Source organism: Streptomyces sp. NPDC093801, from assembly GCF_040701585.1.
GTDB lineage: Bacteria > Actinomycetota > Actinomycetes > Streptomycetales > Streptomycetaceae > Streptomyces.
The window spans coordinates 54,736-108,973 of the sequence record NZ_JBFBDP010000010.1; the positions used below are offsets into that span (position 1 = coordinate 54,736).

Annotated in this window: 58 protein-coding genes, 1 tRNA gene and 1 riboswitch (2 of these 60 running past the window's edge); of the genes, 35 read left to right on the top strand and 24 right to left on the bottom strand. The window is 72.6% G+C overall.

What is annotated here, in order from left to right:
• A protein-coding gene (locus AB0469_RS13410) for a helix-turn-helix transcriptional regulator (RefSeq protein ID WP_366451482.1) crosses the window boundary here: on the top strand, positions 1-310 show its end. Its footprint begins 578 nt before the window's first position; only the last 310 of its 888 coding nucleotides appear in the window; the start codon falls outside the window, past its left edge; it ends in the stop codon at positions 308-310.
• Positions 311-384: 74 nt separating this feature from the next.
• On the opposite strand, the gene AB0469_RS13415 is transcribed toward AB0469_RS13410, so the two are convergent.
• Together AB0469_RS13415 and phoU are read right to left on the bottom strand one after the other, a co-directional pair.
• A complete protein-coding gene (locus AB0469_RS13415) occupies positions 385-534 on the bottom strand; it encodes a hypothetical protein (protein ID WP_167344738.1) in 150 nt (49 codons plus the stop codon).
• 167 nt (positions 535-701) lie between these two features.
• Positions 702-1,379 carry a phosphate signaling complex protein PhoU gene (phoU, locus tag AB0469_RS13420; RefSeq protein ID WP_042813786.1) on the bottom strand — a complete coding sequence of 226 codons (678 nt, stop codon included), beginning with the start codon at positions 1,377-1,379 and terminating at the stop codon, positions 702-704.
• Positions 1,380-1,590: 211 nt separating this feature from the next.
• On the opposite strand from phoU, the gene AB0469_RS13425 reads away from it, so the two are divergent.
• On the top strand, positions 1,591-2,856 hold the full coding sequence (locus AB0469_RS13425) for an ATP-binding protein (RefSeq protein WP_366451483.1): 1,266 nt from the start codon (positions 1,591-1,593) through the stop codon (positions 2,854-2,856).
• Positions 2,853-3,533 carry a response regulator transcription factor gene (locus AB0469_RS13430; protein ID WP_042813788.1) on the top strand — a complete coding sequence of 227 codons (681 nt, stop codon included), beginning with the start codon at positions 2,853-2,855 and terminating at the stop codon, positions 3,531-3,533. Before AB0469_RS13425 ends, AB0469_RS13430 begins: the two co-directional genes overlap by 4 nt.
• 127 nt (positions 3,534-3,660) lie before the next feature.
• On the opposite strand, the gene AB0469_RS13435 is transcribed toward AB0469_RS13430, so the two are convergent.
• A complete protein-coding gene (locus AB0469_RS13435) occupies positions 3,661-4,341 on the bottom strand; it encodes a DUF461 domain-containing protein (RefSeq protein ID WP_366451485.1) in 681 nt (226 codons plus the stop codon).
• 555 nt (positions 4,342-4,896) lie between these two features.
• Between AB0469_RS13435 and AB0469_RS13440 the strand changes: the two genes are divergently transcribed.
• From AB0469_RS13440 to AB0469_RS13465, 6 genes are all read left to right on the top strand, one after another.
• Entirely contained in the window at positions 4,897-5,379 is a 483-nt protein-coding gene (locus AB0469_RS13440; protein WP_003953493.1) for a CarD family transcriptional regulator, read from the top strand.
• 271 nt (positions 5,380-5,650) lie between these two features.
• Positions 5,651-6,397 (top strand): 2-C-methyl-D-erythritol 4-phosphate cytidylyltransferase, encoded by a 747-nt coding sequence (gene ispD, locus AB0469_RS13445; RefSeq protein WP_366451486.1) that lies wholly within the window; start codon positions 5,651-5,653, stop codon positions 6,395-6,397.
• A gap of 73 nt (positions 6,398-6,470) precedes the next feature.
• A complete protein-coding gene (ispF, locus tag AB0469_RS13450; protein WP_366451655.1) occupies positions 6,471-6,947 on the top strand; it encodes a 2-C-methyl-D-erythritol 2,4-cyclodiphosphate synthase in 477 nt (158 codons plus the stop codon).
• 136 nt (positions 6,948-7,083) lie between these two features.
• Positions 7,084-8,484 (top strand): cysteine--tRNA ligase, encoded by a 1,401-nt coding sequence (gene cysS, locus AB0469_RS13455; RefSeq protein ID WP_366451487.1) that lies wholly within the window; start codon positions 7,084-7,086, stop codon positions 8,482-8,484.
• A gap of 131 nt (positions 8,485-8,615) precedes the next feature.
• Entirely contained in the window at positions 8,616-9,587 is a 972-nt protein-coding gene (gene rlmB / locus AB0469_RS13460) for a 23S rRNA (guanosine(2251)-2'-O)-methyltransferase RlmB (RefSeq protein WP_366451488.1), read from the top strand.
• A gap of 173 nt (positions 9,588-9,760) precedes the next feature.
• Entirely contained in the window at positions 9,761-11,314 is a 1,554-nt protein-coding gene (locus tag AB0469_RS13465) for a DoxX family protein (protein ID WP_366451489.1), read from the top strand.
• Between the two features lie 664 nt (positions 11,315-11,978).
• Here the strand turns inward: AB0469_RS13465 and AB0469_RS13470 are convergent.
• From AB0469_RS13470 to AB0469_RS13485, 4 genes are all read right to left on the bottom strand, one after another.
• Complete coding sequence (locus AB0469_RS13470) at positions 11,979-12,749, bottom strand: nucleotidyltransferase family protein (RefSeq protein ID WP_366451490.1); 771 nt, start codon at positions 12,747-12,749, stop codon at positions 11,979-11,981.
• A gap of 52 nt (positions 12,750-12,801) precedes the next feature.
• Complete coding sequence (locus AB0469_RS13475; protein ID WP_042816721.1) at positions 12,802-13,215, bottom strand: hypothetical protein; 414 nt, start codon at positions 13,213-13,215, stop codon at positions 12,802-12,804.
• Between the two features lie 204 nt (positions 13,216-13,419).
• Positions 13,420-14,496 carry a sn-glycerol-3-phosphate ABC transporter ATP-binding protein UgpC gene (gene ugpC / locus AB0469_RS13480; protein ID WP_366451491.1) on the bottom strand — a complete coding sequence of 359 codons (1,077 nt, stop codon included), beginning with the start codon at positions 14,494-14,496 and terminating at the stop codon, positions 13,420-13,422.
• 289 nt (positions 14,497-14,785) lie between these two features.
• Positions 14,786-16,168 carry an RNA-guided endonuclease TnpB family protein gene (locus tag AB0469_RS13485; protein ID WP_366451492.1) on the bottom strand — a complete coding sequence of 461 codons (1,383 nt, stop codon included), beginning with the start codon at positions 16,166-16,168 and terminating at the stop codon, positions 14,786-14,788.
• Positions 16,169-16,319: 151 nt separating this feature from the next.
• On the opposite strand from AB0469_RS13485, the gene AB0469_RS13490 reads away from it, so the two are divergent.
• A tRNA-Thr gene (locus AB0469_RS13490) sits at positions 16,320-16,392 on the top strand.
• 86 nt (positions 16,393-16,478) lie between these two features.
• Here the strand turns inward: AB0469_RS13490 and AB0469_RS13495 are convergent.
• Positions 16,479-17,858, bottom strand: a complete 1,380-nt coding sequence (locus AB0469_RS13495) for an FAD-binding oxidoreductase (protein ID WP_366451493.1) — start codon at positions 17,856-17,858, stop codon at positions 16,479-16,481.
• Positions 17,859-18,043: 185 nt separating this feature from the next.
• Between AB0469_RS13495 and AB0469_RS13500 the strand changes: the two genes are divergently transcribed.
• Entirely contained in the window at positions 18,044-18,724 is a 681-nt protein-coding gene (locus AB0469_RS13500) for a pentapeptide repeat-containing protein (protein WP_366451494.1), read from the top strand.
• A 15-nt stretch (positions 18,725-18,739) separates the two neighbouring features.
• On the opposite strand, the gene AB0469_RS13505 is transcribed toward AB0469_RS13500, so the two are convergent.
• The 4 genes from AB0469_RS13505 to AB0469_RS13520 all read right to left on the bottom strand — a co-directional run bounded on the left by AB0469_RS13505 (position 18,740) and on the right by AB0469_RS13520 (position 21,724).
• Entirely contained in the window at positions 18,740-19,249 is a 510-nt protein-coding gene (locus AB0469_RS13505) for a GNAT family N-acetyltransferase (protein ID WP_366451495.1), read from the bottom strand.
• A gap of 45 nt (positions 19,250-19,294) precedes the next feature.
• Positions 19,295-19,798: a hypothetical protein gene (locus AB0469_RS13510; protein WP_042809468.1), complete on the bottom strand. Its 504-nt coding sequence runs from the start codon at positions 19,796-19,798 to the stop codon at positions 19,295-19,297.
• Between the two features lie 142 nt (positions 19,799-19,940).
• A complete protein-coding gene (locus AB0469_RS13515) occupies positions 19,941-20,564 on the bottom strand; it encodes a response regulator transcription factor (RefSeq protein ID WP_366451496.1) in 624 nt (207 codons plus the stop codon).
• Complete coding sequence (locus AB0469_RS13520) at positions 20,561-21,724, bottom strand: sensor histidine kinase (RefSeq protein ID WP_366451656.1); 1,164 nt, start codon at positions 21,722-21,724, stop codon at positions 20,561-20,563. The genes AB0469_RS13515 and AB0469_RS13520 overlap by 4 nt, the downstream gene beginning before the upstream one ends.
• A 444-nt stretch (positions 21,725-22,168) precedes the next feature.
• Between AB0469_RS13520 and AB0469_RS13525 the strand changes: the two genes are divergently transcribed.
• Positions 22,169-22,693, top strand: a complete 525-nt coding sequence (locus AB0469_RS13525; protein ID WP_366451497.1) for a heme-binding protein — start codon at positions 22,169-22,171, stop codon at positions 22,691-22,693.
• Between the two features lie 20 nt (positions 22,694-22,713).
• Positions 22,714-24,132, top strand: coding sequence for a M1 family metallopeptidase (locus AB0469_RS13530; protein ID WP_366451498.1), 1,419 nt, complete (start codon positions 22,714-22,716; stop codon positions 24,130-24,132).
• A gap of 112 nt (positions 24,133-24,244) precedes the next feature.
• Here the strand turns inward: AB0469_RS13530 and AB0469_RS13535 are convergent, their stop codons facing one another.
• Entirely contained in the window at positions 24,245-24,820 is a 576-nt protein-coding gene (locus AB0469_RS13535) for a TerD family protein (RefSeq protein ID WP_366451499.1), read from the bottom strand.
• 237 nt (positions 24,821-25,057) lie between these two features.
• Between AB0469_RS13535 and arfB the strand changes: the two genes are divergently transcribed.
• Complete coding sequence (arfB, locus tag AB0469_RS13540; RefSeq protein WP_366451500.1) at positions 25,058-25,483, top strand: alternative ribosome rescue aminoacyl-tRNA hydrolase ArfB; 426 nt, start codon at positions 25,058-25,060, stop codon at positions 25,481-25,483.
• A gap of 192 nt (positions 25,484-25,675) precedes the next feature.
• Here arfB and AB0469_RS13545 read toward each other — a convergent pair whose 3' ends face one another.
• Positions 25,676-26,257, bottom strand: a complete 582-nt coding sequence (locus AB0469_RS13545; protein ID WP_366451501.1) for a flavin reductase family protein — start codon at positions 26,255-26,257, stop codon at positions 25,676-25,678.
• A 303-nt stretch (positions 26,258-26,560) separates the two neighbouring features.
• Between AB0469_RS13545 and cdgB the strand changes: the two genes are divergently transcribed.
• Positions 26,561-28,297, top strand: coding sequence for a diguanylate cyclase CdgB (cdgB, locus tag AB0469_RS13550; RefSeq protein ID WP_366451503.1), 1,737 nt, complete (start codon positions 26,561-26,563; stop codon positions 28,295-28,297).
• Positions 28,298-28,365: 68 nt separating this feature from the next.
• Positions 28,366-29,394 carry a carbohydrate-binding protein gene (locus tag AB0469_RS13555; protein WP_366451504.1) on the top strand — a complete coding sequence of 343 codons (1,029 nt, stop codon included), beginning with the start codon at positions 28,366-28,368 and terminating at the stop codon, positions 29,392-29,394.
• A gap of 7 nt (positions 29,395-29,401) precedes the next feature.
• On the opposite strand, the gene AB0469_RS13560 is transcribed toward AB0469_RS13555, so the two are convergent.
• The 3 genes from AB0469_RS13560 to AB0469_RS13570 all read right to left on the bottom strand — a co-directional run bounded on the left by AB0469_RS13560 (position 29,402) and on the right by AB0469_RS13570 (position 32,516).
• A complete protein-coding gene (locus tag AB0469_RS13560; protein ID WP_366451505.1) occupies positions 29,402-30,328 on the bottom strand; it encodes a 1-phosphofructokinase family hexose kinase in 927 nt (308 codons plus the stop codon).
• 104 nt (positions 30,329-30,432) lie between these two features.
• Entirely contained in the window at positions 30,433-31,584 is a 1,152-nt protein-coding gene (nagA, locus tag AB0469_RS13565; RefSeq protein WP_366451506.1) for an N-acetylglucosamine-6-phosphate deacetylase, read from the bottom strand.
• Positions 31,584-32,516 (bottom strand): ROK family protein, encoded by a 933-nt coding sequence (locus AB0469_RS13570; RefSeq protein ID WP_366451657.1) that lies wholly within the window; start codon positions 32,514-32,516, stop codon positions 31,584-31,586. The genes nagA and AB0469_RS13570 overlap by 1 nt, the downstream gene beginning before the upstream one ends.
• Before the next feature lie 236 nt (positions 32,517-32,752).
• Between AB0469_RS13570 and AB0469_RS13575 the strand changes: the two genes are divergently transcribed.
• From AB0469_RS13575 to otsB, 3 genes are all read left to right on the top strand, one after another.
• Entirely contained in the window at positions 32,753-34,042 is a 1,290-nt protein-coding gene (locus tag AB0469_RS13575) for an extracellular solute-binding protein (RefSeq protein ID WP_366451658.1), read from the top strand.
• A 70-nt stretch (positions 34,043-34,112) separates the two neighbouring features.
• Positions 34,113-34,442, top strand: coding sequence for a DUF3263 domain-containing protein (locus tag AB0469_RS13580; RefSeq protein ID WP_366451508.1), 330 nt, complete (start codon positions 34,113-34,115; stop codon positions 34,440-34,442).
• Between the two features lie 145 nt (positions 34,443-34,587).
• Positions 34,588-35,442 (top strand): trehalose-phosphatase, encoded by an 855-nt coding sequence (gene otsB, locus AB0469_RS13585; protein ID WP_366451509.1) that lies wholly within the window; start codon positions 34,588-34,590, stop codon positions 35,440-35,442.
• 142 nt (positions 35,443-35,584) lie between these two features.
• Here the strand turns inward: otsB and AB0469_RS13590 are convergent, their stop codons facing one another.
• Both AB0469_RS13590 and AB0469_RS13595 read right to left on the bottom strand, forming a co-directional pair.
• Positions 35,585-37,045: a trehalose-6-phosphate synthase gene (locus tag AB0469_RS13590; protein ID WP_366451510.1), complete on the bottom strand. Its 1,461-nt coding sequence runs from the start codon at positions 37,043-37,045 to the stop codon at positions 35,585-35,587.
• A gap of 91 nt (positions 37,046-37,136) precedes the next feature.
• Positions 37,137-38,087 (bottom strand): glucosyl-3-phosphoglycerate synthase, encoded by a 951-nt coding sequence (locus tag AB0469_RS13595; RefSeq protein WP_366451511.1) that lies wholly within the window; start codon positions 38,085-38,087, stop codon positions 37,137-37,139.
• Between the two features lie 205 nt (positions 38,088-38,292).
• Positions 38,293-38,431: riboswitch (SAM riboswitch) on the top strand.
• A gap of 17 nt (positions 38,432-38,448) precedes the next feature.
• On the opposite strand from AB0469_RS13595, the gene thrC reads away from it, so the two are divergent.
• The 9 genes from thrC (at position 38,449) to AB0469_RS13640 (ending at position 46,371) form a co-directional block, all read left to right on the top strand.
• Positions 38,449-39,747: a threonine synthase gene (thrC, locus tag AB0469_RS13600; protein ID WP_366451512.1), complete on the top strand. Its 1,299-nt coding sequence runs from the start codon at positions 38,449-38,451 to the stop codon at positions 39,745-39,747.
• 36 nt (positions 39,748-39,783) lie between these two features.
• Complete coding sequence (locus AB0469_RS13605; RefSeq protein ID WP_042816999.1) at positions 39,784-40,062, top strand: MoaD/ThiS family protein; 279 nt, start codon at positions 39,784-39,786, stop codon at positions 40,060-40,062.
• A gap of 381 nt (positions 40,063-40,443) precedes the next feature.
• Positions 40,444-40,650 carry a cold-shock protein gene (locus AB0469_RS13610; RefSeq protein ID WP_008743607.1) on the top strand — a complete coding sequence of 69 codons (207 nt, stop codon included), beginning with the start codon at positions 40,444-40,446 and terminating at the stop codon, positions 40,648-40,650.
• A 354-nt stretch (positions 40,651-41,004) separates the two neighbouring features.
• Positions 41,005-42,624, top strand: coding sequence for a chaperonin GroEL (gene groL / locus AB0469_RS13615; protein WP_042817001.1), 1,620 nt, complete (start codon positions 41,005-41,007; stop codon positions 42,622-42,624).
• A 190-nt stretch (positions 42,625-42,814) separates the two neighbouring features.
• Positions 42,815-43,432 (top strand): phosphoribosylanthranilate isomerase, encoded by a 618-nt coding sequence (locus AB0469_RS13620; protein WP_366451513.1) that lies wholly within the window; start codon positions 42,815-42,817, stop codon positions 43,430-43,432.
• A gap of 57 nt (positions 43,433-43,489) precedes the next feature.
• On the top strand, positions 43,490-44,230 hold the full coding sequence (locus tag AB0469_RS13625) for a beta-glucanase (protein ID WP_366451514.1): 741 nt from the start codon (positions 43,490-43,492) through the stop codon (positions 44,228-44,230).
• Between the two features lie 66 nt (positions 44,231-44,296).
• Positions 44,297-45,346, top strand: a complete 1,050-nt coding sequence (locus tag AB0469_RS13630) for a hypothetical protein (protein WP_366451515.1) — start codon at positions 44,297-44,299, stop codon at positions 45,344-45,346.
• A gap of 120 nt (positions 45,347-45,466) precedes the next feature.
• On the top strand, positions 45,467-46,057 hold the full coding sequence (locus AB0469_RS13635; RefSeq protein WP_366451516.1) for a CAP domain-containing protein: 591 nt from the start codon (positions 45,467-45,469) through the stop codon (positions 46,055-46,057).
• A complete protein-coding gene (locus tag AB0469_RS13640) occupies positions 46,048-46,371 on the top strand; it encodes a hypothetical protein (protein ID WP_366451517.1) in 324 nt (107 codons plus the stop codon). The genes AB0469_RS13635 and AB0469_RS13640 overlap by 10 nt, the downstream gene beginning before the upstream one ends.
• Before the next feature lie 57 nt (positions 46,372-46,428).
• On the opposite strand, the gene AB0469_RS13645 is transcribed toward AB0469_RS13640, so the two are convergent.
• Positions 46,429-46,767 (bottom strand): protease inhibitor I9 family protein, encoded by a 339-nt coding sequence (locus AB0469_RS13645; protein WP_366451518.1) that lies wholly within the window; start codon positions 46,765-46,767, stop codon positions 46,429-46,431.
• 380 nt (positions 46,768-47,147) lie between these two features.
• On the opposite strand from AB0469_RS13645, the gene AB0469_RS13650 reads away from it, so the two are divergent.
• On the top strand, positions 47,148-48,329 hold the full coding sequence (locus tag AB0469_RS13650) for a S8 family peptidase (protein WP_366451519.1): 1,182 nt from the start codon (positions 47,148-47,150) through the stop codon (positions 48,327-48,329).
• 4 nt (positions 48,330-48,333) lie between these two features.
• Here AB0469_RS13650 and AB0469_RS13655 read toward each other — a convergent pair whose 3' ends face one another.
• Positions 48,334-48,588: a DUF397 domain-containing protein gene (locus tag AB0469_RS13655; RefSeq protein ID WP_366451520.1), complete on the bottom strand. Its 255-nt coding sequence runs from the start codon at positions 48,586-48,588 to the stop codon at positions 48,334-48,336.
• Positions 48,572-49,405 (bottom strand): helix-turn-helix transcriptional regulator, encoded by an 834-nt coding sequence (locus tag AB0469_RS13660; RefSeq protein ID WP_366451521.1) that lies wholly within the window; start codon positions 49,403-49,405, stop codon positions 48,572-48,574. Before AB0469_RS13660 ends, AB0469_RS13655 begins: the two co-directional genes overlap by 17 nt.
• Before the next feature lie 115 nt (positions 49,406-49,520).
• Between AB0469_RS13660 and AB0469_RS13665 the strand changes: the two genes are divergently transcribed.
• From AB0469_RS13665 to AB0469_RS13680, 4 genes are read left to right on the top strand one after another with little or no spacing between them, the layout of a single operon-like run.
• Positions 49,521-49,745 (top strand): hypothetical protein, encoded by a 225-nt coding sequence (locus tag AB0469_RS13665; RefSeq protein WP_366451522.1) that lies wholly within the window; start codon positions 49,521-49,523, stop codon positions 49,743-49,745.
• Positions 49,742-50,410 carry a hypothetical protein gene (locus AB0469_RS13670; RefSeq protein ID WP_366451523.1) on the top strand — a complete coding sequence of 223 codons (669 nt, stop codon included), beginning with the start codon at positions 49,742-49,744 and terminating at the stop codon, positions 50,408-50,410. Before AB0469_RS13665 ends, AB0469_RS13670 begins: the two co-directional genes overlap by 4 nt.
• Before the next feature lie 41 nt (positions 50,411-50,451).
• Positions 50,452-50,730, top strand: a complete 279-nt coding sequence (locus AB0469_RS13675; protein WP_366451525.1) for a hypothetical protein — start codon at positions 50,452-50,454, stop codon at positions 50,728-50,730.
• Positions 50,727-51,125, top strand: a complete 399-nt coding sequence (locus AB0469_RS13680) for a DNA-binding protein (RefSeq protein ID WP_366451526.1) — start codon at positions 50,727-50,729, stop codon at positions 51,123-51,125. Before AB0469_RS13675 ends, AB0469_RS13680 begins: the two co-directional genes overlap by 4 nt.
• A 17-nt stretch (positions 51,126-51,142) precedes the next feature.
• Here the strand turns inward: AB0469_RS13680 and AB0469_RS13685 are convergent, their stop codons facing one another.
• Entirely contained in the window at positions 51,143-52,618 is a 1,476-nt protein-coding gene (locus AB0469_RS13685; RefSeq protein WP_366451527.1) for a PTS transporter subunit EIIC, read from the bottom strand.
• A gap of 42 nt (positions 52,619-52,660) precedes the next feature.
• Positions 52,661-53,584, bottom strand: coding sequence for an N-acetylmuramic acid 6-phosphate etherase (gene murQ / locus AB0469_RS13690; RefSeq protein WP_366451528.1), 924 nt, complete (start codon positions 53,582-53,584; stop codon positions 52,661-52,663).
• Positions 53,585-53,736: 152 nt separating this feature from the next.
• Between murQ and AB0469_RS13695 the strand changes: the two genes are divergently transcribed.
• Both AB0469_RS13695 and AB0469_RS13700 read left to right on the top strand, forming a co-directional pair.
• The gene (locus AB0469_RS13695; protein ID WP_366451529.1) at positions 53,737-54,117 is read left to right on the top strand and encodes a hypothetical protein; all 381 of its coding nucleotides are present in this window, start codon (positions 53,737-53,739) and stop codon (positions 54,115-54,117) included.
• A gap of 7 nt (positions 54,118-54,124) precedes the next feature.
• Positions 54,125-54,238, top strand: partial view of a DUF4031 domain-containing protein gene (locus AB0469_RS13700; RefSeq protein ID WP_366451530.1) — the 5' portion only. 162 nt of this gene lie beyond the right edge of the window; 114 of the gene's 276 nt are visible here — the first part of the coding sequence; the start codon lies at positions 54,125-54,127; its stop codon lies off the right edge, out of view.

A 54,238-nucleotide genomic window follows, 5' to 3' on the forward strand; every position in this document is an offset into this window, starting at 1 on the left:
GAACACCCTCGGCGCCCAGCCGCACATCACCGTGCAGGTCCTCCCCCACGCCGCGGGAGCCCACGCCGGGCTCCTGGGGCAGTTCTCCATCCTCGGGTTCCCCGACTCCGACGCGGGAGTCGTCTACCTGGAACGCTTCACCAGCGACCTCTACCTGGAGAAGCACGCCGACCGGTACCCGTACCACATCCTGTACGACCACCTCCAGGCACAGGCGCTCAACCCCGAGGACACCCGGCACTTCGTCAACGACCTCATCAAGGCGTTCCAGGCCGCCCCGGGCCGTCCCGCCACCGGCCCCGCCGTGTGAGGCGGTACGCGAGAGGGCCCCGTCCGGTGCTTCGGACGGGGCCCTGCGGGCTTCGCGGGCGGCAGCGGCGGCCGTCAGCCCCCGCACTGGCAGGGGGCGCCGGACTGGCAGCCGCAGCCGCAGCCTGAGCCGCAGCCGCAGGCCGCGAGCAGGGGCAGGCGCAGGGGCTCCGGACGGGGCGGCTGCTCCTGCTCCGGGGTGATGGGGACGGGGGAATCGGGCATGGATCCTCCTCGCAGGCGGCGTACGGGACGTCGTAGTGCCTTCGCCTCATTCATGCCCAGCCATACCGGCGCGTCAACGGCGCATTGGGGCGCGCAGCGACCCCGCCCGGCCGTGCCCGGACCGCCCCGGGACCCTTCTCCCCCGGGACCCCTCCGGACGCCTTCCCTCAGACGCCGTCCACCTGGGTCGGCTGCTGCAGCTCGTCCGCGTGCTCGCCCGTCACCAGGTACACGACGCGCTTGGCCACCGACACCGCGTGGTCGGCGAACCGCTCGTAGTAGCGGCCCAGCAGGGTCACGTCGACGGCCGTCTCGATGCCGTGCTTCCAGCGGTCGTCCATCAGGTGCTGGAAGAGGGTGCGGTGCAGCTGGTCCATCTCGTCGTCGTCCTGCTCCAGCTGGAGGGCCAGGTCGACGTCCTTCGTGATGATGACCTCGGCCGCCTTCGCCATCAGGCGCTGCGCCAGCTGCCCCATCTCCAGGATCGTGGCGTGCAGGTCCCGCGGCACCGCGCGGTCCGGGAAGCGCAGCCGGGCCAGCTTCGCCACGTGCTGCGCCAGGTCGCCGGAGCGCTCCAGGTCGGCGCTCATGCGCAGGGAGGTGACGACTATGCGCAGGTCGGTGGCGACGGGCTGCTGGCGGGCCAGCAGGGCGATGGCGCGGGCCTCCAGGTCGTGCTGGAGGTCGTCGACCTTCTGGTCGGCGGCGATGACGCTCTCGGCGAGCTTCAGGTCGGCGTCCAGCATGGAGGTCGTGGCCCGCCCGATCGCGGAACCGACGAGCCGGGCCATCTCGACCAGGCTCTCTCCGATCGAGTCCAGTTCCTCGTGGTACGCGTCGCGCATGTGTCCTTCTCCTGCCTGCTTGCCTACTGCTCGCTGCTTCTGCTGCCGTGGACCCTCGTGCCCCACGGTGACAGGTTCCGGCGCCTACGCGTCCGACTCCGGCATCACAAATGAATCAACACCGTCGCCAGGGTGAACTCTGGGCGACGACTGTTCGAGGTGCCACCCGAACGGCTGTGGAAGTGTCTCGGCGGCTGCTTAACCTGGACACATGGACGTGAACGCGGCGGTCGCCGCAGCTGCGGCGATCGCCGGTCTCTGCACCGGTGTGATCGCCATGCTGGCGTTCCGCTGGAGCGAGCGCGACCAGGCCCGCCCCACGAGGAGCTCCATGCGCCCCGACATCAATGCGGTGCTCCCGCCCGGCGTGGACACGGTGCTCTCCGTACTCCGCTCCTCCGCCGTCGTCCTCGACGAGGGCGACGCGGTGGTCAAGGCCAGCTCGGCGGCTTACGCCCTGGGCCTGGTCCGCGGCGGGAAGCTCGCCGTGGAGCCCATGCTCCACATGGCCCGTGACACCCGCCGGGACGGTGAGATACGCCAGATCGAGCTCGACCTGCCCCGGCGCGGGACCGGCCGCGGCGAGGCCCTCGCGGTCTCCGCCCGCGTCGCCCCGCTGGGCTCCCGGCTGGTGCTCCTGCTCGTCGAGGACCTCACCGAGGCCCGGCGCATCGAAGCGGTCCGCCGCGACTTCGTCGCGAACGTCTCGCACGAGCTGAAGACCCCGGTCGGAGCGATCTCCCTGCTCTCGGAGGCGGTGATGGACGCCGCGGACGACCCCGAGGCGGTCAGCCGCTTCGCGGGCCGCATGCAGATCGAGGCCACCCGGCTGATCAACCTCGTACAGGAGCTCATCGACCTCTCCCGGGTGCAGAACGACGATCCGCTGGAGGACGCCGAGCCCGTCCGGGTGGACACCCTGGTGGCCGAGGCCATCGACCGCTGCCGCCACACGGCCACCTCCAAGCAGATCACCATGGCCGCCGGCGGCACCGCCGACCTGCGCGTCTGGGGCAACCGGGGGCAGCTGGCCGCCGCCCTCGGCAACCTGGTGGAGAACGCCGTCAACTACAGCCCGGCCCGCACCCGCGTCGGCATCGCCGCACGCCGGGTGGCCGCGCCGGGCGGGGACCTGATCGAGATAGCCGTGACCGACCAGGGCATCGGCATCCCGGAGAAGGACCGCGAACGCATCTTCGAACGCTTCTACCGGGTGGACCCGGCCCGCTCCCGCGCGACCGGCGGAACCGGCCTGGGCCTCGCGATCGTGAAGCACGTGGCGGCCTCGCACGGCGGGGAGGTGTCGGTGTGGAGCTCCGAGGGCCAGGGCTCCACGTTCACCCTGAAGCTCCCCGAGGCGGCCGCCCCGGCGCCCGCCCCGGACACCGGCGGGGCGGCTCCGGCCACGGCCCCCGAACCCGCCCGGCCCCTGCTCGACCCCGAACCAGTCATCCCCTCCCCGGAGGTCCTTCCGTGACCCGAGTGCTCGTCGTCGAGGATGAGGAATCCTTCAGCGACGCCCTGTCCTACATGCTCCGCAAGGAAGGCTTCGAGGTCGCGATCGCCGCGACGGGGCCCGACGGGCTCGACGAGTTCGAGCGCAACGGCGCCGACCTCGTCCTCCTGGACCTGATGCTGCCCGGCCTGCCGGGCACCGAGGTCTGCCGGCAGCTGCGCGGCCGCTCCAACGTCCCCGTGATCATGGTGACCGCCAAGGACAGCGAGATCGACAAGGTCGTCGGGCTGGAGATAGGAGCGGACGACTACGTCACGAAGCCCTTCTCCTCCCGGGAGCTGGTCGCCCGCATCCGCGCGGTCCTGCGCCGCCGCGGCGAGCCGGAGGAGGTCACCCCGGCGGCCCTGGAGGCCGGCCCGGTACGGATGGACGTGGACCGGCACGTGGTCACGGTCGGCGGGGCCAAGGTGGACCTCCCGCTCAAGGAGTTCGACCTGCTGGAGATGCTGCTGCGCAACGCGGGCCGCGTGCTGACCCGCATGCAGCTGATCGACCGGGTCTGGGGCGCCGACTACGTCGGCGACACCAAGACCCTCGACGTCCACGTCAAGCGCCTGCGCGCCAAGATCGAGCCGGACCCGGGCGCCCCGCGCTACCTGGTCACGGTCCGCGGCCTGGGCTACAAGTTCGAGCCGTAGAGAGCCTTGGAAGGCCGTGGGGCCGCAGAGGGCCGTGGAGACACGGAGAACGGGGAAGGGCCCCGGCCGCGATGCGCGGCCGGGGCCCTTCCCCGTGTGCTCGGTGTGCCCGGAAGCGGTGCCGGACTCAGTGGCCGGCGCTGTGCGACGGCGAGGCGGCGGCCGACGGGCTGCCGGACGCGGCGCCCGACGGGGTGGCGCCGGTGGACGGCGAGCCGGAGGGGCTGCCGGACGGGCTGCCGGACGGGGCGGCGGCCGAGCCCGAGGGGGCCGGGGTGGCGCCGGCGGCCGGGGCCTCCGTCGGGCCGTAGCCCGCGTACATGCCGGCGGCCGGGACGACGTAGGCGTCCAGCTTCACGTCACCGGTGTTGCTGAGCTGGAAGGTGACCGCCTGGACGTTGCCGTTCTGGACGGCCTCGCGGCCGCCCTCGACGACGGCGGAGGCGTTGCCCTTGCCGCCGATCACCACGGAGCCGCCGGCGGGCACGGTGATCTTGCCGGAGCCCTCGGCGCCCTTCAGGGTCACCTTGGACTTGCCACCCTCCAGGGTGATCGCGTCCAGGGTCTGGTCCTTGGTGCCGGCGTTGAAGACGGTCGCCGAGACGGAGGCCGGGCCCTTCTTCTCCTTGTCGCCCTTGGTCAGCACCAGGGCGTTCTGGATCTTGATGTCGCCCTTGGTGACGGCGGCGTTGTCCGGCTTGATCTGGAGAGTCTGCGCGTCGTTGCCCGCGCCGCACGCGGCAAGCGAGGCGAGCGAGAACACTACGGCGGAAGCGGCGAGGGCGCCGCGTCGAAGGCTGCGGCTCACGGCGGCGGCAACTCCTTGGACGTACGGACGGGACGGTGGGCTCTCGGAGCGGCCGAGGTAAAGCCGCCCTAAGGGTGTGTCAGCGGGCTTAGGTTACCGAGCCGCCACCCCGCCCCCGCACCCGACCCTCCGCTGTGCGCGCACCGCGCCGCGCGCGTGCGCGATCTTGCATTCCGGTATCGCTCCGGCGGGCCCCGCGGTGATCGAATTCAGGCATTCCCCCGAACACCGGTCCGTGATCAATTCCGGATTGGGCCGGAACCCGCACCGTACGGGCGGCCGCCAGTCGAACGGAGTACTTGGGTTTCCTGTCGCGGAACCCGGCAAAACGGGACGTACGTCACACTGGTGGGTGCACCCGCCAGGTGTAACGTGGTCGTTTCGCCCGGTCCGCACAGCGCCTCCGACCTGCGAATACCCCCCTCCGGAAGCCTTTCGCAGCACGTTCGTGTCGCTGTTGTCAAGCCCCGAGATGTGCCCTGACCTGCGAAAACGCCATTCATAACACTCAGTTCTCGTGTTACCCTGGATAGCCACGGAAGGGGTACCTGTCACATGACGTTCAAGGTTGGCGACACCGTGGTCTATCCCCATCACGGGGCCGCGCTGATCGAGGCCATCGAAACTCGCCAGATCAAAGGCGTGGACAAGACCTACTTGGTGCTCAAGGTCGCCCAGGGCGACCTGACGGTTCGTGTGCCTGCGGACAATGCGGAGTTCGTCGGCGTTCGCGACGTAGTCGGCCAGGACGGGCTGGACCGGGTCTTCGAGGTGCTCCGCGCACCGTACGCAGAAGAGCCCACGAACTGGTCCCGTCGCTACAAGGCAAATCTGGAGAAGCTCGCTTCGGGCGATGTCATCAAGGTCGCCGAAGTGGTGCGCGACCTGTGGCGTCGTGAGCGTGAGCGTGGGCTTTCCGCTGGTGAGAAGCGGATGCTCGCGAAGGCGCGTCAGATTCTGGTGAGCGAGCTCGCGCTCGCTGAAAACACGAACGAGGACAAGGCCGAGGCCCTCCTCGACGAGGTTCTCGCGTCCTGACGCTCGAACCGATCACAGTGTGCCGCGGTGCCCGATGACAGGCCCTCTCGCTCGCGAGGGGGCCGTTGCCGGGCGCTGCGGCATGTCTGCGTCCGCATCCGCGTGGTCCGCGTCCGCATCCACCGCATCCCCTCGACGTCCTGCACCTGGCGTGCCGGGTCCGGGCAGCCGGCTCGACCGGTCGTCACGGAAGGGGCGAGGGCGTCGCACCCGGCACCCTTCAGGCCATACCCATGTCGGCCGAAGTCACAAACCTGGCTCGGAGCTACTGATGTCTGACGAATCCCGCCCCCACCGCACCGCCGCGGTGATCCCGGCCGCCGGCCGCGGGGTACGCCTCGGCCCCGGCGCCCCCAAGGCCCTGCGGGCCCTCGGCGGGACGCCCATGCTGGTCCACGCCGTCCGCGCCATGGCCCGCTCCCGCGCGGTGTCCCTCGTCGTGGTCGTCGCCCCGCCGGAGGGGGCCACCGAGGTCCGCCACCTCCTCGACGAGCACCCGCTGCCCGACCGGACCGACCTCCTCGTCGTCCCCGGCGGCGACACCCGCCAGGAGTCCGTGCGCGCCGGCCTGGACGCCCTCCCGGCCGACGTCACCTCCGTCCTCATCCACGACGCGGCCCGCCCCCTGGTCCCCGTCGAGACCGTGGACGCCGTCGCCCTGGCCGTCCGCGACGGCGCCCCCGCCGTCGTCCCCGCCCTGCCGCTGGCCGACACCGTCAAGGAGGTCGAGCCCGGCGCCCCCGGCGAGCCCGAACCCGTCCTCGGCACCCCCGAGCGCGCCCGGCTGCGCGCGGTGCAGACCCCGCAGGGCTTCGACCTCAAGACCCTCCTCCACGCGCACGACACCATCGCCGTCGCCGGCGAGGGCGCCACCGACGACGCCGGCATGGTGGAGCGCACCGGGGTCACCGTCGTGGTCGTCCCCGGCCACGAGGAGGCCTTCAAGGTCACCCGCCCCCTCGACCTGGTCCTCGCCGAGGCCGTACTCGCCCGCAGGAGGGCCACCGATGCCTACTGATCCCGCCGCCCCCGCCGCCCCCGCCGCCCCCGCCGCCCCCGCCGCCCCCGCCGCCCCCGCCGCGGTCCCGCCGATGCCGCTCGTCGGCATCGGCACCGACGTGCACGCCTTCGAGGCCGGCCGTGAACTGTGGTGCGCCGGCCTGCTGTGGGAGGGGGAGGACGGCCTCGCCGGGCACTCCGACGGCGACGTCGCCGCCCACGCCGCCTGCGACGCCCTCTTCTCCGCCGCGGGCGTCGGCGACCTCGGCGCGCACTTCGGCACCTCCCGCCCCGAGTGGTCCGGCGCCTCCGGCGCCACCCTGCTCACCGAGGCGGCCCGCATCGTCCGCGCCGAGGGCTTCGAGATCGGCAACATCGCGATCCAGGTGATCGGCGTACGCCCCAAGATCGGGAAGCGGCGCGAAGAAGCACAGAAGGCGCTCGCGGCGGCGGCGGGCGCCCCCGTCTCCGTCTCCGGCACGACGACCGACGGACTCGGCCTCACCGGCCGCGCCGAAGGCCTCGCCGCCATCGCCACGGCACTCGTGTACTGCACGAACCGGGACTGAGCACGAGCTACGCCCGCAAGCCGGGCGTTACGGATGTCAGACCGCCGATGACGGATGTCACCTCTTCGGCAACAAAGCGTCCCCGCGACCTCAAACAGTCGCGGGGCACTGCCGCAGGCGCACTACCCTGGATGCCGTGACTATTCGCCTGTACGACACCAGCGCCCGGCAGATCCGCGACTTCACCCCGCTCGTTCCGGGCTGCGTCTCGATCTACCTGTGTGGTGCCACCGTTCAGGCGGCGCCGCACATCGGGCACATCCGCTCCGGCCTCAACTTCGACATGATGCGCCGCTGGTTCGCCTACCGCGGCTACGACGTGACCTTCATCCGCAACGTCACGGACATCGACGACAAGATCATCACCAAGTCGGCCGACCAGGGCCGCCCCTGGTGGTCCATCGGCTACGAGAACGAGCGCGCCTTCAACGACGGCTACACCGCCCTCGGCTGCCTGCCGCCCACCTACGAGCCCCGCGCCACCGGCCACGTCACCGAGATGGTCGAGATGATGCGCGGCCTCATCGAGCGCGGCCACGCCTACGAGGCCGACGGCAACGTCTACTTCGACGTCCGCTCCTTCCCCGGCTACCTGGAGCTGTCGAACCAGGAGCTCGACAACCTCCTCCAGCCCTCCGGCGAGGGCGAGACCGGCAAGCGCGACTCCCGCGACTTCGCCATGTGGAAGGCCGCCAAGCCCGGCGAGCCCTCCTGGGAGACCCCCTGGGGCCGCGGCCGCCCCGGCTGGCACCTCGAGTGCTCCGCCATGGCCCACAAGTACCTCGGCTCGGCCTTCGACATCCACGGCGGCGGCCTGGACCTGATCTTCCCGCACCACGAGAACGAGATCGCCCAGGCCAAGGCCTTCGGCGACGAGTTCGCGAACTTCTGGGTGCACAACGCCTGGGTCACCATGTCCGGCGAGAAGATGTCCAAGTCCCTCGGCAACTCCGTGCTGGTCTCCGAGATGGTCAAGCAGTGGCGCCCGATCGTCCTGCGCTACTACCTCGGCACCCCGCACTACCGCTCGATGATCGAGTACAGCGAGGAGGCGCTGCGCGAGGCCGAGTCCGCCTTCGCGCGCATCGAGGGCTTCTGCCAGCGCGTCGTCGAGAAGGCGGGCGGGCCCGTCGAGGCCGCCGCCGAGGTGCCGCCGGCCTTCGCCGAGGCCATGGACGACGACCTGGGCGTCCCGCAGGCCCTCGCCATCGTCCACACCACCGTCCGCCAGGGCAACAGCGCGCTCGCCGCCGACGACAAGGACGCGGCCATCGCCCGCCTGGCCGAGGTACGGGCCATGCTCGGCGTCCTCGGCCTGGACCCGCTCGACCCCCAGTGGGCCGGCGAGACCGACCGCGGCGAGGAGCTGCACGGCGCCGTCGACACCCTCGTGCGCCTCGTCCTCGACCAGCGCGAGTCGGCCCGGGCCCGCAAGGACTGGGCGACCGCCGACGCGATCCGCGACCAGCTCCAGCAGTCCGGCCTGGTCATCGAGGACAGCCCGACCGGCCCCCGCTGGACGCTCGGCGCACGCTGATCCGACCCGATCGGGCCGGTCCGCAGCCGGTCCGGACCCGCTCGGACCAGCGCCGTTGTGCCGCCCGGCCTTCCGGGCGGCACACTCTTCATACGTACATATCGCAGCACCAACGAAAACAGGTAGAGGTCATGGCCGGGAACAGCCAGCGCAGGAACCGCCGCACGTCCAACAAGAAGGGCGCGACGGTCGGCAGCGGTGGCCAGCGGCGCAAGGGCCTGGAGGGCAAGGGCCCCACGCCCAAGGCCGAGGACCGCAAGAAGCACAAGGCCAACCGCATCGCCAACGCCATGGCCCGCCAGGCCGCCAAGCGCCGCCCCGCCCCCCGTCGCGGCGGCCCCAAGGGCACCAGCGAGATGGTCGTCGGCCGCAACTCCGTCTTCGAGGCCCTGCGCGACGGCGTCCCCGCCACCACCCTCTACGTGCAGCAGTTCATCGACAACGACGAGCGCGTCCGCGAAGCCCTCCAGCTCGCGTCCGAGCGCGGCACCATCAACCTGATGGAAGCCCCGCGCCCCGAGCTCGACCGCATGACCAACGGGCTCAACCACCAGGGCCTCGTCCTCCAGGTCCCGCCGTACGAGTACGCGCACCCCGAGGACCTCACCGACGCCGCCTACGACAACGGCGAGGACCCCCTCATCGTCGCCCTCGACGGCGTCACCGACCCGCGCAACCTCGGCGCCATCGTCCGCTCCGTCTCCGCCTTCGGCGGCCACGGCGTGGTCATCCCCGAGCGCCGCGCCGCCGGCATGACCGCCGGCGCCTGGAAGACCTCCGCCGGCACCGCCGCCCGCACCCCGGTCTCCCGCGTCACCAACCTGACCCGCGCCCTCCAGGAGTACAAGAAGGCCGGCATCGCCGTCGTCGGCCTCGCCGCCGAAGGCACGCACGAGGTCCAGGACCTCGAAGCCCTCGCCGGCCCCGTCGTCATCGTCGTCGGCTCCGAGGGCAAGGGCCTCGGCCGCCTCGTCGGCGAGAACTGCGACTACCTCGTCCGCATCCCCATGCCGGGCGGCGCCGAGTCCCTCAACGCCGGTGTCGCCGCGGGCGTCGTCCTCTACGAGGCCGCCCGCCGCCGCGCCACCCGCGGCCGCGTCTGAGCCGTCGGCCGTACGGGTCCCGCACCCGGCCCGGCCTTGATCCACTCGGCCCACCGGACATGACCCGTGAGCGTGTCGCCCCGCCCCTTCCGGGCGGGGCGACTTGATCTTGACGGGTCTCGGACAGATCCCTGCTGTCAAGGCAGTGTCCTAAACACTGATCACTCGGTTAGATGAGTGTGGACACCAGAACGTCAGGGTTCGACGACCAGCCCGCGCTGAGCATGGTCAAGGTGCCGTGCGACCCCGCACAGGTCATCGTCAACCACGCCAGCTTCCGCGTGCGGCTCGCACCGAGCCCGAGCGCGCGTTCCAAGCCCGCGAATGCCCCCGGCCCCGGCCGCGCACCGGTCCTGGCCGCCGGAGCCGTCGCGGCCGCCGGAGCCACCCGCCGCCGCGCCCCCGTCGTCTGGAGCGGCAAGACCGCCCCCGGCGGCGACGCAGCGGCCACGGGCGGACTCCTCCAGGCCGTACGGGAAGCCGGACGCGGCCACGACGACTACGACGCCGGCACCACCCAGACCATCCCCCGGGTGGACCTCGCGCGCGACCTCACCGAGGACACCCTCGCCACCCCCACCGTCATCGGCCAGCGCAACCACGCCGACGAGACCCGCCCGCTGGGCGCCGTACCCGACCAGCCGCGCCAGCCCTACGAGCCGTACGAGCCCTACGACCACCAGCCCCCGTACCCCGGCGGCCCCGCCGCCGACACCCGGCGCCCCGCCGACAGCCGCGCCCAGGCCTCCTACTACCCCGGCCGCCGGATGAACCTCGGCGTCGTGCTGCTCCCGCTGCGCGTCTTCCTCGGCTTCATCTCCATCTACGCCGGCATGGGCAAACTCTGCGACCCCGTCTACTTCGACGGCGGCGAACGCGGCTCCATGGTCACCTGGCTGCGCACCCTGCACCCCTGGGCCCTGGCCGAACCCCTCCGCGACTTCGCCCTCGCCCACCCGGTCGGCGCCGGACTCAGCGTCGCCTTCCTCCAGGTGATCGTCGGCGTCCTCACCGTCTTCGGCCTCTGGCAGCGCTTCGCCGCCTGCATCGGCGCCCTGCTCTCCGCCGCCCTGCTGATGACCGTCAGCTGGAAGACCGTCCCCGCCTACGACGCCCCCGACATCATCTACCTGGCCGCCTGGAGCCCGCTCGTCATCGCCGGCGCCCCCGTCTACTCCCTCGACGGACGCCTCGCCGGCGAGGCCTGGCGCACCCTCGGCCCCCGCTCCGAGATGTGGCAGCTCCGCCGCCGCGTCCTGCGCCGCGGGACCGTCATGGCCACCGTCGTCTGCGGACTCACCCTCATCATCGGCTCCGTCCTCGGCGGAGCCGTCCGCTCCAGCACCGTCGTCACCGTGCCCGGCCCCGGCCAGGCCCCGAGCAACTACCTCCCCGGCAGCCCGCTGCCCCAGCCCCCCGCCCAGCGGACCGGGCCGGCCAAGCAGCAGCAGCCCTCCAAGCAGCCCTCGCCCTCCGCGTCGGCCTCCCCCTCCACACCCGCCGCCAAGTCCGGCCGCACCGGCAGCGGAGCCCCCACCCAGAGCACCGGCACCGGCTCCGGAGCCCCCAGCGCCACCAAGGGCAGCAGCGGCCAGAGCCCGCGCAGCACCGCCCCCCGGCAGTCCAGCCCGCAGAAGTCCCCGGCCAGCTCCTCCGGCAGCCGCGCCGGCGGCAGCGGCGACACCACCGCCAAGAAGCCCGGCCTCGTCGGCGGCCTCCTCGGCTGACCCCCCCCGCACAGGGAAGGGCCCGGCGCGCGAACGGCGCGCCGGGCCCTTCCCGCTGCGTCAGGGCCGATCAAGCACCGTCGATGAGGTCGAGGGCCCGGATCCGTCCGGCGACGGCGTCCGTCGCCACGTACGGCATGTCGTTGCGGCTCGCGGCTCGCGGCTCGCGGCTCGCGGCTCGCGGCCTGGCAGACGGCCACGCGCTCCGCCTCGGACTCGCCGTACCGCCCGAGCGCGTCCAACACCTCGGCGCGGCCCGGACGCAGTTTCAGGGCCACCCGGTGTTCGTCGCCGAAGGCCTCCCCGGCCACCGGCAGCCGCTCGTCGTACAGGGCGAGCGCCTCGGCGTGGCGGCCCCGGCAGCTCGCCGCGAGCGCGGCGACACCCGTCGCCATCGGCACGGCCAGGCCGTCCGCGTGCCGCCCCAGGGCCGCTGCCACGGAACGCGCCTCCGCCTCCGCCCCGGCATAACCCCGGCCTCGAAAAAGGCCCTGGCCCCCGCCAACAGGTCGCCCGCCCGCCGGGTGTCCTCGCGCCGGCCGCGCGACCGAAAGAATGCGATGGGCCGAGCAGAGGAACATCACCTACGTCTGTTCGGAGAACGGAACGAATCCCCGGATCCCGCTCCGGCGCGCGCAACGGCACAACAGGCTTGCGAAAAGCCTCAGACGACCCCGTGGGCCGCCAACTCCCGCGCCGCCTCCGCCAGGTCCTTCGCCGTGTCGATCGCCCGCCAGTAGGCCCCCTGCGGCAGCGGGAACCCCGCCAGCCGCCGCTCCCGCGCCAGACGCGGGAACGTGGTCCGCTCGTGATCCCCCAAGTCCGGCAGCAGCGCCGCGAATTCGGGCGCGAACACGTACACCCCCGCGTTGACCGGATAGGGCGACGGCGGCGCCTCGACGAAGTCCAGCACCTGCCCGAACTCGTTCGTCTCCACCACCCCCCACGGAATCCGCGGCCGCGCCAGCGCCAGCGTCGCCGTCGCCCCCCGCTCGGCATGGAACGCCGCCATCTCCCGCAGCGGGAACCGCGTCCACACGTCCCCGTTGGTCGCGTACCAGGCCCGGTCCGGGTGGGGCAGCCGCCGGGCCGCGTACTTCAGCCCGCCCCCGCGCCCCAGGGGCTCCGGCTCCACCACCGTCGTCACCCGCAACGGCAACTCCGCCCCCGCCAGCCACTCCTGGAGCACCTCCGCGAGGTGCCCGCAGGAGACGACCGCATCGGTGACCCCCTCCGCCGCCAGCCAGGCCAGCTGGTGCCCGATGATCGGCAGCCCCGTCCCCGGGATCTCGACCATCGGCTTCGGCCGGTCGTCCGTGTACGGCCGCAGCCGCGAACCCTGGCCCCCCGCCAGGACGACGGCCTGGGCGGGCGGGGCCGGGAACGCGGCCGCGCGGTCGGTGGAGGATGCAGCGGGGGGAGGGGCGTCGGTCATGGCCGCCAGCGTAGGGACGGCCACCGCCCCGGCCGGGGCGGCACGACGGGCGTCAGCCCATCGAGGCGACCCCGGACGCGTACGAGGTGTCGCACACCGGACGGGAGTAGGACTGCGCCTTCGTCGGCCCGTACGCCTCGACGGCGGCCCGGCCGAGCGCACGGGCGATGCCCATGCAGTGCTCGGCGAGCGACGGCCGCCCGTTCACCTGCTCCTGCAGGTGCCCGAGGACGACGCCCGGGTTCTCGCCCTGCTGCAGCTCGCTCAGCAGCTTGTCGCGCAGCACGTCCTGGGCGGCGCGCGGCTTCGCGGGGACGGACACGTCCTCGGCGGAGGCGGTCAGGATCTGGGACGGGGAGTTGTCCGCCCAGGGGACCATGGTGACCGCGAGGGTCCCGGACAGGACCAGGACGACGGGCAGGACCAGGGCGAGGGAACGGCCGATTCGGCGGGCAGTGTGGGTCACGAGGGCGAGAGTAGCGCTCGGTGAGTATTTGGCGACATTTAGTCACCCGGTCGGGGGATGGTTCGACGTGGCTTTTCGAATTACGGGTTGACGCGTGCGGCCGAATGGCCCGGTCTGCAGCGCTTCGTGACGCACGCTACCCGCAACTGCCGCCGGAGGGGCGCCCCTTGGCGGAACGCCCCTCCAGCGGGTGTCTGCCGGGCCTCAGTCGGAGAGGCGTGCCCCGGTCGACGTGGAGAACACGTGGATCTCGTCCGGGCGCGGCACGACGTGCAGCGAGGAACCCTTCTCGGGCACCTGGCGGCCGCCCACGCGGACCACGATGTCCTGTCCGTCGCGGCTGCCGTAGACGTAGCCGTCGGCACCCAGCTCCTCGACGACGTTCACGGTGATCGTCAGACCGCCGCTCTCGCCGAGGTCGAAGTGCTCGGGGCGCACGCCGACGGTGACGGTCTTGTCGCCCGCGTCGGCGGCGGCCGACAGCGCCTCCCGCGACACCGGCACCACGCTGTCCCCGAACTTCACGCCGCCGTCGGTGATCGGCACCTCGACCAGGTTCATGGCCGGCGAGCCGATGAACCCGGCGACGAAGAGGTTCGCCGGCCGGTCGTACATGTTGCGCGGGGTGTCCACCTGCTGGAGCAGGCCGTCCTTGAGCACCGCCACGCGGTCGCCCATGGTCATGGCCTCGACCTGGTCGTGGGTGACGTACACGGTGGTGATGCCGAGGTCGCGCTGGAGCGCGGCGATCTGCGTACGGGTGGACACGCGGAGCTTGGCGTCGAGGTTCGACAGCGGCTCGTCCATGAGGAACACCTGCGGCTTGCGCACGATGGCCCGGCCCATGGCGACGCGCTGGCGCTGGCCGCCGGAGAGCGCCTTGGGCTTGCGGTCGAGGTACTGGGTGAGGTCCAGCATCTTCGCCGCCTCCTCCACCTTGCGGCGGATGGTGGCCTTGTCCTCGCCGGCGATCTTGAGCGCGAAGCCCATGTTGTCGGCGACGGTCATGTGCGGGTAGAGCGCGTAGTTCTGGAACACCATCGCGATGTCCCGGTCCTTGGGCGGCAGGTGCGTGACGTCGCGGTCCCCGATGCGGATGGCGCCGCCGTTGACGTCCTCCAGGCCGGCGAGCATGCGCAGCGAGGTGGACTTGCCGCAGCCGGAGGGCCCGACGAGGACGAGGAACTCGCCGTCCTCGATCTCCAGCTCCAGCTGGTCGACGGCGGGCTTGTCGCCGCCGGGGTAGAGGCGGGTCGCCTTGTCGAAGGTGACAGAAGCCATGGTGATGCATCCCTTCTACCGGCAGGAACGTGCCGGACGATCCGAGTGGAAGGTCTAGTCCAATATTCAGGACTCCGCCCGACGCTACCCGCTGCGGGGGCTCCTGTCAGCAATCTGACGGGGCGGATGGTGGACGGGCGGAGCAGAGCGCCGCACTTTTGGCCTTGGTTCCTGCTTCGACGCCCGCCGCCGGCCCGGCGAGACCCTGGGGTCGCACCTGGACGGTCTTACACGGGCTCCACAGGCATGGCGGCCGACGGCCCGTCGGTCCGTACTGCACGTCACTCCGCTATGCCGCCGGTACGAGGTCCAGCAGCTCCGAAGCCCTGATCACACTCGGCGGCACCCGCCCGGGCGGCAGCGCCATCGCCACGGCCCAGTACAGCCGCATCCCCTCGTCCCGGAGGTTCACCGCTGCGTTCGTGTCCCGGTCGTGGGCGGCCCCGCACTCCGCGCAGGTCCAGTCGCGGACCGACACGTCGAGCTTCGGCCCCTTGGCGTGGCACGCGGAGCAGCGCCGGGTCGACGGGAAGAACCGGTCCACGACCACCAGGGTCCGCCCGTACCACGCGCACTTGTAGCGGAGCTGACGCAGCAGCTCACCCCAGGCGGCGTCCGTGATCGACCGGTTCAGCGCCGCCTTGCGGCGCCGGTTCCCGCCCTTGGCCGCACGCATGAGGTTGGCGATCGGCAGGTCCTCCACCACGAGCACTTGGTTCTCGCGCACGAGGCGGGTGGTGAACTGGTCCAGCTGATCACGACGGACGTCACCGATCGAGGCGTACAGGCGGGCGATCCGCTCCCGCACCTTCTCCCGGTTCTTCGAACCCTTCTTCTTGCGGTGCAGATCGCGCTGCAGGGACGCGAGCTGCTTCTCGTACTTCGCCAGGAGGCGGGGATGCGGGAGCTTCTCCCCGTCGTCCATGGTCACCAGCGCCGCGAGCCCGAGGTCGAGGCCCGCGGCCTTGGGCTCCCGGCCGCCCGGAAGGAACACCTCGGGAAGCGGGGCCATCACTTCCTCCACCAGGACGGAGAGGAAGAACCGGCCGGCCCGGTCGCGCGTCACGTTCAGCTTCACCGGTAATCGTCCTGCGGGAAGCGGGCGCGACCAGCGGATGTCGAGTGGCGTCGTCTGCTTGGCGAGGGTGACCGAGGCCGTACCCGGTCGCTCCGGGTCCTCGGCCCACCGGAAGCCGGTGCGGACGTAGGTGGCCGAGTCCTTCGAACGGTGTCTGGACTTCCGCTGCGGGTACTTCGCCGATCCCCTGAAGAACCGGGAGAAGGCCGAGTCCAGGTGCCGCAGGGACTGCTGGAGGACCGTGGACGAGGTCTCCTTCAGCCACGCCGTCTCCCGTACGCGTTTCCACCCGGTCAGGGCCCGGCAGGTCTCCGCGAAGCCGAGTGGGACCCGGTGCTCCTCCCAGGCCTTCGCTCGAAGGGCCAGACCCTCGTTGTAGACCCAGCGGCAGGCGCCGAAGGTCTGCGTGAGCTGGGCCGCCTGGACGGCGGTCGGGTAGAAGCGGAAGCGGTAGGCGCGCTGCTGCGTACCGGCTTCCCTGACCAGCCCTTTCAGTGGTGCGACTGCTCGCCCCCGGTGTTTGGTCCGGTCACCCACCCCGAGGAGTTCGCGCTTGATGCGCCGGGCCTCCTCTCCCGATGTCCGGTCTGCCATCTCCCCTCCCGCACTCTGATCTTCAGAACGGCACACCAGTACGTCTAACGAACGTGTGCGTGGGGGGTTACGGGGCTCGGCCAATGTGATGGCTCGGGGATTCTGGGGCTGTGTAGAGTGATGGCGGCTCCACGCGCGATGTGGTTCTTGTGCCGCCTTAGCTCAGTTGGCAGAGCGGTTGCCTTGTAAGCTCCAGGTCGTCGGTTCGATTCCGACAGGCGGCTCCGTCCCAGGTCAGAGGGTATTTGGCCAAGGGGATTCGTACAGAAGTGGAAGGCCCCGGGTGATCACCCGGGGCCTTTTGCGTGCTTCAGCTGCGGCCCGAGATGCGGTTGGCCAGGCGGGCCAGGGGGGTTGTCGTCGGGGTGTGGGTGGTCGTTTCGTGGCGGTCCGCTTCGCGGTAGGCGGCGTACAGGGCGTGGACGCCGAGCCAGCGGAAGGGTTCCGGTTCCCAGCGGCGGACGCGGTGGTGGACCCAGGGGAGGGCGGTCAGGGGGGTGGACTCGCCCAGGACCAGGTCGCGCAGGGTGCGGGCGGCGAGGTTGGCGGTCGCCACGCCCGAGCCGACGTAGCCGCCGGCCCAGCCGAGGCCGGTGGTGGCGTCGAGGGTGACGGTGGCGCACCAGTCGCGGGGGACGCCGAGGACGCCCGACCAGGCGTGGGTGATCTCGGTGCCGGTGAGGACCGGGAAGAAGGAGTGGAGGAGCTCCGTGAGGGCGGTGATCGTGGACTGCTGGGTGCGGCCGTCGTTGTCCGTGCGGGAGCCGAAGCGGTACGGGACCCCGCGGCCGCCGATCGCGATGCGGTCGTCGGCGGTGCGCTGGGCGTACATGTAGGCGTGGGCCATGTCGCCGAGGAGGGGCGCGTCGGTCCAGTTGAGCTGTGCCCAGACCGAGGGCGGGAGGGGGGTGGTGACGATCATCGAGGAGTTCATCGGGAGCCAGGTGCGCCTGTGGCCCTTGAGGGAGGCGGTGAAGCCCTCGGTACAGCGCAGGACGTACGGGGCGCGGACGGTGCCGTAGGGGGTGACGGCGCGGCGGGGGGCGAGTTCGGTGACGGGGGTGGACTCGTGGATGACGACGCCGAGGCGTTCGCAGGCGGTGGCGAGGCCGCGGAGGAGTTTGAGGGGGTGGATGCGGGCGCCGTGCGGGGTCCAGCTGGAGCCGACGGCGTCGGCGATGTCGATGCGGTTGCGGGTCGCGGTGGCGTCGTGGAGCTCGCGGTCGGTCTCGCCGAAGGAGAGTTCGGCGGCGTGGAAGGCCTTGAGGCGGGTGAGCTGGGCGGGGGTGCGGGCGACTTCGAGGACGCCGCCGCGGTGGATGTCGGCGTCGATGCCTTCCTTGGCGGCGGTGTCGATGACTTCGGTGACGGTGTCGTTCATGGCGTGCTGGAGGCGGAGGGCGGCCTCGTGGCCGTGGAGTTCGGCGTAGCGGTCGCGGCCGGCGATGCCGTTGTAGAGCCAGCCGCCGTTGCGGCCGGAGGCGCCGTAGCCGCAGAACTTCTGCTCCAGGACGGTGACGCGCAGGTCGGGGGCGGTGCGCTTGAGGTAGTAGGCGGTCCACAGGCCGGTGTAGCCGCCGCCGACGATGACCACGTCGGCGGTGGCGTCGGTGGTGAGGGGGGCGCGGGGTGGCTGGTGGGCGGTGGTGTCGGTCGCGTACCAGAAGGAGATACCGCCGTTGATCGTCATGGGGGAGTTGGTACCGGGGGCGTGGGAGGGGTGTCCAGGGGCGGGGTGTCGTGTGTCCGGGGTGGGTTGTGGGCTGGTTGTCCGATGCGGGGGAGGGGGGTGGTCGTGGGGTGAGCCTGTGACTTCAAGCGGGGTTGAGGTCGAGGGCGGGGTGGATTGTCGGTGCCGTGGGCCACGATGGGGGCATGGTGCGCAGTGGTCGGAGTGGTGGGCAGGCGGTGAAGGCGGCCCGGCGGGCGGAGGTGCGGCTGCCGGGGCTGGTGGCGTGGGAGGGCGGTGGGCTGGAGCCGGACGGGGATTACGACGGGCTGGAGTTCGCCGACCTGGACCTGGCGGGGCAGGAGGCGGTGGGGGCGCGGTTCATGGACTGTGCGCTGCGGCGGTGCGGGCTGGACGGTGCGGGGCTGGCGAAGGCGCGGGTCCTGGATTCGGTGCTGGAGGGTGTCCGGGGGGTGGGTGTGGACCTGTCGGGGGCCTCTTTGCGGGACGTGGAGGTGGCGGAGGCCCGGCTGGGCGGGGTGCAGTTGCACGGGGCGGTGCTGGAGCGGGTCCTGGTGCGCGGGGGGAAGATCGACTATTTGAACCTGCGGCAGGCGCGGTTGCGGGACGTGGTGTTCGAGGGGTGCGTCCTGGTGGAGCCGGACTTCGGGGGTGCGGTGCTGGAGCGGGTGGAGTTCCGGGACTGTGTGCTGCGGGGGGTGGACGTGGCGGGGGCGCGGCTGACGGACGTGGATCTGCGGGGTGCGGTGGAGCTGGGGGTGGCGCGTGGGGTGGAGTCGCTGTCCGGGGCGGTGATCAGTCCGTCGCAGCTGTTCGACCTGGCTCCGGCGCTGGCGGCGCAGCTGGGGGTGCGGGTGGTGGGGTAGGGGTGGGGCGGCTTCTCAGAGGAGGTCCGTCGCGGGGTTCACCGACCAGTGGTTGGTGGTGAAGAGCCGTCCGGCGAAGGGCACCTGGGTGCGCGCGACGAAGCGGAAGCCGACGGAGCGGCAGATGCCGTTCGAGGCGGCGTTGTCCGTGGCGGGGTAGGCGTGTACGACTCCCCAGCGGTGGGCGTCGCGGGCCTGTTCCAGGAGGGTGCGGACGGCGCGTTTGCCCAGTCCGCGGCCTTGGTGTTCGGGCAGGACCATCCAGCCGATCTCGGAGACGGGTCCGTCGGCGGTGTCGTGGGACCAGAGGGTCACGGTTCCGGCCACCGCGTCGGGGGCGGCCGGGTCGGGGACGATCATTTTGATCCAGGCCAGGTCGGATGCGGCCTGTTCGGCGTCCCGCCGGACCTTGGCCGGCATGTCCTCGGGCGGCTGGGGGCCGCCGAGGCCGGCCATCATGGCCGGGTCGCACCGCATCCGGACGTAGGCGTCGACGTCGTCCGGGGTGACGTTGCGCAGCAGCATGGGTTTCTCCTCGTGGTGCGCGGGCGTCGGTGCGGGGTGGGCGGGTCAGGCGGGGACGCGGGGGAAGCGGGACTGGAGGGTCCAGATGACCGGGTTGTCGGCGAGGCCTTCGTGCATGTCGATGAGGTCGGCGATGAGGTCGTGGAGGAAGTCGCGGGCCTCGCGGCGCAGGAGGCGGTGGCTGAAGGTCAGGGCTTCCTCTTCGGGGGGCATCCAGTCGGCCTCGATGTCGACCCAGCCGAAGCGGCGCTCGAAGAGCATGCGGTCGGCGGATTCGGTGAAGTCGAGTTCGGCGTACTGGCTGTGGGAGGAGCGGCTGCCGCGGGGGTCCTGGTCGAGCTGTTCGACGATGTCGCAGAGGGCCCAGGCGAAGTCGAGTACGGGCACCCATCCCCAGGCTGTGGACACCTCCGTGTCCTTGTCGGTGTCCGCGAGGTAGACGTCGCCGCAGAACAGGTCGTGGCGCAGGGTGTGGACGTCCGCCGAGCGGTAGTCGGTCTGCGGGGGGTCCGGGAAGCGCCGGGAGAGGGAGTAGCCGATGTCGAGCACGTAGCCGATGGTGTCACGGGTCGGTGTGCGGTGGCCGGTCGGGCTGCTTCCGTGCGGGGCGGTGGGTGGCGGGCGGGGGGTTGCGGGTGGCGGGTGTGCGGGGTGCGGGGTGCGGGGTGGTGCGGGCCTGCGGCCGGTGGGGTCAGGACGGCAGGAGGCGTTGTTCTTTGGCCACGGCTACGGCGCCGGCGCGGGTGTCGACGCCGAGCTTGTCGTAGATGCGGCCGAGGTGGGTCTTGACGGTGGCCTCGCTGATGAAGAGCGCGCGGGCGATGTCGCGGTTGCCGAGGCCGCGGGCGAGCTGGCCGAGGATGTCCAGTTCGCGGTCGGTGAGGGTGGGGCGCGTGCCGCGCATGCGGGCCATGACGCGGCTGGCGACCGGTGCGGAGAGGGTGGTGCGGCCCGCGGCGGCCGAGTGGATGGCGGCGAAGAGTTCCTCGGGGCGTTCCGCCTTGAGGAGGTAGCCGGTGGCGCCCGCGCCGATGGCCCGGGTGATGTCCGCGTCCGTGTCGTAGGTGGTCAGGACGAGGACGTGCGGGGGGCGGGGGAGGGCGGTGATGCGGCGGGTGGCTTCCACGCCGTCGATTCCCTGGCCGAGCTGGAGGTCCATGAGGACCACGTCGGGGTGGAGCTTGGCGGCGAGGGCGACCGCTTCCTCGCCGCTGCCGGCTTCTCCGAGGACCTCGATGTCCGGTTCGCTGCCGAGCAGGGCGAGCAGTCCGGCGCGGACGACGACGTGGTCGTCGCAGAGGAGGATCGTCGTCATCCTGTGGTCTCCAGGGGGATCGAGGCGGAGAGGACGGTTCCCTCGCCCGGGGTGGATTCGATGGTCAGGGTTCCGCCGAGCTGGCGCACGCGGGCGCGCATCGCCGGGAGGCCGTGGCCGCGGTCGGCGGGGGCGGGGGTGGCGGGGGCCGCGGCGGTGAAGCCCGTGCCGTCGTCGGCGATGTCCAGCACGACCTGGTCGCCGAGGAAGCTGAGGGTGAGGGCGGCGGTGCGGGCGCCGGAGTGTTCGCGGATGTTGGCGAGGGCTCCCTGGGCGATGCGCAGCAGGGCGGACTCGGCGCGGTCGGGGAGCGGGGCGGGGGTGCCCTCCAGGTGGAAGCGGACTTCGATGTCCGGGCCGGCGTCCAGGGCGCGCAGGGCGTCGGCGAGGCCGGCGCAGTTCTCCAGCTCGGGCGGGGCCAGGTCGTGGACCAGGCGGCGGGCCTCGGCGAGGCCGCGGGCGGCGATGCCGTTGGCGGTGCGGACGTGGGCGCGGGCGGTGGCGGGGTCGGTGTCCCAGGTGCGGTCGGCGGCCTGGAGGAGCATCTGCTGGCTGGAGAGGTGCTGGGCGAGGGTGTCGTGGATCTCCATGGACAGGCGCTGGCGCTCGGCCAGGGTGCCTTCGCGGCGTTCGGTGGCGGCGAGTTCCCGGCGGGTACGGATCAGGTCGTCGATGAGTGCGCGCTGGGCCCGGGCCTGGCGTTCCATGTGGATGAAGACGGCCGTGGCGAGGGCGGCGACGGCGGGCGGGGCGAGGAGGAGGTTGGGGTCGAAGGCGGTGGAGAGCTTGAGCTGGGCGGCGACGACGAAGACGGTGAGGACGGTGACGAGGGCCACCGCCGCGCGTGGGGGGAGGGTGCGCAGGGCGGTGAAGAACAGGGGGACGGCGCACCAGGCGAAGCTCGGTGCGAGGACGACGAGGATCACCCACGTGGCGACGACGAGGCCGAGCCAGAGCCGCCGGCGGAGGGTGGGGGTGCGGGGGGCGGCGTGCTCGGGGGGCGCGTCGGCGGTGGTTCCTCCGACGGCGGGGCCGAGGACGTAGAGCAGGGCCAGGGTGATGCTGAGGGCGATGACCCAGGGGGTGCGGGGTTCGCCGGGGTGGCGGAGGAGGAAGCGGGCCACGGAGGCGCCGAGGAGGAGGAAGAACGCCGTGTGCATGACGGTGGCCAGGGCGCGGGTGTCGGCTTTCCGCGGGGGGTGGCTCACGGCGGGGCTCCTGGGGGGTGGGGACGGTTCCATTGTGGCTCTGCCCCGGCCGGGCGGTTCGGGAGCGGGGGCGCTGTCCTGGCCGGGCGCGGGCGGGGCCGGGGTGGCCGGAGGGCCGGTCCGGTCCGGCCCGGTCCGGCCTCGCCGAGGTGTGGGGTGCCGGGGGTCTGCCTCCGGGACGCGTTCGGCGGACGGGCGGTCTGCGGTGGACGCGGGGTCCGGGGCGTGGAGCCCCAGGGGCTCAGGAAAGCGGGCCGTCGGCCCCGCCGCATCGGCCGATCGGATGACCCCCGGGTCAACCGGTGCGGTCGCCGGGCCGAGCCGGTACGGGGACGGGTGGGGGAGGGGACGGCGGTGATGGTGGGAGGGAGCCAGTCGAGACCACCAGGAGCAGAGATGAACACCCGTACCCGCGTCCTCACCGGTACCGCCCTCGCCGTCGTCCTCGGCGCCGGGACCTTCGGGGCCGTCAGCGCGAGCGCCACCCCTGCCAAGAAGGACGAGGCGAAGAACGACTTCACCACCTCGACCCACCTGACCGTCGACGCCGCCACCCGCGCCGCCCAGGCCGCGCTCCGGGCCGCCGAGAAGGAGAACCAGAAGGTCACCGTCGCGGTGGTGGACCGCAACGGCAACACCATCGTCACGCTGCGCGGCGACGGCGCCGGCCCGCAGTCCTACGAGTCGGCGCAGCGCAAGGCGTACACCGCCGTGTCCTGGAACGCCCCGACCTCGGTGCTCGCCGGCCGGCTCGCGCAGACCCCGAACCTGAAGGACATTCCCGGCACCCTGTTCCTCGCGGGCGCCGCCCCGGTCCAGGCCGGCGGTGCTCCGGTCGCCGGTATCGGTGTGGCGGGTGCGCCCAGCGGTGACCTGGACGAGAAGTTCGCCAAGGCCGGTGTCGAGGCCCTGGGCAAGTAGTCCGTTTTAGGATCGGGCGTGTGGAACACCGCACGCTCACCCGTCTCGCCGCCCCCGCCCTCGCCGTCCTGGTCGCCCTGTCCTCGGGGTGTACGGGTGCGACGGTGCAGGGGCGGCCGGGCGCGTCCGGGCTGCGGGACCCGTACTTCCCGCGGGCGGGGAACGGGGGCTACCAGGCCGACCACTACGCGCTGGACCTGGAGTACGACCCGGCCGGCGGGGAGCTGCACGGGACGGCCGTGATCACCGCGCGGGCCGAGCAGGGGCTCAGCTCGTTCAACCTCGATCTCAGCGGGCTGAAGGTCGAGGGGGTGGAGGTGCAGGGCGCGGGCGCGCGGTTCAACCGGACCGGCAACGAGCTGACCGTGCGGCCGGCCAAGGACCTGCGCAAGGGCGAGGTCTTCCGCACGAGGGTGGACTACAGCGGGCGGCCCAAGGCGCTGGTCGATCCGGACGGGTCGAAGGAGGGCTGGATCACCGCCGGGGGCGGTGACGCGGTCGCCGTCGGCGAGCCGGTGGGGTCGATGGGCTGGTTCCCCGGCAACCACCATCCCAGTGACAAGGCCGCGTACGACATCACGGTGACCGTTCCCCGGGGGTACGAGGCGGTGTCCAACGGGGAGTTGCGGTCCCGGCGGGACGTGGGCGGGGACCGGACCGCGTTCGCGTGGCGCAGCGCGGAGCCGATGGCGAGCTATCTGGCGACCGTGGCCGTGGGGAAGTTCGAGGTGACCACGGGGAAGACCCCTTCCGGGGTGTCCGTGTACCAGGCCGTGGCGTCCTCCGAGAAGGAGGCGGCCCGCGGTGCGCTGGCGCGGGTGCCGGAGATGGTGGAGTGGGGGAGCACGGTCTTCGGGCCCTATCCGTTCGGGACGGCCGGTTCGATCGTGATGCCGGCGGGGACCTTGGGGTACGCGCTGGAGACGCAGACCAAGCCCGTCTACTCGGGTGCGCCCGATGAGGAACTGGTGCTGCACGAGCTGGCCCACCAGTGGTTCGGGGACTCGGTGTCGCCGAAGTCCTGGAAGGACATGTGGCTGAACGAGGGGTTCGCCACGTACGCGGAGTGGCTGTGGGCGGAGTCCCACGGGGGCGTCTCCGCGCAGCGGCGGTTCGAGGCCTTCCTGGCCGGTGACACCTCGGTCGACGCGCAGGCCGGGAACGACTGGGCGGCCTTCCCGCCGGCATCGCCGCCGGGCGCCGGGCACATCTCCGACGACCCGGTCTACTACCGGGGGGCGATGGTGCTGCACCGGATCCGGCAGGAGGTGGGGGACGCGAAGTTCTTCGACCTGCTGCGCGGCTGGGCCGGCGACCACCGGTACGGGAACGCGAGCACGGCCGACTTCACGGCGTACGCGGAGCGGCGCACGGGCGTCGACCTGAAGAGGGTGTGGGACGTGTGGCTGTACGGGGAGGGGCGTCCGAAGGCGCCCTAGGGCACGGCCGGCCACGGGAGGAGGGGCCGCAGGAGCACCCGTCGAACGGTGGCGGAGCCGGGCGGGGCCCCTTCCCCGGGACGTGGGGAAGGGGGCTCCGTCGCGGGCCGGGTCAGACGTTGACGCCGAAGTCCTGGGCGATGCCGGTGAGGCCGGAGGCGTAGCCCTGGCCGACCGCGCGGAACTTCCACTCGGTGCCGTTGCGGTAGAGCTCGCCGAAGACCATGGCGGTCTCGGTGGCGGCGTCCTCGGAGAGGTCGTAGCGGGCGATCTCGGCGCCGCCGGCCTGGTTGACGACGCGGATGTACGCGTTGCGGACCTGGCCGAAGTTCTGGCTGCGGGAGTCGGCGTCGTAGATGGAGACCGGGAAGACGATCTTGTCCACGCTGGCGGGCAGGCCGGCGAGGTTGACCTTGATGGACTCGTCGTCGCCGGAGCCCTCGCCGGTGCGGTTGTCGCCGGTGTGGACGATGGTCTGGTCCAGGGTGGACTTGTTGTTGAAGAAGACGAAGTGGCCGTCGGAGACGACCTTGCCCGTCGCGTCGACCGCGATGGCGGAGGCGTCGAGGTCGAAGTCGACACCGGTCGTCGTACGGACGTCCCAGCCGAGGCCGACCGTGACGGCGCTGAGGCCGGGGGCCTCCTTCGAGAGCGAGATGTTGCCGCCCTTGGACAGGCTTACTGCCATGTGACTGGTGTCCTTCCTCGTCATTCCGGGTGCGTGAGCCCGATGTGGGGTCAAGCTACCGCTGCCCTTCATAACGCGGGGAGGGGGCGCGGAGGTTCCAGGGGGGTTTCCGGGGGACTTTCCGAAGGGGGCGCCGCGGGTGTTCCCGAGGGTGTTCGCGAGGGGTGTCGCCGGGGGTGTGCCCGGGGGCGGTAAATGGGGGTGACGGGGGCCGGGGCGGGAGCGGATCATAGGTCCATGCCTGGTCCCTATGTCATCCGCGGTGCGGTCGTGCTCCCCGAGGCGGAGCTCGCCTGGCGGTTCTCGCGTTCCTCCGGGCCGGGCGGACAGCACGTCAACACCTCGGACTCGCGGGTGGAGCTGCTGTTCGACGTCGCCGCGACGAAGGCGCTGCCGGCGGTGTGGAAGGAGCGTGCGCTGGAGCGGCTCGCCTCCCGCCTGGTGGACGGGGTGCTGACGGTACGGGCGTCCGAGCACCGGTCGCAGTACCGCAACCGGGAGATGGCGCTGGTCCGGATGGCCGCGGTGCTGGCGGAGGCGACGGCGGCCCCGCCGAAGGCCCGGCGACCGACGAAGATCCCGCGGGGGATCAACGAGCGGCGGCTGCGGGAGAAGAAGGCGCGGGGCGAGACGAAGCGCGGGCGCACCTCGCGGGACTGGTAGCTCCCCCGGCCACCGCGGCCCCGGCCCGTAGCCCAGACCCCGGCCCGCTGCCCCGACCCCGGCCCGCTGCCCCGACCCGGCCCGTAGCCCCGACCCGGCCCGTAGCCCCGACCCGGCCCGTAGCCCCGACCCGGCCCGCTGCCCCGGCCCCGGCCCGCTGGTCCCGGCGAGGCCCGGGCCGTCGACGACGGGCTACGGCTGCAGGTGGCGGTAGCGGCCGCGGAAGTACGTCAGGGGCGGGGCGTCCGGCGACGGGAGGCCGGTCGCCAGGACGTGGCCGACGACCAGGGTGTGGTCGCCCGCCGGGATCCGGGAGCGGGTGCGGCACTCCAGGGTGGCCAGGGCCCCCGAGAGCAGCGGGGCCCCCGAGACGGCGCCCCGCTCGTGGGGGAGGTCCGCGAAGAGGAGCCGGTCGCTGATCCGGCCCTTCATGGAGAACCGGCTCGCCACCTGGAGCTGGCTGTCCGCGAGCAGGGACACCGCCCACAGCGGCTGCTCCGCGAGCAGGTCGTCCATCCGGGACCCCTCGCGCACGCTCACCAGGACCAGCGGCGGGTCCAGGGACACCGACATGAACGCGGTGGCCGTCATGCCGACGTCCTCGCCGCGCGGCCCGTCGGCGGTCAGGGGCGGCTCGTGGGCGGTGATCAGGCACACGCCCGCCGCCATCCGGGACATGGCGGCGCGGAACTCGTCGTTGCTCACCCCTTCAGGATGGGGGGAGACGGGGGACGGAGGGGCGTAGGGCTGGGGTGCGGGGGTCGTCTTCGGCACGTACCGCACGCTAGTACGGTCGCCCTGTGGCTCACATCGGGCGCTGGTCCGAGCCGCGTCCCCGCCGCAGGGACTAGGCCCGGGCGTATCGTTTGCGCATGGGAAGGCGGGGGAGGGCCCCTCGTCCTCAACGGGCCCGTACCGCAGCAGTATTCATCTCATGTGACTTGAGTCACAGAGGGCAAGATTTGTTGACCCTGTGTACCTGCCGCACAGCTCACTGTGATTCAGTGGACGGGACACCGCAACGAAACGCCGATGACAAACCTGGAGTTGCTGTCGAGGTCTCGGGGAGAGCGAGCAATGGAGACCGAGTCGGAGCCGTACGTCCGTCTTGCGACCCTGCGGCAGCTGCACCAGGTGGTGGCCGAGCTCAATACGGCCCGGAGCCTGGCGGACACCCTGCAGACCGTCGTGGACGGCATCGTGCGCGGCCTCGGCTACGAGCTCGCCTGCGTCAACCTCGTACGCCCTGACGGCGATCTCGTCGTCGCCGCCTTCGCCGGAGACCCCGCCGCGGAGGCCCTCATCACCGGCCGCGTCGGCTCCCGCGCCGCCTGGGAGCGCCGCCTGACCATGGGCGAGGAGTGGGACGGCCTGCGCTTCATCCCGCACACCGAGGGCTGGGTGCTGCTGGAGGACGACGTGCCCCAGTGGCATACGGACGGACCCGATCCGCGCTTCGAGGACGAGTGGCACCCCGAGGACCGGCTCTACGCCCCGATGTATGCGACGGGCGGGGAACTCCTGGGTGTCATCTCGGTGGACAGGCCGCGCAACGGCCGGCGCCCCGGCGCGTGGGGCCGCGAGGCGCTCCAGATGTACGCCTTCCAGGCGGCCATTGCGATCAGCAACGCGCGCCTGCGCGCGAACATGCAGCGGGCCCTCGTGCGGCTGGAGCGCGAGCAGCAGGCGCTGCGGGCCAGTGAGGAGTCGTTCCGGCAGGCCTTCGAGTACGCGCCGAGCGGCATGGCCATCGCCGAGATGGGCGGCGACCAGCACGGCCGGCTGCTGAGGACCAACGACGCCCTCTGCCGCCTGCTCGGGCGGCCCGCGTCCGTGCTGCGGCGGTACTCGTTCTCCGACCTCGTCCACCCCGAGGACATCGGGACGCTGCTGCGCACCTCCGCCGAGGGGGGCCGGGCCGAACTGCGGCTGGGGCGGCGCGACGGCACGTACGTCTGGGTGAGCCTGCGCAACTCCGTCGTCGCGGACGCCGCCGACGGGCCGAGGTTCCTCCTCACGCACGTCGAGGACATCGAGGAGCGCAAGCGGCACGAGCTCCAGCTCGCGCACCGCGCCAGCCACGACTCCCTCACCGGCCTGCCCAACAGCGCCGAGCTGCGCGCCCGGCTCGGCGCGCGGCTGTGCCGGCGCCCCCAGTCGGTGCGGGCCGGCGCGGTCGAGGCGCTGGACGCGGCCTTCGAGGGCCGCGCGGAGGGCGCCGTCGCCGGTGCCGGCGAGCACGGGTACGACGGCTTCCCCGCCGTGGGCGCGGGCGGCGCGCCGACGGCCGCCGAAGGGTTCGACTTCCCCGCCGACTTCCCCGCCGACTTCCCCGCCGGCTTCCCCGGGCAGCCCGAGGGCCCCTACGACCACCACGTGCACACGGTGGCGCCCGCCTCGGACGTCGACGACGGGACCAAGGGGCTCGCCGTGCTCTTCTGCGACCTCGACGGCTTCAAGTCGATCAACGACCGGTTCGGGCACCACACCGGCGACGCCGTCCTCATCGAGGTGGCCCGGCGGCTGACCACGGGCGTCCGGGACGGCGACACGGTCGCCCGGCTCGGCGGTGACGAGTTCGTCGTCCTCGCCGACGGCCTCGGCGCCGCCGACGCCGCCGATCTCGCCGTGCGGCTGCGCAACGCGATCATCCCGCCCATCCGGGTGGACGGCCGGGCCGTGCGCGTCGGCGCGAGTTTCGGCATCGGCTGGGCCAGCTGCGGGATGTCCGCCGACGAGGTGCTGCGCTCCGCCGACCAGCGCATGTACATCGAGAAGAGGTCCCGCTCCAAGGCGCACCGCCGGGCCGGTTGACCGGATCGGCCACCCGTGGGCGCACGTGTTCGGGGTAGGCTCCCGTGGGTCGAAAGGAGTGACCTGCGATGACGACGCCCGCGAACAACGGCCCGCACGGTGGGGCGAACCAGCCCGAGGACGACGACCCGTTCGGCTACCTCTACGCGGACGGCCAGGCCGCCGGAGCCACCCCGCCCGGTCAGGGCGGTGGATACGGCTACCCCGGCCCCGCGGGCGGAGGGCAGCCCGGTGCTCAGCCCGGGGTCCCCCGCACCTCGTACAACCAGGTGCGCACGGTCGGCGAGCGGACGTACGGCGGCCAGCGCGGCGCCGTCCCCCAGCAGCAGCCCCCGCAGGCCTACCAGGCCCAGTACCAGGCTCCCGAGGCCCTCCAGGCGAACGGCTACGGGGTCCCGCAGCAGCCGTCCCCCCAGTCCCAGACCCAGCAGGTCCCCCCGCCGGGCGGCCGCGGCCGCGGCGGCAGCGGCGGCGGCTCCAGCCGCAAGGGCCTGCTCATCGCGGCGGTCGCCGTGGTGGGCGCGGTCGCGATCGGCATCGGCGCGGCCCTGACCTTCGGCGACAAGGGCGACGACAAGAAGGGCAAGAACCAGGCCTCCCAGTCCCAGCAGCCGGTCACCCCGAAGGGCAACCAGGCCTCGGACGGCCCGAGCGCCTCCCCGGAGCCGTCGAAGACCCCGCTGCCCAAGGGAGAGGCCGCCGGTGCCGGCATGGCCCTCACCGGTGGCGCGACCCTGCAGAACACGGTGCAGGGAGCCAAGAGCTCGGGCGGCCAGTACGTCGGCAACTTCAACCAGCCCGGCGCGGCGCTGACCTGGACGCTGGACGTGCCGACGGCGGCCCAGTACAAGCTGAAGATCAGCTATGCGGTGCCGGGCAAGGCCGCGAGCACCACGCTGACGGTCAACGGCGAGCAGCAGACGCGCCCGATAAACATGAACAACTTCTCCAACGCCAAGCCGGGCGAGTGGGACAAGTGGACGTACACCCACTCCAACGTGGACCTGAAGAAGGGTACGAACACGGTCAAGATCTCCTGCGAGACCGGCAACCAGTGCGAGATCATCATCGATCAGCTCTGGCTGGAGCCGCTGTAGCCGGCTCCTAGCCCGGCTGACAGGCCGTGACCTTCACCGACCCCCGTACCTCCGCGTAGGTGCGGGGGTCGAACTCTCCCGCCACCGGGGCGTGGACCGTGGCCGTGGAGAGGGCCACCGCACGGGTGAGGCGGTCCGGCCAGGGGAGGTCCTCCGCCAGGGCCGACAGGAGGCCCGCCACCGCGGAGTCGCCCGCGCCCGTCGGGTTGCCCTTCAGGGTGCGGGGCGGGGTGGCCTGCCAGGTGCCCTCGGGGGTGGCGGCCAGCAGGCCCTCGGGGCCCAGGGAGGCGACCACCGCGTGGGCGCCGCGCCGGCGGGCGTCGCGGGTGGCGGGGAGCGGGTCGCGCGAGCCCGTCAGCTCGGCCAGTTCGGCCGCGTTGGGCTTGATGATCTCCGGCCGGGCGGCGACCCCGCGGCGCAGCGCCTCGCCGCTGGTGTCCAGGAGCACGGGGGCGCCGGCCGCACGGGCCGCCCGGACCAGGACCGCGTACGCCCCGACCGGCACGCCGGGCGGCAGGCTCCCGCACAGGGCCACCGCGCGGGCCCCGGCGGCGAGTTCGGTGTAGCGGGCGAGGAAGGCGGACCATTCGGCGGCCGTGATCTGCGGGCCCGGCTCGTTGAACTGGGTGGTGTCGCCCGAGCTTTCGTCGACGACCGCCAGGGTGCGGCGGGTGGTGCCGGCGCAAGGGAGGAGGGCGTCCACCACGCCGGGGGAGCCGGCGAGCAGGTCCCGTACGACCGCCCCGGCCGGGCCGCCCGCGAAGCCCGTCGCCGTCACCTCGTGACCGAGCGCGGCGAGCACCCGGGCCACGTTCAGGCCCTTGCCGCCGGCCCGTTCGGTGACGGCGGTGACCCGGTGGGAGGTGTGCGGCAGCAGTCGCGGCACCCGGTGGGTGACGTCGAGCGCGGTGTTGAGCGTCACGGTGAGGATCATGGCAAGTCCCGGTCTCGGTGTGTGCCGGGATCATGCCAAATGGCGGGCGGCCAGCCCAGCCCTCCGGGCCGGTCGCCTCGCTTCCGCGGTGCCGAAAGGCCGGTTCAGCCCAACGGGCTGACGATCCATTCGCCGCGCCGCATGACGCCCTTGACGTCGAACTCCGCGTCCAGGACCACCAGGTCGGCGTACTTGCCCGGCTCCAGCGAGCCGACCTCGCCGTAGAGGCCCAGCAGCTTCGCCGGGTTGGCGGAGATCGCCTGCACCACGGACTCGACGGGCAGCCGGTCGACCGTCACCGACCGCTTGAAGGCCGTGTCCAGGGTGAGGGTGGAGCCCGCGATGGAGCCGCCCTCCACGAGCCGGGCGACCCCGTCCCTGACCTCCACCTCCAGCGGGCCCAGGTGGTAGGTGCCGTCGCCGAAGCCGGCCGCGTCCATCGCGTCGGTGATCAGTGCGACGCGGTGGGCGCCCGCGTGGTGGAAGGCCAGCTCCAGCATCGCCGGGTGCAGGTGGGTGCCGTCGTTGATCAGCTCGACGGTGACCCGCTCGTCCTCCAGCAGCGCCGCGATCGGGCCGGGGGCGCGGTGCTCCAGGCCGGGCATCGCGTTGTACAGGTGGGTGGCGACGGTCGCGCCCGCGTCGATGGCCTGGCGCGTCTGGTCGTAGGTGGAGTCCGTGTGGCCGATCGCCGCGATCACCCCGTGCTCGGCGAGCAGGCGTACGGAGTCCAGCCCGCCCGGCAGCTCGGTGGCGAGGGTGACCATGCGGGCGGCGCCGTGCGCGGCGTCGACCAGCTTGCGGACCTCGGCCGGGTCGGGGTCGCGCAGCAGGTCCTCCTTGTGCGCGCCCTTGCGGCAGGGGTTGATGAACGGGCCCTCGAAGTGGATGCCGGCGATCTCGCCCTGCTGCGTGAGCTCGGCGAGCAGCGCGGCGCGGCGGGCCAGCTCGTCGAGGTCGCCGGTGACGGTGGAGGCGACGAGGGTGGTCGTGCCGTGCTCGCGGTGGGTCCGTACGCCGGTCAGGACCTCCTCGGCGGTGCCGGAGGTGAAGGAGGCGCCGCCGCCGCCGTGGTTGTGCATGTCCACGAAGCCGGGGACGATCCAGTGCCCGGACAGGTCGACGGGGCGGGCGTCCTCGTGGGCGCTGCCCGCGATCCGCGCGCCCTCGACGATGACGCGGCCGCCCGCCACGATCCCGGTGGGCAGCACCACCCTGGCGCCGGAGAGAACGGTGCTCTGTGCGCGTCCGGACATCAGGCAGGTACCTCCGTGGCGAGTAGGTCCCAGGCGAGCAGCCCTGCGCCCAGGCATCCGGCGGTGTCCCCGAGGGCGGCCGGAACGATCTCGGGCAACCGCTGGAACGTCACGCGTTCCCCGACGGCCGTCCGCAGTGGTGTGAACAAGGTTTCCCCCGCCTCGGCGAGCCCGCCACCGATGATCAGCGTGCTCGGGTCCAGCAGGGTGAGCGCGGTGACCAGCCCGTCGGCGAGCGCGGCGATGGCGCCCAGCCAGACCTCCTCGGCGCGCACGTCGCCCGATTCCACGGCCTTGGCGCAGTCCGCCGCGTCCGCCCCGGGGTCGCCGGAGGCGGCCGCCCAGGCGCGCGAGACGGCCGAGGCGGAGGCCAGGGTCTCCAGGCAGCCGTGCTGGCCGCAGCCGCAGGCGGGTCCGCCGGGGCGGACCACGATGTGGCCGATCTCGCCGGCGTAGCCGTGGGCGCCGGCCTCGATGCGGCCGGCGATGCCGATGGCGCCGGCGATGCCGGTGCCGAGGGGGACGAACAGGAAGCGGTCGGCGCCCTGGCCGGCGCCGATGCGGCCCTCGGCGAGGCCGCCCGTGCGGACGTCGTGGCCCAGGGCCACCGGGATGCCGCCGAGGCGCGCGCTGAGCAGCTCGCGCATCGGTACGTCGCGCCAGCCCAGGTTCGCCGCGTACACGGCGATGCCGCGCTCGGCGTCCACGATGCCCGGGACGGCGACCCCGGCGGCCGAGGCGGCCGTGCCGAAGCGCTCCCGGCCGAGGTCGAGGAGCTCGGCGGCGAAGTCCAGGATCGTCTCGACGACGGCTCCGGCGCCCCGCTCGCGGCCGGTGGCGCGGCGCGCCTCGTGCAGCAGGGTGCCGTCTCCGGCGATGAGGGCGGCCTTCATCCCGGTGCCGCCCACATCGAGGGCGATGACGTGTTTCACGGGTTTCACAGAGGACAGTCTCGCGTGCTCGAAGGGGAAAGGTCTAGTCCATTGGACGGGATTGTTGAGCGGCCATACAAATCCGGGAGCGCCGTTCGGGCGCGTTCGGAGACAGTTTTGAAACAGTCCGCGCGAGACGCCGTTCCGGATGTGAAGGAGCAGTCAAAGTGGTGTAGACCTTACGTCGGATCGTACGTACAACCTGGGGTGGATCGAGAACTGTGAAGGGCCGTTACCTGAGGCTGGCCGCGTCCGGCGCCGCACTGTGGCTGACCGGCGTGGCGCTGACGGGCTGTGGGACCGTGTCGGGCCTCGCCGGGGACAACGAGGTGACCCTGCGGGTCGTGGCGGCCGACTACGGCGACAATCCGCAGAACTCCTCCACCGGCTACTGGAAGAACCTCGCCGCCGCCTTCGAGAAGGACAACCCCGGCGTGAAGGTCGAGGTCAGCGTCTACTCCTGGTCGGAGGTCGACGCCAAGGTCGCCGCGATGGTCAAGGCCGGCAAGGCCCCCGACATCGCCCAGATCGGCGCCTACGCCGACTACGCCGAGGCCGGCAAGCTCTACACCGCCGACGAGCTGCTCTCGGTGAAGACCGAGGCCGACTTCCTCGCCCCGCTCGCCGACGCGGGCAAGGTCCGGCGCGTCCAGTACGGCATGCCGTTCGTGGCCAGCACGCGCCTGCTCTTCTACAACACCAAGCTCCTCGGCGACGCCGGGGTCATCCCCAAGGACGGCTCCACCCCCTGGCAGCCCAAGAGCTGGGCCGACGTCGAGGCGGCCGCCAAGAAGCTCAAGGCCGTGAACGTCACCACCCCCTTCGCCCTGCCCCTGGGCCGCGAGGAGGCCCAGGCCGAGACGATGATGTGGATGCTCTCCGGCGGCGGCGGCTACACCGACAACGAGGAGGCGTACGCGATCGACGCCCCCGAGAACATCAAGACCTTCGAGTTCCTGCGCGACCGGATGGTCGGCCAGGGCCTCACCGGCCCCGTCGAGCCCGGCAAGCTCGACCGGCAGGCCGCCTTCGACGGCTTCACCCGGGGCGAGGTCGGCATGCTCAACGGCCACCCGACGCTGCTGAAGCAGGCCGCCGGCAAGGGCGTGAAGTTCGGCATGGTCGCCATGCCCACGGCGGACGGCACCGACCACTCCACGATGGGCGTCGCGGACTGGGTGATGGCCTTCAAGAACGGCCACAAGAAGGAGGCCGGGAAGTTCCTCGACCAGCTGTACTCGGCGAAGAACGTGACCACCTTCACCAGCACCTACGACCTGCTGCCCGTCACCACCAGCGGCTACCGCGCGATGGAGGCCGCGAACGGCGGCGCGGCGACCCAGCTGCGCACCTTCCTGACCGCCCTGCCCAACGCCCGCCTGTACCCGGTGGGCAAGAAGTCCTGGGCCGGGGTCAGCGAGGACGTGAAGCAGAACATCGGCAAGGCGGTCCAGCCGGGCGGCCAGCCGGCGAAGATCCTGGAACAGATCGCGGACTCGGCCCGCAAGGCGGACGGGGAGAAGTAGCCGGCCGGGCCGCCGGGCCGCCGGGCCGCCGGGCCCGGGCGGTGTCGGTGGGCGGCGTTAATCTGGCCGTATGACGGACGACGGGCAGGCGGGTGAGACGGGCGTGACGGCGGAGCCGGCCGGGGACCGGCCGGCCGCCGCCGAGGCCCCGTCCGGCGCGGCAGGGGCCTGCCCGGGCCGGCTGACCGCCGCCGAGGCCGCCGTGCTCGCGTACGAGGGCCGCAGCTGGCCCGGGCCCGGCGCCAAGGAGCGCGCGATACGCGAGGGGCTCGGGCTGAGCCCCGTCCGGTACTACCAACTGCTCAACGCCCTGATGGACGACCCCCGGGCCCTCGCCCACGCCCCCGGCACCGTCAACCGGCTCCGCCGCATCCGCGAGGCCCAGCGGGCCCGGCGGTAGGTTCCCGGGGCCGGACCGGGCGACGCTTCCGAGCGGCTCCGGCAGGGGCCCCGGCAAGGGGTTCCCGCGGGGCGCGGGGCCTCCCGTGCCGGATCGTGGCCGGAAGGCTGGGCGGCCCCCCGGCGGCGCCGGTAGGGTCGTCCGCATGGGGAGCCATCCGCACGACCCGCCGATGCCCGTGCCCGCCACCGCAGCCGGACGCGAGGGACTCGAAGCCCTCCTCCGCGCACCGCGCAGAGCCGTCGTCGCCCTCGACTTCGACGGCACCCTCGCCGACATCGTCCCCGACCCCGACCAGGCCCGCGCACACCCGGACGCCGTACCCGCGATCGCCTTGCTGGCCCCCGAGGTGGCGGCCGTCGCCGTGGTCACCGGCCGCCCCGCCGGGGTCGCCGTCCGCTACGGCGGCTTCGCCGGCGTGGCGGGACTGGAGCACCTGGTGGTCCTGGGCCACTACGGGGCCGAGCGCTGGGACGCCGTCACCGGCGTCGTGCACGCCCCGGCCCCACACCCCGGAGTGGCGGCGGTACGGGCCGAGCTGCCCGGCTTCCTCGACGCGATCGGGGCGTGGCGGGGGACCTGGATCGAGGAGAAGGGCCAGGCGCTGGCCGTCCACACCCGGCGCGCGGAGGACCCCGAGGCCGCGTTCGAGGCACTGCGGGAGCCCCTCGCGGAGCTCGCCGCCCGCAACGGCCTGATCGTCGAGCCCGGCCGGGCCGTCCTGGAACTGCGGCCGCCGGGGATGGACAAGGGCGTCGCCCTGACGGAGTTCCTGCGGGAGCGCGACGCGGGACCCGTGCTGTACGCGGGGGACGACCTGGGCGACCTCGCGGCGTACGCGGCGGTGGAGAAGCGCCGGGCGGAGGGGCTCCCGGGCCTCCTGGTGTGCAGCGGCTCCGCGGAGGTCCCGGAACTCGCGGCCCGAGCCGACCTGGTCCTCCCGGGCCCCGCCGCGGTAGCGGCGTTCCTGTCCCAGCTGGCGGCGGCCCTGCGGGGGTAGGGGCGGGGGCGGCCGACGTGGTGCTGCTCCGCAGCCGGCGAACGGAGCGACCCGGGACGGGTCGCAGACGCCGAGACGAGCGGAGCGCGCAGCGATCCGGGGCGTCCACCCGTCCCGGACGCCCGTCCGCCGGCCCGTCGTCTCAGTCCCCCAGGGCCTCCAGTTGTGCCGTGAACCAGGCCGCCGGGGGGAGGGCCGTGGCGGCTGCCGCGAGGCGTTTCGTGCGGGCCGTGCGTTCCTCCTGCGGCATCGAGAGGGCCGCGTGCAGGGCTTCGGCCGTGGCCGTGACGTCGTACGGGTTCACCGTCAGCGCGTCCTGGTGGAGTTCCTCGTACGCCCCCGCCCCCGTCGACAGGACCAGCACGCACCCCGCCTCGGAGACCACCGGGATCTCCTTCGCGACCAGGTTCATGCCGTCGCGCACCGGGTTGATCAGGGCCACGTCCGCCAGCCGGTACGCCGCCAGCGACCGGTCGAAGTCGTCCTGCACGGACACCAGCACCGGCTCCCAGTCCGCCGTCCCGAACTCCGCGTTGATCTCCGCCGCCAGGTCCGCGACGGCGGCCGTGTAGCTGCGGTAGACCTCCAGGTCCTGGCGGGAGGGGTAGGCCGAGGCCAGGTGGACCACCCGGCCCCGCCATTCGGGGTGGGCGGTCAGCAGCTCCCGGTAGGCGAGCAGGCCGCGGAGGATGTTCTTCGACAGTTCCGTGCGGTCCACGCGGACGATGGTCCGGCGGTCGCCGACCTCGGCGCGGAGCGCGGCCAGCTTCGCGTCGACCTCCGGGCGGTGGGCGAGCGCCCGCAGGTCGTCCCCGTCCACGCCCAGGGGGTACTGGCCCACGCCGGTGAAGCGGGTCTCCCCGTACCGGCCGTCCTCCGCCAGCCTCCGGTGGTGCACCCCGCCCGGGTGGTCCTCCCGGGGGACGAACCCGTCCGCGACGCCGTGGACGTCGTCGAAGGTGGCGCCGCTGATGAAGGCGGCGGCCCAGGCCGCGGTGTGGAAGCCCAGCTGGTCCGCGCCGAGCATCCCCCACACCAGCCGGCTGCGGATGTCGTCCGGGAGCATGTGCAGGAAGTCGGCCGAGGCCCACGGCGTGTGCGTGAAGTGCGCGATCCGCAGGTCCGGGCGCAGCTCCCGCAGGGCCCCCGGGACCAGGGCCAGGTGGTAGTCCTGCACCAGGACGCGGGCGCCCTGCGCCGCCTCCTGCGCGAGCGCCTCGGCGAAGGCCTGGTTGTAGGCGGTGTACGCGTCCCAGCGCCGCCGGAACTCCGCGTCGAAGACGGGCTCGCGGGGGACGTCGTACAGGTGGTGGTGGGTGAACCAGAGCACCGAGTTCGCGATGCCGTTGTACGCGTCGTGGTAGACCGCGGGATCGATGTCCAGCATCCGCACGCCGGGCTCGGAGACCCCGCGCCGGACGGCCTCGCGGTCGGCGTCGGAGAGGGGCGCGCAGATCCACAGGGCCCCGGGCTGCGCCGCGAGGGCCGCGGACAGGCCGGAGACCAGACCGCCCCCGCCGCGCCGGGCGCTGAGCGTGCCGTCGGCGGCGAGGGCGTACGAGAGCGGGCCGCGGTTGGCGGCGACGAGTACCTGAGAAGCCATGCCGCGAACCTAGCCCGGGGTCTCCTCGCTCAAACGTCCGGGAAATGACCGGTTCGTCACGTACCGGTCACGGGGGACCCCGCGTCCCGCCTCACGCCACGCGCCGGACCGCGTACTCCTCGATCTCCAGCATCGGCGGCCGCTCCTCGGTGTCCACGGGGTAGGTGCGCGGAACGAACCCGTCCGGCCCCCTCTCGAACTGGGTGAGCTCCGGCCGTACGAGGTGGGCGCGCGAGAGCCGCAGCTGTGCGGTGCGGTAGATCGCGGCGGCCATCCGGCCCAGTGCCTGGCCGCTCTGGTGCCGGTGGAGGCGGACGCCGACGTCGACCTGGGCCAGCGCGTCCAGTCCGACGGTGTGCAGGGCGTCGACCAGCAGGCCGAGCTCGACCCCGTAGCCGACGGGGAACGGCAGGCGTTCCAGCAGGGAGCGGCGTACGGCGTACTCGCCGCCCAGGGGCTGGACGAAGCCGGCCAGCTGCGGCCAGTGGAGGTTGAGGAGGGGGCGGGCCACCAGTTCCGTGACGCGTCCGCCCTGGCCGGGGGCGTCTCCCAGGGGGCGGTCGTACATCGCCTTGACGAACTGCACCTGCGGGTCGGTCAGCAGCGGGCCGACGATGCCGGAGACGAAGGCGGACGAGAAGTCCCGCAGGTCGGCGTCGACGAAGCAGACGACGTCGCCGGTGGTGGCGAGCAGGGAGCGCCAGAGCACCTCGCCCTTGCCGCGCACGGCGGGGATCCGGGGGAGGATCTCGTCCCGGTGGACCACGCGGGCGCCGGCCTTCGCGGCGACCTCGGCCGTACGGTCGCCCGACCCGGAGTCGACGACCACCAGCTCGTCCACCAGGGGGACGGGCAGGCCCTCGATCAGGTCGCGCCGGATCACCTCCACGATCTCCCCGACCGTGGCCTCCTCGTCGAGGGCCGGCAGCACCACGCTCACGGTGGTCCCGGCCGCCCGTTTCCGCTCCAGCAGCTGGTCGAGCGGTCGGTCGGCGGCGGACCAGGAGCGGTCGGCCAGCCAGCGCTCCACCTCATCCAGCACCCTCAGTACTCCCTGGTCAGTCGGCGGCGGCGTCACACCCGGCGGATTTGGGCCGAATTGTGATCCATCTCGCGGTTCGGACAGCCGTCTCAAGCGGCCGTCCCTTCGGTTACAGTCTTGAACAACGCGAAGGTCCACCGCATGCCGGGGGTCTTCGCGGACAAACGCACCGGCGCGCCATCGAGCGCGTGTGCCGGTGCCATACCGCTCATCCAGAGGGGCAGAGGGACACGGCCCGTTGAAGCCCCGGCAACCCTCCAGTCGGTTCTCGCTCGCGCGGGGCCCCGGCTAGGGAAGGTGCCAATTCCGTCTCATGGCGACGTGCGCCATGGGGAAGATGAGGAGAAAGGGCCTCGCCATCATGGCTGCACAGACTGTCGCCACCTCTGCCAATGCCTCCGCCACTCCCGGATCCGTCGATCTCGGCCCCGCCACCGGCCTTTCCTGTCGTGAGTGCGGTACCCGCTTCGAGCTCGGCCCCATCTTCGCCTGCGTCGAGTGTTTCGGTCCGCTGGAGGTCGCCTACGAGCTGCCGGCCGGGGACCCGGAGGCCCTGCGCGCGGCGATCGAGGCCGGCCCGAACAACATCTGGCGCTACGCGCCGCTGCTGCCCGTCCCCGCGGACGTGGCCTCGAAGCCCAGCCTGAACCCCGGCTTCACCAAGCTGGTGGACGCGGCGAACCTGGCCAAGGAGCTGGGCGTCACCGGCAAGCTCTACGTCAAGGACGACTCCGGCAACCCGACGCACTCCTTCAAGGACCGCGTCGTCGCGATCGCCGTCGAGGCCGCCCGCGCCTTCGGCTACACCACCCTCTCCTGCTCCTCCACCGGCAACCTGGCCGGCGCCGTCGGCGCAGCGGCCGCCCGCGCCGGCTTCCGCTCCTGCGTGTTCATCCCGCACGACCTGGAGCAGGGCAAGGTCGTCATGGCCGGTGTCTACGGTGGCGACCTGGTCGGCATCGAGGGCAACTACGACGACGTCAACCGCTTCTGCTCCGAGCTCATCGGCGACCCGCTGGGCGAGGGCTGGGGCTTCGTCAACGTCAACCTGCGCCCCTACTACGGCGAGGGCTCCAAGACCCTCGCCTACGAGATCTGCGAGCAGCTCGGCTGGCAGCTGCCCGACCAGATCGTCATCCCGATCGCCTCCGGCTCGCAGCTCACCAAGATCGACAAGGGTCTGCAGGAGCTGGTCAAGCTCGGTCTGGTCGAGGACAAGCCCTACAAGATCTTCGGCGCCCAGGCCGAGGGCTGCTCCCCGGTGTCGACGGCCTTCAAGGCCGGCCACGACGTGGTCCGCCCGCAGAAGCCGAACACGATCGCCAAGTCCCTGGCCATCGGGAACCCGGCGGACGGCCCGTACGTGCTCGACATCGCGCGCCGCACCGGCGGTTTCGTCGAGGACGTCACCGACGAGCAGGTCGTCGAGGCCATCAGGATCCTGGCGCAGACCGAGGGCATCTTCGCCGAGACCGCGGGCGGCGTGACCGTCGGCGTGACGAAGAAGCTCATCGAGAACGGGCAGCTCGACCCCTCGCTGACCACCGTGGTCCTGAACACCGGTGACGGCCTCAAGACCCTGGAGGCGGTGTCCGGCACCGGCCAGACCGCCACCATCCGCCCGAGCCTGGACGCGTTCCGCGCCGCCGGCCTGGCCTGACCCTTCCCCAGCACTCCACGGAAAGGCGGTAGCGCCATGAGCGTCAACGTCCGCATCCCCACCATCCTGCGCACCTACACCGGCGGCGCCGCCGAGGTCCCGGCCGAGGGGGCGACCCTCGCCGAGGTCATCGACTCGCTGGAGGCGAACCACCCGGGCATCGCCGCGCGCGTCCTGGACGACCAGGGCAAGCTGCGCCGCTTCGTGAACGTCTACGTCAACGACGACGACGTGCGCTTCGAGGGCGGCCTGCAGGCGGCGACGCCGGACGGCGCCGGCGTCTCGATCATCCCCGCCGTGGCGGGCGGCTGCTGACCCCGGGAATCTGAATTGCCCCCTCCGCTAAAAGCGGAGGGGGCAATTCTGCTTGATTGGGCGCGGTAGAGTTGGGGAAGTCCCCTCCGTTGTTCTTGCCCGCCGCATATGAACGGGCTGCGAGAGGGTTGACATTGAGTCAACATGCGTGTGCCTTTTGGGGCATTGGTGAGGGTTGTCTGGCCCGACTTGCCCAGGAATAGGCCAAATTTTCAGCCCATTTCCCCGTTTGCGCGTGTCCAGATTTCTCGTCGGAATGACCTGTTGCAGACAGCAGCGGTGCAGATACATTCAGCCCCGGTCGAGGCGTTCCGGCGCAAGTTCTGACCCGGGTCCGCGAAGTGCGGACCTGCGCAAGGGCCAGTAATAGGGGAGTTAGGCATGGCTCAGGGCACCGTCAAGTGGTTCAACGCGGAGAAGGGCTACGGCTTCATCGCGGTCGACGGTGGTGCGGATGTGTTCGTCCACTACAGCGCCATCCAGATGGACGGGTACCGCACCCTTGAAGAGGGTCAGCGGGTCGAGTTCGAGATCTCGCAGGGTCAGAAGGGTCCGCAGGCTGACATGGTCAAGCTCGCGGCCGGCTGAGTCGAAGCGCGATCGGCCACCGACGCACGCGCCAACACGTGAGGGGCCCACATCCCGGACGGGATGCGGGCCCCTCACGTATGTCCGGACGCCCGGGCGCGGAGGTCCCGGCCCGGCATGGCTCGAAGCCGCTTGCACTCGTGGGGGCCGAGTGCTAATCATTGGCGTTAGCACTCTCCGGGTGAGAGTGCTACAAGACGAGGACCGGGCCGGTGAGGCCCGCAGGGTCCGGCGGGAAGGAACCGCCGGGTCGGCAGGCCGTCCGTCGCGGGCGCGGGCGCGGTCCGGAGCAATCCACCCTCCCCTGACGTCTGGCGGCGTAGGGGGAACCCCAGTCCTGGAGGACCACTTCAGATGGCCAAGATCATTTCGTTCAACGAGGAGGCCCGGCGCGGTCTCGAGCGTGGCATGAACCAGCTCGCCGACGCCGTCAAGGTCACCCTTGGCCCCAAGGGTCGCAACGTCGTCCTTGAGAAGAAGTGGGGTGCGCCCACGATCACCAACGACGGCGTCTCCATCGCCAAGGAGATCGAGCTCGAGGACCCGTACGAGAAGATCGGCGCCGAGCTGGTCAAGGAAGTCGCCAAGAAGACGGACGACGTCGCCGGCGACGGTACGACCACCGCCACCGTCCTCGCCCAGGCGCTCGTCCGCGAGGGTCTGCGCAACGTGGCCGCCGGTGCCAACCCGATGGCCCTCAAGCGTGGTATCGAGAAGGCCGTCGAGGCCGTCTCCGCCGCCCTGCTCGCCCAGGCCAAGGATGTCGAGACCAAGGAGCAGATCGCTTCCACGGCCTCCATCTCGGCCGCCGACACCCAGATCGGCGAGCTCATCGCCGAGGCCATGGACAAGGTCGGCAAGGAAGGCGTCATCACCGTCGAGGAGTCCCAGACCTTCGGTCTGGAGCTGGAGCTCACCGAGGGCATGCGCTTCGACAAGGGCTACATCTCGGCGTACTTCGCCACCGACATGGAGCGTATGGAGGCGTCGCTCGACGACCCGTACATCCTGATCGTCAACTCCAAGATCGGCTCGGTCAAGGACCTGCTGCCGCTCCTGGAGAAGGTCATGCAGTCCGGCAAGCCGCTGCTGATCATCGCCGAGGACGTCGAGGGCGAGGCCCTGTCGACCCTGGTCGTCAACAAGATCCGCGGCACCTTCAAGTCCGTCGCCGTCAAGGCCCCGGGCTTCGGCGACCGCCGCAAGGCCATGCTCGGCGACATCGCCATCCTCACGGGCGGCACGGTCATCTCCGAGGAGGTCGGCCTCAAGCTGGAGAACGCCGGTCTCGACCTGCTCGGCCGCGCCCGCAAGGTCGTCATCACCAAGGACGAGACCACCATCGTCGACGGTGCCGGTGACAGCGACCAGGTCCAGGGCCGCGTCAACCAGATCCGCGCCGAGATCGAGAACTCCGACTCGGACTACGACCGCGAGAAGCTCCAGGAGCGCCTCGCGAAGCTGGCCGGCGGCGTGGCCGTCATCAAGGCCGGTGCCGCGACCGAGGTCGAGCTCAAGGAGCGCAAGCACCGCATCGAGGACGCCGTCCGCAACGCGAAGGCGGCCGTCGAGGAGGGCATCGTCGCCGGCGGTGGCGTGGCCCTGCTCCAGGCCTCCTCGGTCTTCGAGAAGCTGGAGCTCTCGGGTGACGAGGCGACCGGCGCCAACGCCGTGAAGCTCGCGCTGGAGGCCCCGCTGAAGCAGATCGCCGTCAACGGTGGTCTCGAGGGCGGCGTCGTCGTGGAGAAGGTGCGCAACCTGGCCGTCGGCCACGGTCTGAACGCCGCCACGGGCGAGTACGTCGACATGATCGCCGAGGGCATCATCGACCCGGCGAAGGTGACGCGCTCCGCGCTGCAGAACGCCGCGTCCATCGCCGCGCTGTTCCTGACCACCGAGGCCGTCATCGCCGACAAGCCGGAGAAGGCCGCCGCCGCTCCGGGCGGCATGCCGGGCGGTGACATGGACTTCTGATCGGCCCCCGGCTGATCGGCTGTTCTCGAACGAGGGCGGCACCCCTTCCCGGCGGAGGGGGTGCCGCCCTCGGGCGTTTCCGGGGGCGGGTCGGTGGGCGTAGTCCTTGAGCTTTGAGCTCCGGGCGCCCGCAGCGCCCGGGGGGTGGGACGGGTCGGCGCGGCACGGGCGCGTTTGGTTGACTCGGGGTATGAGCGAGAGCAGTGAGCGCAAGGCGCCCTTCGTCAAGATCTGCGGGCTGAAGACGCCCGAGGACGTCGACGCGGCCGTCGAGGCCGGGGCCGATGCCGTCGGGTTCGTCCTCGCGCCCGGCAGCCCCCGGACCATCGCCGCGCCGCTGGCGTGGGAACTGGCCGCGCGGGTGCCGTCCGGCGTGCTCACCGTCGGCGTGTTCCGCGGACAGCCGCTGGAGGAGGTGCGCCGGCTCGCGGAGGAGAGCGGTGTGCGCGGGGTGCAGCTGCACGGGGACGAGGGCATCGAGTACTACGAAGGGCTCAGGGCCCCGGGCCGGACCCTGCTGCGGGCCACCGCCGAGCACGTCGCGCGCTGCGGGGAGTACGGCGAGGACCTGCTGCTGATCGACGCCCCCGACCCCGGCTCCGGCAAGCCCTGGAACTGGGGTTCCGCGGATTTCGCGGCACCCGAGGGCCGTTGGCTGCTGGCCGGCGGGCTCGGTCCGGCCAACGTCCGCGAGGCCGTCCGGGCCACCGGCGCCTGGGGAGTGGACGTCTCCAGCGGGGTGGAGCGGGAGCGCGGGGTGAAGTCACCCGAGCTGATCCGCGGCTTCATCAACGCTGCGAAATCATAGTATTACTCTGTGTGAGAACAGGGGAGTGTCCGCCCGCCCGCCGGGCAGGACACCCGTATGGAATCGGACAACTCCGGATGGCTGCGCCGCCTCACCGGCCGCCTCCTCCCCGCCGCAGGCGGCGGGGGCCTGCCGGTGTTCACGCCGCGCAGCGCCCCCGTCTTCACCGCCGACTTCACCTCCCCCGCCCAATGGGTCGCGGGCCGCTCCTGGGCCTATCCGAACGGCGGCCCGGTCAACCCGGGCGACAACAAGCTCGACCACCTCACCGCCGACCCGGCCTACAGCCGTAGCGGCACCTTCCGGGCGACCCACCGCCCCGACGGCAACTGGGACACCGGGCTGCTCACCACCGAGGGCAGCGACCAGGGCTTCATGGTCCGCACGGGTGACGTCCTGGAGGCCCGGGTCAAACTGCCGACGGAGACGGGCGCCTGGCCCGCGATCTGGACCTGGCGCGACGGCGGCCAGGAGATCGACGTCTTCGAGTACCACCCCGACAACCCCGACCTCCTGGAACTCTCCAACCACGTCCGCGAGGCCCACCGCTACTACCGCGACCCGGCGATCCGGCCAGGAGCCTGGGTCGACCTGAGGACCGAGTTCGGGAGGAGGTCGGTCGTCTGGTGGGTCAACGGCGCCCGCGTCTTCTCCGACGGGCGGGGCGTGTCGCGCGGCTGGCGCGCGTACCTCATCGTCAACCTGTCGGTCTCCGCCGGCCGCTACCACCCGGCGCCCGGCCCGGGCCAGACCGAGATGTCGTACGAGGTGTCCGAGCTCCGGGTGTACCGGAGCTAGCCCCCTCCCGCAGGGCCCCTCCCGCTCCCCGGGCGGGCGTCTGCCGACCCGCCGATAATGGGTGCCGTGGACCCGCCGCGCAGCACGACCAGGGCGAAGGCCACGGCCCGGCCCCAGGGGTCCGGCCTGGCGTTCTGGCCGTTCGGCGTACGGGCGGCCGTGCTCCTGGCCCCCGTCCTGCTGGTCGTCCTGGCCGTCGCCTGGGGTGCCGCGCGGACCTGGCTGGGTATGGAGTCCGTGTCGGCCGGGTGGGTCCTGCTGGCCATCGTCGCCCTGAGCCTGCTGCCCGTCCTGCTGGTGGTGCTCAGCGGGGTCGCCTCCGGCGGCGGGACCGTGGAGCTGGGCACCGTCAAGATCGCCCTCACGGCGGCGGCCGGGTCCCGGCGCGGCCTGGCCGTCCCCCGGAACGTGGTCCCCGAGCGGGGCGTCCCCCTGGCCGGCCCCGGCGCGGCCGAAGCGGTCACCTCGCTGCGGGGTCTGCGCGGCGCCGAGGTCGTCATCGTCGACCTGGAGGACGGCCACGCCTGGTGGGAGCACCGGCTGCTGCTCCTGTGCGCCGCGGCCGCCCGGCTCGGCCGGCCCGCGGTGGTCGTCTTCACCGCCCAGCGGGAGGGCGGGCCGGGCCGGTTCGTCGGCTGGGCGAGCCCGGCCGACCTCCTCCAGCGCCTCCAGGACGGCGACCCGGACCTGCGCAAGGCGTACCTGGAAGCCTCCGGCCAGGCCGCCGGGGTGCGGCTCGCCGAGGCGTCGGGGCCGGCGCCGTCGGCACGGCTGATGAAGGAGCTCGGCCTGGAGGGCGCGCGCCGCCTGACCCATCCGCCGCCGCGCGAAGCCCTCAACCCGTTCCTGGAGGAACAGCTGCTGGCCCGCGGCCTGGACCGGTTCGACGCGGCGCCCGAGGAGATCGACGTCCCGCGGCTGCTGGCGCTGTTCACACCGGTGCTGCACACGCGGGCGCTGGAACGATCCGACGACGACGCGGCCTGGCTGCGCGCGGCCCTCCTCGACGAGGGCGAGTACGTCGCCTTCACCGACGCCGGCCGCTACACGGGGATCATGTCGGGGGCCGCCGTGGCCCGCGCGGCGCTGCTGGCGCTGCTCCCGCCGGGGGCGTAGCCGCCGGACGGGCGGAGCCGGGCCGGATGGGGGATGCTGATCCCATCGCCAACTCCGGTTGATGCACGGCATCCCGGCCCCGGCACTCCCGCCTTCGATGACGTCCCATCGAGGTATTCGATGAAGCCGAAACCTTTCGCCAAGGTCGCCGCCCTGCTGTGCGGCCTCGTCCTGATGGGCTCGACCCCGGCCGCCTTCGCTCTCACCCCCGCGGCCTCGGCGAAGTCCGCCGTCTGCCCCACGCCCGATCCTCCGCCCGGCACGGGCTCCCGGATCAGCGCCGCCGACGCCGACGCCCTCGTCCGTGCCCACAACGACGCACGCCGGGCGGCCCTCCAGCAGTACAACCCCGGCCTCGCCCTGACCTCCGTCACGTGGAGCCCCAAGCTCGCCTGCGACGCCCAGGCCTGGGCCGACGATCCGGATTCCATCAAAGACGGCAAAGCCGTTCACACCCCCCGTGAGGTGAACGGCAACGAGGGCGAGAACCTCTTCAGCGCCTGGCCCGGGCCGGCGCGTCCGACGATGGCGATGGACCCCTCGGTGGGCTTCGGCTGGATGGCGGAGAAGGCCAAGTTCGATGCGGACGGCAACCCCCTGATCGACGGCACCAACAACAAACCCTGGGGCCACTACTCCCAGATCATCTGGATGTCCCCCGCAACGCCCACCACCGCGATCGGCTGCGGTGTGAAGGAGGCGTGTCGCTGAAGGACGACGACGGCGTGTTCCACACGGGCTGGAACCTGGTGTGCCGGTACGCCGCCGCGGGCAACATCGTCGGGCAGCGGGCCATCCCGGCCGGCAGCGTCAACCCGGTTCCTCCCGTGCCCCCGCCGCCTCCGGCGCCCACCCGGCCCTTCCGCGGCACCAGCGCGGTCTCGCAGCGCGACGGCCACCTGGACGTGTTCTGGATCGGTCCCGACGGGTCGGTGCGGTCGCAGTGGTGGGACGCCGCGGGTGGCGCGTGGGCCGGGCACGGCTCGTTCGACATCGCCCCACCGGGCAGCGCCGCCCCGCAGTAGCGGGCGGCGGGCCGGCCCCGGCGGCACCGACGCGGCCACCGGGGCCGGCCCCTGCCGTCAGAACGGCCCCGCCGAGCCGTCGGCCTCCACCGACACCACCCCCGGCAGTGCGGCCACGTCCGCGACCTGTTCCGGGCTGAGCCGGGCCGCGAAACCGTTCAGCGCGTGGTGGTAGTAGCGGTCCGGCCGCACCCCGCCTACCTGTGCCGCCACGGCGGCCGGATCGACGCCCCGGCGCACGGTGACGATGTACGAGGGCCAGTCGGCCGGAGCCGCCCGCGGCGCTGGCTCGCGCACGGCGGCGGCGCTCGCGGCGGCGGTGGACAGGGGCAGGACGGCGACGGCCGCCAGGACGGCGGCGGCCACGGGCAGGGCTCGGCTCACACGGTTGCGCATGCGGCGAGGCCACCACGCGCGAAGGGGCCGGTCAACGACGCGGAGGGGTGTGGCGGGGGCACGTTGCGCCGTCCGGCCGCGCGCTCCCTGGTGTGGCGGCGGGCCGTACGGGTGGACTTGCCGGGACCGCCCCGCCCGCGCACGCCGGGTGCCGGGGGCGGGCACGACCCGTGCGGCCCAAGGGGGCAAACCTTTCTGTGGTGGTGCCGGCGGCCCGCCCAGACGCGGTCGTGGGGCGGATGGGCCGGGCGGGGGCCACGGGGTCAAGGCGAACCGGAGTGCGACCCGATGGAAGGGAAGGCCGCCCCCGCAGAGGTCCTCGTCGTCGCGGGGGCGGCCTGCCCACGCCGACGTTCCCGCCCCCCCAGGGAGTCCCTTCCATGCGCCTGCTCGCCCGTCTGGCCGCCGCCGCCCTCCTCACCGCGACCCCGGTCACGGCCGGAACGGCCTCGGCCGCCGGCCCGGAACCGACCCCGGCACCCCTGCACACCTCGGCGAACGCCGTGCCCGGCCAGTACATCGTGACCCTGGAGAAGGGGGTGGACGCGGCGAAGGCGGCACAGAAGCTCGGGCTGAAGCCGACGTTCGTCTACGGCTCGGCGCTGAACGGCTTCGCCGCCCCGCTGACCCCGCTCCAGCTGACGGCCGTCCGCAGCAGCCCGGGGGTGAAGGCGGTCGAGGAGGACGCGAAGGTGCAGTCCGTTCCGACGCCGTCCGCCGCGGCGGGCGTGCGGGCCCCGGCGTTCTCGTGGGGCCTGGACCGGATCGACCAGCGGAAGCTGCCGCTGGACAACGACTTCAGCACCCAGGGCAACGGCGCCGGGGTGACCGCCTACATCCTGGACTCGGGCATCGACCTCAACCACTCCGAGTTCGGGGGCCGCGCCAGGGCGGGCTTCGACGCGATCGGCGACGGGTGGGGCGGCATGGACTGCCAGGGTCACGGCACGCACGTCGCCGGCACCGTGGCCGGTGCCACGTACGGGGTGGCGCGCAAGGCGAACCTGGTGAGCGTCCGGGTCCTGGGGTGCGACGGCAGGGGCGCGTGGTCGGGGATCATCGCGGGCATGGACTGGATCGCGAAGAACGCCCGGCAGCCGGCCGTGATGAACGCCTCCCTGGGCGGGGACAGGTCCCAGGCGGTCAACGACGCCGCCACCGCCGTGTCCGACGCGGGTGTCCTGCCGGTCATCGCGGCGGGCAACTCCTCGATCGACGCCTGCAACGTCTCGCCCGCCTCGGCGGCGCGCGTGCTGACGGTCGGGGCGACCGACCGGTTCGACCAGGAGACCGCCTTCTCCAACTACGGCCGGTGCCTCAGCCTCTACGCCCCCGGGCAGGACATCGTCTCGGCGAAGCTCGGCGGCGGCAGCGTGGCCCTGAACGGTACGTCCATGGCCGCGCCGCACGTCGCGGGTGTCGCCGCGCTCTACAAGGCGGCCCACCCGACGGCCGCCCCGGCGGAGGTCTACCAGTTCCTGGACAGCGGCTCCACCAAGGACATCGTCACCAACATCGGCGCGGGCAGCCCGAACAAGCTGCTGTTCACCGGCGGTCTGTGACGGGTCAGAGCGTACGGACGAACTCGGCCCAGGCCCGCGCGCGGAACACCACGTGCGGGCCTTCGGGCTGCTTGGAGTCCCGGACGGGGACGAGGTCGGCGTGCGCGTCGCAGACCTCGACGCAGTCGCCGCCGTCTCCGCCGCTGTGGGTGGACTTCCGCCAGGTGGCCATCTCGACGCAGCTTCCGCCACTGCCATCGCTGTAGCTCGACTTGTGCCAGGTGGCCGCTGACAGGTCGTACTCAGGCATGGTCGTCATGTGCGTATTCCTCCGCCGCGGACTCGATCATGGCCAGTGACTTGCTGGGTGACAGCGCGCTAGCCGTGAGGAGATCGTAGGACAGGGAGTGGCGGGCTGCCGTGGCCGGATCGTCCAACAGCTGTCCTGTGCCGTTCCCTTGGAGGTAGGCCAGAGGCGGAGCGTTCTCGAAGGACATCAATTGGAGGAAGCCTCCGACTGACGCATGGGCGCCCACGCTGAACGGGAGTACCTGGACGATGATCCGGCGCGCCCGGATCAGATCCGCGATGTGTTTTAGGGCATCGGCCATTACGCTCCGTCCGCCCACGACACGTCGGACCACCGCCTCGTCGAGCACGAACCACAACAGTGGCGTTGTTGCATCAGCGAGGAGCTTGGCGCGGTCCAGACGGGCCTCGGTCAGTTCATCGATAACGGTTTCCGGCGCGGTCGGCTGGTATGCGCGGAAGATCTCCCGCGCGTAAGCCTCTCGCTGGAGCAGCCCCGGCATGACCAGGGGTGCGTACTCCCGAATAGTCAGTGCTTCGGCCTCCGCCTCAGCCGCCTCCACGAAGTGTTCGGGGTACTTGGACTTCCCCTGCTTCCCGCAGTTGCGGGTGAAGAACCCGTCCGTGCCCAGCACCTGGTCTATGGCCGTGGCGAGTTCGAGGGTGATGCGGCGGGTCCCGTTCTCCATCTGGCCGACGTACGAGCCGCTCACGAAGAGCTTCTCGCCCAGGCCGGCCTGGCTCATGTCGCGGCGTTCGCGGGCCACGCGGAGTTCGGCGCCGAGGAGGGCGCGGGGTGAGGAGGGGTCGAGGGGCTTTCCTGGCATGGCAACTCCTGCTCCAACAGCTGTGGTTGCTGTGGTTGACCTCCTTGAAGGCCATCGAGCGCGCAACCACTCTGTGTAGAGGACCTGAATACTCAGAGTGGAAAGGTGACATGTCATGGTGCTCACGCCCCAGGAGCGGATGCGGGCGGCCGAGGAGGCCGTGCGGCAGCTGAGGGAGTCCCTGGAGGGGGTCGGGGTCACCTTCCCCTCCCTCGACGTGGACGGGGTCTCCGCCGCCGGTGCCTACGGGCTCCCCCTCGTGGACCTCGGCCGCTGCAACCTGGACACCGCCCTGCGGCTGGCGGCGGTGCTGTACGAGCGGGCCGGGGCCGGGGCGTGAGCGAGCCGGTCGAGGCGGCGGAGTTCGCCTTCGAGCTGGGGTGGAGGCTGCGCGGGCTGGAGGCGGCCCTCGGCGGCGGCGGGTGGCGGCGTACGGGCGCGGGGCTGTCCGTGAGGGTGCGGCCGGACGGGGGCGGCGGGACGTGGACGGCGGTCGGGGACGACGGGCGGCGGAGGGTCGCGCGGACGGCGGGGTCGGCGGACGAGGCGACGGCGCAGGTGCAGGAGGCGTTCGGGGTGGAGGGGTGGCGGCCGCAGCCGCCCCCGCCGCCGGGGTGGCAGCGGTTCACGCTGCTGCACCGCCCGGCCGGGGAGTGCCCGCCGTACGGGGACCCGCGCTACGACCGGATCAAGGCGGAGCCGCCCCGGGGATGCGTGGCCGAGGAGGTCGGCGGGGGCTTCGGGCTGCGCTGCGAGCGGCCGGGGGAGCGGCTGCTGGACGCGGTCGCGGCGACGTGCGCGGAGGTCCGGGAGGGGTACGGGCTGCTGATGTGCGATCTCGGCGTCGAGAAGGTGCAGGAGTGGGCGGAGGACGGGCCGGACGGGTGGGGCGCGGAGATCGTGGGCCAGCTGCTGCTGATGGCGGCCGAGCGGGGGCCCGCGCTCGGGTACTCCGTGGAGGACCTGGCCGGCTTCCTGCGGGTGGCTGCCGGGTCCGTCCGGTGAGGGCCCTGACCGTATGGCATTTCGAATGCCATAGTGGTGTCATGGCTGACGAGACCGGGTTCCTCCCAGGAGACGGACCCACCAGCGGTATCTCGGTATCGCTCACGGCCGGCACCTTGCAGGCGATCCGTGACCGGGTGGGCAAACGAGGGGTCTCCGCCTATCTGGAGCGGGCCGCACAGCGCCAGATCGAGCTGGACAAGCTGGACGAGCTGATCGCCGACTTCGACCGGGTCAACGGGCCGGCCGACCCGGAGGCCGTGGCCGCTAAGCGTGCCGAACTCACGGGCCGGTCGCCGGGGGCCGGGGCTGCCGCGTGAGCGGTGCCCTGGTCCTCGACAGCGAGGGTCTGGCGAAGGCGGTGCAGCGGGACACCGGGGTCCACGAGTGGGTGACGGCAGCACGAGCCGAGGGCCTCCTGGTCGTGACGTCGGCCGCCGTTCTGGTCGAGGTCATCCATCCGGAGGTGAACGATGCCGCGCTGAAGTGGACGCTTTCCTGCCTGCGCGTGGAGCCCGTCACGCAGGCGGTGGCGCAGTCCGCCGCCGCTCTGCTCAGGGATGCCGGGCTGCACGGCCACAAGCACGCCATTGACGCCATGCTGTGCGCGACCGCCCTGGCGCTGCCGGGCCTCGTGACGATCCTGACGTCCGACGTGGAGGACATCGAGCTGCTCACCGCCGCGCACGGCCGCATCGTGGCCCGGAAGGTCTGAACCGCCGGGCGGGCAGGTCAGGCCAGGGCCGGTTGGCCGGTGGTCTGGCCGGGGGGACCCGCCGGCTCCGGCGGGGCGGTGTTCAGTTCGTCCAGCATGCGGCGGGTGAAGCCGAAGAAGTACGTGGCCGCGAAGCCCGTCAGGTAGCCGACGGCCAGGCCGCCCGCGTAGACCGCGAGAGCCGCGGCCATCCCCCGGGTGCCTTCCAGCAGGGGGAACAGGGCCCAGCCCGAGGGGCCGATGGCGGTGGAGCCGAAGGCCACGCCCAGCTGGTTGAACAGGCCGATGAACGCCCCGCCGGCCGCGCCGCCGACGCAGGCGGTGACGAACGGGCGGCCCAGCGGCAGCGAGACCCCGTAGATCAGCGGCTCGCCGACGCCGAGGAGGCCGGCCGGGAGCGCGGAGCGGATCGTGGCGCGCAGGGAGGGGTTGCCCGGGAGGCGGCAGTAGACGGCGAGGGCCGCGCCGACCTGGCCGGCGCCCGCCATGGCGAGGATGGGCAGCAGGACGGTGTAGCCGGACCGTTCGATGAGGGTGGTGTGGATGGGGATCAGGGCCTGGTGCAGGCCCAGCATCACCAGGGGGAGGAAGAGCCCGCCCAGGACCAGCCCGGCGACGGCGCCGCCGGTGGCGAGCAGGCGGTCGGCGAAGGTGCCGATGCCGGCGGAGACGGCACCCGCGAGGAACATCAGGCCGTAGAGGGTGACGAGGCCGGGGACGAGCACGGTGAGGGTGGGGGTGACCAGCACGTCCAGGGCCTGGGGGACCCGTCGGCGGCACCACCGTTCGACGTGGACGGCGAGCAGGGCGGCGGCGAGGGCGCCGAGGACCCCGCCCTGGCCGGGGGAGAGGTGCCGTCCGAAGACCTCGGTCTTCGCGACGCCGGGGAAGACGATGACGGCCGCGACCGCCCCGCCGAGGACGGGGGTGCCGCCGAACTCCTTGGCGGTGTTGTGGCCGACGAACACGGCGATCAGGGCCATGAACGCCGAGCCGATCGCGGTCAGCGCCGGGACCAGGGCCGGGACCCAGCCGAGGTTGGCGAGCAGCCCGCCCAGGCCCGCGACGATCCCGCAGCCGATGAGCGCGGGGATCAGCGGGACGAAGACGTTCGCGATCCGGCGCAGGAACAGTTTGAACCGGGTGGCGTTGCGGGCGGTGCGGGCGTCCTTCAGGGCCGCGCCGCGGGCGGCCAGTTCCTGCGCCGTGACGGGCCGCGCGGGCGCCGCCGTCCGCGCGTCGGCGAGCAGGGCCTCGAACGCGGTGGTGACGCGGGCGACGGCGCCGGGCCCCAGCACGATCTGGTAGGTGTCGTCCTCCACCACGCCGAGGACGCCGGGCAGGGCCCTGAGCGCGGCGTCGTCGACGAGGGCGCGGTCGTGCAGGCCGATCCGCAGGCGGGTCATGCAGTGCGCGACGGAGCCGATGTTGTCCGGGCCGCCGACCAGGGGCAGGATCGCGGCGGCGGTGGCGCGGTTCGTGTCAGGGGACATGCGGTCGCCTTGCTGTGCGTGCGGGAGCTGCGGGAGCGGAGGTCAGCGGGCGGCGGCGAGGGCGTCGCGGAGGTGGCCGCCGGAGGCGGTGAGGAGGCGGGCGGCGGTGGGGGCGTCGACTCCGCCGAGGAGGACGAGGACCGCGTCCTTGACCTCGCCGCCGGTGGCGGTGAGCGCGGCCTCGATCTCGGCGTCGGGTGCGCCGGTGGCCTGGGCGACGATGCGGCGCGAGCGGGCGCGCAGCTTCTCGTTGGTGGCGCGTACGTCGACCATGAGGTTCCCGTACGTCTTGCCGAGGCGGATCATCGTCACCGTCGAGATGAGGTTCAGGACGAGCTTCTGGGCGGTGCCGGCCTTCAGCCGGGTGGATCCGGTGAGCAGCTCGGGGCCGACGACCACCTCGATGCCGTGTTCGGCGGCGGCGGCGAGGGCGGAGCCGGCGTTGCAGGACAGTCCGACGGTCAGTGCGCCGCGGGTGCGGGCGAACTCGACGGCGCCGATCGCGTAGGGGGTGCGGCCGGAGGCGGAGACGCCGACGACGGTGTCGTCGGCGGTCAGGGCGAGGGCGGTGAGGTCCTCGGCGGCCAGTTCCCGGGAGTCCTCGGCGCCCTCGACGGCCGTGACCAGGGCGCCGGGGCCGCCCGCGATCAGGCCGACGACCTGGGCGGGGTCGGTGTTGAAGGTGGGCGGGCACTCGCTGGCGTCCAGGACGCCGAGCCGGCCGGCGGTGCCCGCGCCCGCGTAGACGAGGCGGCCGCCGCGGGCCATCCGTTCCGCGATGGCGTCGACGGCCGCGGCGATCTGCTCCAGCCGTGCGGCGACGGCGGCCGGGACGCCGGCGTCCTCGGCGTTCATCAGCCGGGCGATCTCCAGGGTGGGGAGCCGGTCGATCTCGGCCAGCTCGGGGCGGAAGGCCTCGGTGGTGAGGGTGTCGAGCTGGGCGCGGAGGTCGGCGTGCGCGGTCATGGCGGGCTCCTGCGGGCGGTGGCTCGGCGGGCGCCGGGGCTTCCCCGGTGTGGGAGCCATGGTGCACCGGTGGCGGCCGGGGCGCGGTGCACCGGGCCGGGGGCGGTGGCACGGCCTCCCCTTTTGGGGCGGTGAGGGGTCAGAATGAGCCCATGGACCCCCACGCGACCCCCCTGGAACAGGCGCTGCATGTCGCCCGTGCTCTGGTTCTCGCCGACCTCGCCGCGGGTGAGGTCGCCGACGCCGATGTCGTCTCCCTCGTCGAGGACTCGGTCACGCACCGCCGGTGGTGGGTGGAACAGTGGCCGGAGGGGGTCGACTACCTGGCCGGACTCGTCGCCCAGGACGTGAAGGACGCCCTGCTGGAGAAGTACGGGCGCTGGCCGCTGTGCCCGGTGTGCGAGCACGGGGATCCGCACGCGCTGGACGTGGAGCCGGAGCTGGGCCCCGATCCGCACTGGGTGTGCTCGGAGGCCGGTGTGAAGGTGGCGGCGGTGGGCGGTCTCGGCCCCGTCTTCCACCCGGGCCGGTGAGCCGCCGGTGACGGTGTACATCGACCCGCCGGTGTGGCCGGGGCACGGCCGCATGTGGTCGCACATGGTCAGCGACGTCTCGTACGAGGAGCTGCACGCCTTCGCGGCGGGCATCGGCTGC

Bases quoted from the DNA above. Each gene is read 5' to 3' on its own strand.
- ispD (WP_366451486.1), top strand. From the start codon at position 5,651: ATGTCTGACGAATCCCGCCCCCACCGCACCGCCGCGGTGATCCCGGCC.
- AB0469_RS13520 (WP_366451656.1), bottom strand. From the start codon at position 21,724: ATGCACACGGCGTTCTTCCTCCTCCTCGGCGCCTCCGTGGCCCGCTTC.
- AB0469_RS13635 (WP_366451516.1), top strand. From the start codon at position 45,467: ATGAAGCCGAAACCTTTCGCCAAGGTCGCCGCCCTGCTGTGCGGCCTC.
- arfB (WP_366451500.1), top strand. From the start codon at position 25,058: ATGCCTGGTCCCTATGTCATCCGCGGTGCGGTCGTGCTCCCCGAGGCG.
- murQ (WP_366451528.1), bottom strand. From the start codon at position 53,584: ATGACCGCGCACGCCGACCTCCGCGCCCAGCTCGACACCCTCACCACC.
- AB0469_RS13515 (WP_366451496.1), bottom strand. From the start codon at position 20,564: ATGACGACGATCCTCCTCTGCGACGACCACGTCGTCGTCCGCGCCGGA.
- AB0469_RS13485 (WP_366451492.1), bottom strand. From the start codon at position 16,168: ATGGCAGACCGGACATCGGGAGAGGAGGCCCGGCGCATCAAGCGCGAA.
- AB0469_RS13625 (WP_366451514.1), top strand. From the start codon at position 43,490: ATGGAATCGGACAACTCCGGATGGCTGCGCCGCCTCACCGGCCGCCTC.
- AB0469_RS13415 (WP_167344738.1), bottom strand. From the start codon at position 534: ATGCCCGATTCCCCCGTCCCCATCACCCCGGAGCAGGAGCAGCCGCCC.
- rlmB (WP_366451488.1), top strand. From the start codon at position 8,616: ATGGCCGGGAACAGCCAGCGCAGGAACCGCCGCACGTCCAACAAGAAG.
- AB0469_RS13685 (WP_366451527.1), bottom strand. From the start codon at position 52,618: ATGTCCCCTGACACGAACCGCGCCACCGCCGCCGCGATCCTGCCCCTG.
- AB0469_RS13425 (WP_366451483.1), top strand. From the start codon at position 1,591: ATGGACGTGAACGCGGCGGTCGCCGCAGCTGCGGCGATCGCCGGTCTC.
- AB0469_RS13665 (WP_366451522.1), top strand. From the start codon at position 49,521: ATGGTGCTCACGCCCCAGGAGCGGATGCGGGCGGCCGAGGAGGCCGTG.
- AB0469_RS13555 (WP_366451504.1), top strand. From the start codon at position 28,366: ATGACGACGCCCGCGAACAACGGCCCGCACGGTGGGGCGAACCAGCCC.
- AB0469_RS13655 (WP_366451520.1), bottom strand. From the start codon at position 48,588: ATGACGACCATGCCTGAGTACGACCTGTCAGCGGCCACCTGGCACAAG.
- thrC (WP_366451512.1), top strand. From the start codon at position 38,449: ATGGCTGCACAGACTGTCGCCACCTCTGCCAATGCCTCCGCCACTCCC.
- AB0469_RS13470 (WP_366451490.1), bottom strand. From the start codon at position 12,749: ATGACCGACGCCCCTCCCCCCGCTGCATCCTCCACCGACCGCGCGGCC.
- ispF (WP_366451655.1), top strand. From the start codon at position 6,471: ATGCCGCTCGTCGGCATCGGCACCGACGTGCACGCCTTCGAGGCCGGC.
- AB0469_RS13525 (WP_366451497.1), top strand. From the start codon at position 22,169: ATGAACACCCGTACCCGCGTCCTCACCGGTACCGCCCTCGCCGTCGTC.
- groL (WP_042817001.1), top strand. From the start codon at position 41,005: ATGGCCAAGATCATTTCGTTCAACGAGGAGGCCCGGCGCGGTCTCGAG.
- AB0469_RS13560 (WP_366451505.1), bottom strand. From the start codon at position 30,328: ATGATCCTCACCGTGACGCTCAACACCGCGCTCGACGTCACCCACCGG.
- AB0469_RS13535 (WP_366451499.1), bottom strand. From the start codon at position 24,820: ATGGCAGTAAGCCTGTCCAAGGGCGGCAACATCTCGCTCTCGAAGGAG.
- AB0469_RS13440 (WP_003953493.1), top strand. From the start codon at position 4,897: ATGACGTTCAAGGTTGGCGACACCGTGGTCTATCCCCATCACGGGGCC.
- AB0469_RS13505 (WP_366451495.1), bottom strand. From the start codon at position 19,249: ATGCTGCTGCGCAACGTCACCCCGGACGACGTCGACGCCTACGTCCGG.
- otsB (WP_366451509.1), top strand. From the start codon at position 34,588: ATGGGGAGCCATCCGCACGACCCGCCGATGCCCGTGCCCGCCACCGCA.
- AB0469_RS13660 (WP_366451521.1), bottom strand. From the start codon at position 49,405: ATGCCAGGAAAGCCCCTCGACCCCTCCTCACCCCGCGCCCTCCTCGGC.
- AB0469_RS13645 (WP_366451518.1), bottom strand. From the start codon at position 46,767: ATGCGCAACCGTGTGAGCCGAGCCCTGCCCGTGGCCGCCGCCGTCCTG.
- cdgB (WP_366451503.1), top strand. From the start codon at position 26,561: ATGGAGACCGAGTCGGAGCCGTACGTCCGTCTTGCGACCCTGCGGCAG.
- phoU (WP_042813786.1), bottom strand. From the start codon at position 1,379: ATGCGCGACGCGTACCACGAGGAACTGGACTCGATCGGAGAGAGCCTG.
- AB0469_RS13675 (WP_366451525.1), top strand. From the start codon at position 50,452: ATGGCTGACGAGACCGGGTTCCTCCCAGGAGACGGACCCACCAGCGGT.
- AB0469_RS13610 (WP_008743607.1), top strand. From the start codon at position 40,444: ATGGCTCAGGGCACCGTCAAGTGGTTCAACGCGGAGAAGGGCTACGGC.
- AB0469_RS13590 (WP_366451510.1), bottom strand. From the start codon at position 37,045: ATGGCTTCTCAGGTACTCGTCGCCGCCAACCGCGGCCCGCTCTCGTAC.
- AB0469_RS13580 (WP_366451508.1), top strand. From the start codon at position 34,113: ATGACGGACGACGGGCAGGCGGGTGAGACGGGCGTGACGGCGGAGCCG.
- nagA (WP_366451506.1), bottom strand. From the start codon at position 31,584: ATGTCCGGACGCGCACAGAGCACCGTTCTCTCCGGCGCCAGGGTGGTG.
- AB0469_RS13695 (WP_366451529.1), top strand. From the start codon at position 53,737: ATGGACCCCCACGCGACCCCCCTGGAACAGGCGCTGCATGTCGCCCGT.
- AB0469_RS13465 (WP_366451489.1), top strand. From the start codon at position 9,761: ATGAGTGTGGACACCAGAACGTCAGGGTTCGACGACCAGCCCGCGCTG.
- AB0469_RS13495 (WP_366451493.1), bottom strand. From the start codon at position 17,858: ATGACGATCAACGGCGGTATCTCCTTCTGGTACGCGACCGACACCACC.
- AB0469_RS13620 (WP_366451513.1), top strand. From the start codon at position 42,815: ATGAGCGAGAGCAGTGAGCGCAAGGCGCCCTTCGTCAAGATCTGCGGG.
- AB0469_RS13500 (WP_366451494.1), top strand. From the start codon at position 18,044: ATGGTGCGCAGTGGTCGGAGTGGTGGGCAGGCGGTGAAGGCGGCCCGG.
- AB0469_RS13605 (WP_042816999.1), top strand. From the start codon at position 39,784: ATGAGCGTCAACGTCCGCATCCCCACCATCCTGCGCACCTACACCGGC.
- AB0469_RS13650 (WP_366451519.1), top strand. From the start codon at position 47,148: ATGCGCCTGCTCGCCCGTCTGGCCGCCGCCGCCCTCCTCACCGCGACC.
- ugpC (WP_366451491.1), bottom strand. From the start codon at position 14,496: ATGGCTTCTGTCACCTTCGACAAGGCGACCCGCCTCTACCCCGGCGGC.